Origin of the sequence: Paraburkholderia humisilvae, from assembly GCF_902859855.1 — a bacterium.
In the GTDB taxonomy this organism is placed as follows: domain Bacteria; phylum Pseudomonadota; class Gammaproteobacteria; order Burkholderiales; family Burkholderiaceae; genus Paraburkholderia; species Paraburkholderia humisilvae.
In genome coordinates this window covers 56998-114668 of the sequence record NZ_CADIKH010000007.1, presented here as the reverse complement: position 1 = coordinate 114668, position 57671 = coordinate 56998, and the positions used below count along the sequence as shown (strand labels likewise).

General features: G+C 61.5%; 44 protein-coding genes (2 of these 44 only partly in view). 15 read left to right on the top strand and 29 right to left on the bottom strand.

The window, feature by feature from the left end; genetic code table 11:
- From HV796_RS08995 to HV796_RS08940, 12 genes are all read right to left on the bottom strand, one after another.
- A protein-coding gene (locus HV796_RS08995; RefSeq protein WP_175226128.1) for an aldo/keto reductase crosses the window boundary here: on the bottom strand, nt 1-742 show its 5' portion. 269 nt of this gene lie to the left of the window's left edge; the window shows 742 of its 1011 coding nt (coding positions 1-742); it begins with the start codon at nt 740-742; its stop codon lies off the left edge, out of view.
- Between the two features lie 131 nt (nt 743-873).
- Complete coding sequence (locus tag HV796_RS08990) at nt 874-1617, bottom strand: SDR family oxidoreductase (RefSeq protein WP_175226127.1); 744 nt, start codon at nt 1615-1617, stop codon at nt 874-876.
- A 260-nt stretch (nt 1618-1877) separates the two neighbouring features.
- Nucleotides 1878-2840, bottom strand: coding sequence for an EF-hand domain-containing protein (locus HV796_RS08985; RefSeq protein WP_175226126.1), 963 nt, complete (start codon nt 2838-2840; stop codon nt 1878-1880).
- A gap of 329 nt (nt 2841-3169) precedes the next feature.
- Nucleotides 3170-4000, bottom strand: a complete 831-nt coding sequence (locus tag HV796_RS08980) for an anti-sigma factor family protein (protein ID WP_175226125.1) — start codon at nt 3998-4000, stop codon at nt 3170-3172.
- Entirely contained in the window at nt 3997-4515 is a 519-nt protein-coding gene (locus tag HV796_RS08975; protein WP_175226124.1) for an RNA polymerase sigma factor, read from the bottom strand. Before HV796_RS08975 ends, HV796_RS08980 begins: the two co-directional genes overlap by 4 nt.
- A 155-nt stretch (nt 4516-4670) precedes the next feature.
- Nucleotides 4671-5417: an anti-sigma factor family protein gene (locus HV796_RS08970; protein WP_175226123.1), complete on the bottom strand. Its 747-nt coding sequence runs from the start codon at nt 5415-5417 to the stop codon at nt 4671-4673.
- A 167-nt stretch (nt 5418-5584) separates the two neighbouring features.
- Nucleotides 5585-6385, bottom strand: a complete 801-nt coding sequence (locus tag HV796_RS08965) for an ABC transporter substrate-binding protein (RefSeq protein WP_175226122.1) — start codon at nt 6383-6385, stop codon at nt 5585-5587.
- A 126-nt stretch (nt 6386-6511) separates the two neighbouring features.
- Nucleotides 6512-7366, bottom strand: a complete 855-nt coding sequence (locus HV796_RS08960) for a carbon-nitrogen hydrolase family protein (RefSeq protein WP_175226121.1) — start codon at nt 7364-7366, stop codon at nt 6512-6514.
- A 15-nt stretch (nt 7367-7381) separates the two neighbouring features.
- Nucleotides 7382-8536 (bottom strand): pyridoxal phosphate-dependent aminotransferase, encoded by a 1155-nt coding sequence (locus HV796_RS08955; RefSeq protein WP_175226120.1) that lies wholly within the window; start codon nt 8534-8536, stop codon nt 7382-7384.
- A 210-nt stretch (nt 8537-8746) separates the two neighbouring features.
- On the bottom strand, nt 8747-10144 hold the full coding sequence (gene dbpA / locus HV796_RS08950; RefSeq protein WP_175226247.1) for an ATP-dependent RNA helicase DbpA: 1398 nt from the start codon (nt 10142-10144) through the stop codon (nt 8747-8749).
- Nucleotides 10145-10164: 20 nt separating this feature from the next.
- Nucleotides 10165-10353: a hypothetical protein gene (locus HV796_RS08945; RefSeq protein WP_175226119.1), complete on the bottom strand. Its 189-nt coding sequence runs from the start codon at nt 10351-10353 to the stop codon at nt 10165-10167.
- 127 nt (nt 10354-10480) lie between these two features.
- The gene (locus HV796_RS08940; RefSeq protein WP_175226118.1) at nt 10481-11515 is read right to left on the bottom strand and encodes a helix-turn-helix domain-containing protein; all 1035 of its coding nucleotides are present in this window, start codon (nt 11513-11515) and stop codon (nt 10481-10483) included.
- Nucleotides 11516-11833: 318 nt separating this feature from the next.
- On the opposite strand from HV796_RS08940, the gene adh reads away from it, so the two are divergent.
- Both adh and HV796_RS08930 read left to right on the top strand, forming a co-directional pair.
- Nucleotides 11834-13354, top strand: coding sequence for an aldehyde dehydrogenase (adh, locus tag HV796_RS08935; protein ID WP_175226117.1), 1521 nt, complete (start codon nt 11834-11836; stop codon nt 13352-13354).
- Nucleotides 13355-13418: 64 nt separating this feature from the next.
- Nucleotides 13419-13802, top strand: coding sequence for a DUF779 domain-containing protein (locus HV796_RS08930; protein WP_175226116.1), 384 nt, complete (start codon nt 13419-13421; stop codon nt 13800-13802).
- A 5-nt stretch (nt 13803-13807) separates the two neighbouring features.
- Here the strand turns inward: HV796_RS08930 and eutC are convergent, their stop codons facing one another.
- Both eutC and HV796_RS08920 read right to left on the bottom strand, forming a co-directional pair.
- Nucleotides 13808-14611 (bottom strand): ethanolamine ammonia-lyase subunit EutC, encoded by an 804-nt coding sequence (eutC, locus tag HV796_RS08925; protein ID WP_175226115.1) that lies wholly within the window; start codon nt 14609-14611, stop codon nt 13808-13810.
- The gene (locus HV796_RS08920; protein WP_175226114.1) at nt 14608-16008 is read right to left on the bottom strand and encodes an ethanolamine ammonia-lyase subunit EutB; all 1401 of its coding nucleotides are present in this window, start codon (nt 16006-16008) and stop codon (nt 14608-14610) included. Before HV796_RS08920 ends, eutC begins: the two co-directional genes overlap by 4 nt.
- Before the next feature lie 420 nt (nt 16009-16428).
- On the opposite strand from HV796_RS08920, the gene HV796_RS08915 reads away from it, so the two are divergent.
- Nucleotides 16429-17451 carry a fatty acid desaturase gene (locus HV796_RS08915; RefSeq protein ID WP_175226113.1) on the top strand — a complete coding sequence of 341 codons (1023 nt, stop codon included), beginning with the start codon at nt 16429-16431 and terminating at the stop codon, nt 17449-17451.
- Here HV796_RS08915 and eat read toward each other — a convergent pair.
- From eat to HV796_RS08885, 6 genes are all read right to left on the bottom strand, one after another.
- Nucleotides 17409-18821 (bottom strand): ethanolamine permease, encoded by a 1413-nt coding sequence (gene eat, locus HV796_RS08910; RefSeq protein WP_175226246.1) that lies wholly within the window; start codon nt 18819-18821, stop codon nt 17409-17411. The two genes, HV796_RS08915 and eat, sit on opposite strands and share 43 nt — an antisense overlap.
- A gap of 152 nt (nt 18822-18973) precedes the next feature.
- A complete protein-coding gene (locus HV796_RS08905; protein WP_175226112.1) occupies nt 18974-19705 on the bottom strand; it encodes an ABC transporter substrate-binding protein in 732 nt (243 codons plus the stop codon).
- 1172 nt (nt 19706-20877) lie between these two features.
- A complete protein-coding gene (locus HV796_RS08900; RefSeq protein ID WP_175226111.1) occupies nt 20878-21378 on the bottom strand; it encodes a lysozyme inhibitor LprI family protein in 501 nt (166 codons plus the stop codon).
- Complete coding sequence (locus HV796_RS08895) at nt 21362-21922, bottom strand: lysozyme (RefSeq protein ID WP_175226110.1); 561 nt, start codon at nt 21920-21922, stop codon at nt 21362-21364. The genes HV796_RS08900 and HV796_RS08895 overlap by 17 nt, the downstream gene beginning before the upstream one ends.
- A gap of 31 nt (nt 21923-21953) precedes the next feature.
- On the bottom strand, nt 21954-22448 hold the full coding sequence (locus tag HV796_RS44085; RefSeq protein ID WP_246355775.1) for a PAAR domain-containing protein: 495 nt from the start codon (nt 22446-22448) through the stop codon (nt 21954-21956).
- A gap of 81 nt (nt 22449-22529) precedes the next feature.
- The gene (locus tag HV796_RS08885; protein ID WP_175226109.1) at nt 22530-22730 is read right to left on the bottom strand and encodes a hypothetical protein; all 201 of its coding nucleotides are present in this window, start codon (nt 22728-22730) and stop codon (nt 22530-22532) included.
- A gap of 590 nt (nt 22731-23320) precedes the next feature.
- On the opposite strand from HV796_RS08885, the gene HV796_RS08880 reads away from it, so the two are divergent.
- A complete protein-coding gene (locus tag HV796_RS08880) occupies nt 23321-24175 on the top strand; it encodes an AraC family transcriptional regulator (protein ID WP_175226108.1) in 855 nt (284 codons plus the stop codon).
- Nucleotides 24176-24180: 5 nt separating this feature from the next.
- On the opposite strand, the gene HV796_RS08875 is transcribed toward HV796_RS08880, so the two are convergent.
- Both HV796_RS08875 and HV796_RS08870 read right to left on the bottom strand, forming a co-directional pair.
- Nucleotides 24181-24522 (bottom strand): DUF1634 domain-containing protein, encoded by a 342-nt coding sequence (locus HV796_RS08875; RefSeq protein WP_175226107.1) that lies wholly within the window; start codon nt 24520-24522, stop codon nt 24181-24183.
- Nucleotides 24519-25385: a sulfite exporter TauE/SafE family protein gene (locus tag HV796_RS08870; protein WP_175226106.1), complete on the bottom strand. Its 867-nt coding sequence runs from the start codon at nt 25383-25385 to the stop codon at nt 24519-24521. Before HV796_RS08870 ends, HV796_RS08875 begins: the two co-directional genes overlap by 4 nt.
- A 237-nt stretch (nt 25386-25622) precedes the next feature.
- On the opposite strand from HV796_RS08870, the gene HV796_RS08865 reads away from it, so the two are divergent.
- Nucleotides 25623-26342 (top strand): GntR family transcriptional regulator, encoded by a 720-nt coding sequence (locus HV796_RS08865; RefSeq protein WP_217477867.1) that lies wholly within the window; start codon nt 25623-25625, stop codon nt 26340-26342.
- Nucleotides 26343-26367: 25 nt separating this feature from the next.
- Here the strand turns inward: HV796_RS08865 and HV796_RS08860 are convergent, their stop codons facing one another.
- Nucleotides 26368-27717 (bottom strand): MFS transporter, encoded by a 1350-nt coding sequence (locus tag HV796_RS08860; RefSeq protein ID WP_175226104.1) that lies wholly within the window; start codon nt 27715-27717, stop codon nt 26368-26370.
- 195 nt (nt 27718-27912) lie between these two features.
- Nucleotides 27913-29340, bottom strand: a complete 1428-nt coding sequence (locus HV796_RS08855; protein WP_175226103.1) for an SLC13 family permease — start codon at nt 29338-29340, stop codon at nt 27913-27915.
- An 89-nt stretch (nt 29341-29429) separates the two neighbouring features.
- On the opposite strand from HV796_RS08855, the gene HV796_RS08850 reads away from it, so the two are divergent.
- Nucleotides 29430-30236: an AraC family transcriptional regulator gene (locus tag HV796_RS08850; protein WP_175226102.1), complete on the top strand. Its 807-nt coding sequence runs from the start codon at nt 29430-29432 to the stop codon at nt 30234-30236.
- A 39-nt stretch (nt 30237-30275) separates the two neighbouring features.
- Here the strand turns inward: HV796_RS08850 and HV796_RS08845 are convergent, their stop codons facing one another.
- On the bottom strand, nt 30276-31325 hold the full coding sequence (locus tag HV796_RS08845; protein WP_175226101.1) for an alpha/beta fold hydrolase: 1050 nt from the start codon (nt 31323-31325) through the stop codon (nt 30276-30278).
- Nucleotides 31326-31454: 129 nt separating this feature from the next.
- Nucleotides 31455-32963: a M81 family metallopeptidase gene (locus HV796_RS08840; RefSeq protein ID WP_175226100.1), complete on the bottom strand. Its 1509-nt coding sequence runs from the start codon at nt 32961-32963 to the stop codon at nt 31455-31457.
- A gap of 129 nt (nt 32964-33092) precedes the next feature.
- Between HV796_RS08840 and HV796_RS08835 the strand changes: the two genes are divergently transcribed.
- Complete coding sequence (locus HV796_RS08835; protein WP_175226099.1) at nt 33093-34082, top strand: LysR family transcriptional regulator; 990 nt, start codon at nt 33093-33095, stop codon at nt 34080-34082.
- 67 nt (nt 34083-34149) lie between these two features.
- On the opposite strand, the gene HV796_RS08830 is transcribed toward HV796_RS08835, so the two are convergent.
- Nucleotides 34150-36327: a M1 family metallopeptidase gene (locus HV796_RS08830; RefSeq protein WP_175226098.1), complete on the bottom strand. Its 2178-nt coding sequence runs from the start codon at nt 36325-36327 to the stop codon at nt 34150-34152.
- A 545-nt stretch (nt 36328-36872) separates the two neighbouring features.
- Nucleotides 36873-42023 carry a trifunctional serine/threonine-protein kinase/ATP-binding protein/sensor histidine kinase gene (locus HV796_RS08825; RefSeq protein ID WP_175226097.1) on the bottom strand — a complete coding sequence of 1717 codons (5151 nt, stop codon included), beginning with the start codon at nt 42021-42023 and terminating at the stop codon, nt 36873-36875.
- 245 nt (nt 42024-42268) lie between these two features.
- Here HV796_RS08825 and HV796_RS08820 point away from each other — a divergent pair, with 245 nt between their 5' ends.
- Nucleotides 42269-43111, top strand: coding sequence for a helix-turn-helix transcriptional regulator (locus HV796_RS08820; RefSeq protein ID WP_175226096.1), 843 nt, complete (start codon nt 42269-42271; stop codon nt 43109-43111).
- Here HV796_RS08820 and HV796_RS08815 read toward each other — a convergent pair.
- The gene (locus HV796_RS08815) at nt 43089-43736 is read right to left on the bottom strand and encodes a LysE family translocator (protein ID WP_175226095.1); all 648 of its coding nucleotides are present in this window, start codon (nt 43734-43736) and stop codon (nt 43089-43091) included. The two genes, HV796_RS08820 and HV796_RS08815, sit on opposite strands and share 23 nt — an antisense overlap.
- A 215-nt stretch (nt 43737-43951) precedes the next feature.
- Between HV796_RS08815 and recC the strand changes: the two genes are divergently transcribed.
- From recC to HV796_RS08780, 7 genes are all read left to right on the top strand, one after another.
- A complete protein-coding gene (recC, locus tag HV796_RS08810) occupies nt 43952-47530 on the top strand; it encodes an exodeoxyribonuclease V subunit gamma (RefSeq protein ID WP_246355774.1) in 3579 nt (1192 codons plus the stop codon).
- Complete coding sequence (gene recB, locus HV796_RS08805; RefSeq protein ID WP_175226093.1) at nt 47527-51399, top strand: exodeoxyribonuclease V subunit beta; 3873 nt, start codon at nt 47527-47529, stop codon at nt 51397-51399. Before recC ends, recB begins: the two co-directional genes overlap by 4 nt.
- On the top strand, nt 51396-53606 hold the full coding sequence (gene recD, locus HV796_RS08800; RefSeq protein ID WP_175226092.1) for an exodeoxyribonuclease V subunit alpha: 2211 nt from the start codon (nt 51396-51398) through the stop codon (nt 53604-53606). Before recB ends, recD begins: the two co-directional genes overlap by 4 nt.
- A 371-nt stretch (nt 53607-53977) precedes the next feature.
- On the top strand, nt 53978-55219 hold the full coding sequence (locus tag HV796_RS08795) for a benzoate/H(+) symporter BenE family transporter (RefSeq protein ID WP_175226091.1): 1242 nt from the start codon (nt 53978-53980) through the stop codon (nt 55217-55219).
- 44 nt (nt 55220-55263) lie between these two features.
- On the top strand, nt 55264-56226 hold the full coding sequence (locus tag HV796_RS08790; protein ID WP_175226090.1) for an aspartyl/asparaginyl beta-hydroxylase domain-containing protein: 963 nt from the start codon (nt 55264-55266) through the stop codon (nt 56224-56226).
- Between the two features lie 611 nt (nt 56227-56837).
- Entirely contained in the window at nt 56838-57281 is a 444-nt protein-coding gene (locus HV796_RS08785; protein ID WP_175226089.1) for a hypothetical protein, read from the top strand.
- A 169-nt stretch (nt 57282-57450) separates the two neighbouring features.
- Nucleotides 57451-57671, top strand: the beginning of a protein-coding gene (locus HV796_RS08780; RefSeq protein ID WP_175226088.1) for a recombinase family protein. Its footprint extends 1345 nt past the window's final position; only the first 221 of its 1566 coding nucleotides appear in the window; it begins with the start codon at nt 57451-57453; its stop codon lies off the right edge, out of view.

The window sequence follows — 57671 nt, the reverse complement described above, 5'->3', positions numbered from 1 at the left end:
AGTGCGCGCCGCCCGCGAGAATGCCGGAGCTATACGGACCGCCAACCACGATTTCCACATTGCGCGCCGCCGATGCCGGAATCAGACGCTGCAACGCGCGCTCGTGATCAAGCAGCGTGTAGCGCCCCGCAAGCAGGAAGCCATCGGGGTCGCTCAGATCGAGCGCAAGCTCGCAAGCCTCGACGCGGTTCACACCGATGCCCCACGCCTTGATCACGCCTTCCTCGCGCAACCGCATCAGCGCACGAAACGCGCCTTTACGCGCGGTTTCGAATACCGACAGCCATTCTTCGCCGTAGAAATCCTGCGCGATGTCGTGCACCCAGAGGATTTCGATGTGATCGGTCTTCAACCGCTTGAGGCTGTCTTCGATCGAACGCATCGTGCCGTCGGCCGAGTAGTCGTTGATGATCTTGTTCGGCCGTCCGTGCGCGAACACGCCGCCTTTCTCGCCGAGATCCCGCGCGCTAACGTCTTCGACTTCGTCGAGAATCACGCGGCCGACCTTCGAACTCAGCACATACTCGCTGCGCTTGTGCGTCGCGAGGGTATCGCCGAGGCGAATCTCCGCGAGGCCCGCTCCATAAAACGGCGCGGTGTCGAAATAGCGGATGCCGTGCTGCCACGCCGCTTCGACCGTCGCGGCCGCTTCGGCCTCGGGAATCGCACGGAACATGTTGCCGAGCGGCGCGGTCCCGAAGCCGAGCTTCGTGCCGGCCGGCAGTTTGTCCTTGATACTCATGGCTTGCTCCAATCAGTGTTGTCGGTGACTCGCAGTGTAGGGCGATGAGTTCAGCCCGTCCAAGACTGACTCCGAAAAGGATCAGCCGCTGAAGGTCTGCCGCGGGACGTTCGCCACTCGGCTCTCGTGGGCTACACCAGCATATGACCGCCATCCACGACGATCACCTGCCCCGTGCTATACCCCTGCTGCATCAAGTACAGATACGCGTTCGCAACCTCGCTCGCTTCACCGACCCGCTGTACCGGCAGCTTGTTCCCGACCGCTTCATAGAGGCCGTTGCGATCCTCTTCGCTCATATTGCTCCACAGGTTCGTGCGCAACACGCCCGGCTTGACCGCGTTGACGCGCAGCGGCGCGAGTTCGACAGCAAGCGCGCGCGTGAGCGACTCCATCGCGCCAAGGATGCTCGACGGAATCGCCCATGTGGGCAACGGCCGCGACGACGCGACACCGCTCGTCAGCGTAATCGACCCGCCCGAGCGCAGGTACGGCGCCGCGTGCTTGACCGCGGTCACCGCGCCCCAGTAGCGCACGTCGAATGCGTTGCGCGCTTCAGCGATGCTGAGCTCGGCCAGCGTCTGCAGAAACAGCGACTCGCCCGCGGTATAGACCAAATGATCGAACGCGCCGACCCGCTCGAAGAACGTGCTGACACGGGCCTCGTCGGTGAAGTCGACCGCTTCGCCGCGGGTGCCCTTCGGCAAATGCTCGAGCGCTTCCTGCACGCGCCGCAGGCTGCTCGACGCAATGGTCACTGCGGCGCCGGCGCGCGCCGCGGCCTGCGCAACCGCAAAGCCGATGCCCGACGTGCCGCCCGCGATGACGATGCGGCTATTTTGCAGAGAGATATCAGTGGACTGAGTGGTTTCCATGGGCGATCCGTAAGCCTTTTTGGGGGAGTGTGGTGAATCAAATAAAGCGGAGGGCGAGCGAGTGTACCGTGAGAATATTTTCTTTTTCTTGCAATAATATTTTCTCGATTCGGGAATCGCCGCATTATTTTATTTCCCCGACAATCGTTTTTTAAACGCCATTCAGCGGCGCACCGCGCCGGCCGCATCGTCAGACGAAAAAGGCCGGCGCCAGCTGAACGCCGGCACCGGCCTTACCTGTCTTCGCAGCACATTGACGCTCAGGTCGGTGCCTTTTCGCTGCCTTGAAGCGCTCTCTGGAAGTTGAAGAACTCGTCGCCGCTCACGTTGCCGTTATGGTCCGTGTCCATCAGCGCCATCACCATTTGAGACACGGCGCTCGTGCTGTCGGTCGATAGACGGCCTAGCTCATTCACCACTTCGAGATTGGAGAGCGAGCCGTTCTGATCCGTGTCCATCGCGGCGAAGAGCTGTTTCGCCTCGTCGGCGCTGCCGCCGAATTGCTCGACAAGCCTCGTGAAATCTTGTGCGGACACGGTGCCGCCCACGACCGGCCCATCACCCGAACCGGACTGCGACGGCGCGCCCGCCGTCGAACTTGCACGCGGCGCCGCGGCGTCCGCGCCAGGAGCCGACACCGGGCTATTGGCGGGTGGCGTTCCAAAAGGATTAGTCGGAGTCTCGTACTGCCAGTTCGGCACGAGATTCGTGATCCTGTTCAACAGCGCCGTCATTTTGTCCGGTGACTGTTTGGCCTCCTCGATCGAGTCGGTTGTCAGACCCAGGAATTGGGCCGCGAATGCCAGTCCGCCCATTGTTCCCTTGCCGCCGTTGGCGTTGAAGTCGGCGAGGTTCTGCACCCCCACTTCGAGCTTGTTCATCAACGCGAGCAGTCCCTGCTTCGATTGCTCCGCATTGTTGACGTCGCTGGGTGTCAGGCCGAAGCCTAAGAGCGAGAACCTCGCTATAGTCAGGCCTTCCGAAGCCCACTGAGACAGCATCTGTGCGGCCGGACTGAATGTCTCGATCGACGACGGCGAGTTCGTGCCCGATGTGTTCGCGGTGGTTTGCGAGCCATTCGGCAAGCCGGCTTGCGCACCCGCCGCGCCGGAAGCAACGGCCGCGTCGGAGGAGCCGTTTGTATCGGCAGTATTCGCGGCATTGCGGTCGCGAGATTGATGAAGCAAATCGGTGACCGTGCTATTGATTAGTGAAACCGACATGACAAACCTCCCTTTGGCTCCGGTTATTCAGAAACCCGGATTCAGATCTGTGGAATGGCGGGAACCGCATCGGTTTTGAACCACCGGGCATTACGCCTGTTATCAGATATGTCGAGACTAATATCGGTCACAGCGGCGCGAATCTTGAATATGGCAAACAGAAAAAACAGAAAAGGCCGGTCGTCATCCGTCGACCGGCCTTTGTTTCCGCGGGAAAGCGAATGCTTTATCAAGAAAGCCCGAACCCCGAATAATCCACTGTCGGGTAAACAAAAAATGGCCGAATTCCATAAAACTTCATAATTCGGCCATTTCCTGATGAAGCCAGTTCAACCCGCAGTCGACCCCGTCAATTGCGCATACACATCATGCGCGAGCTGCAGCATCACATTGCGATCCATCCCGCCCGACACTGCGTAACCATAATTGCCGTCGACCCAGTAAAACACATTGACCGGCCCATCCTGATACAGCCGGAACGCGGTCGTGTTCGAACTCTGGTTCCGATGCGAGATCACGAGCGTGAGCCGCTCGCCCTCCGCGTTGCGGTACATGAACTGCGCCATCGGGCCATCCTTGCCGGGCAGCATCCGGCCGCCATCAAGCATGAAGCCGCTTTTTGTCAGCATCGGCGGATGCACGTCGGTGCCGAGTTTGTTTGCCAGAAGCTGAACGAACTCTTCTTCGTGACCTTTGCCCATGTCCGACGGACGCGTCACCGCGGGCATGTACACGACATGCGCGAATGCCGCCTTGCGCGCGAACATTTCCGTGCTGTCCGCACTGACCGGCCGCGTATCCGAAGACGACGCGCCGATCCAGCTGCCGCCGGATACGCTCTTGCCCATGTCCGTGCCGACGCCGATGCCAATGCCAAGCACCAGCGCCGCAGCCATGCCCGCGAATTGCGGCCAGTTCATCGCTTCGCGCCAATTGCGCGTCTTGCGCGGACGCAAACGCGCCGGCACCGGCTCACTGAGCACGCGATCATAGCGATCGTGGAACATGCTGTTGAGCGAGAAGTAGTCACTCACCTTCGACGCGAGCGCCGGATTCTGTTCGAGCGCGCGCTCCACCTGCTCGCGACGCTCTTCGGAAAGCGCGCCGTCGACATAAGCGTGGAGATCTTCTTCGCTGATTGGAGTTTGTTGTTCGCTCATCGCACCACCTGTAATTTCGCGCCGGGCTGCGCACCCGCCATCAATGCCCTGAGCCGCTCGCGGCCGCGCGACAAACGCGACATCACGGTGCCGACCGGAATGTCCAGCGCGAGCGCGACCTCCGTATAACTCATCTCCTCCAGACCGACCAGCAGCACAACCTCACGCTGGTCCGTCGGCAACCTTTGCAGCGCATAGTCGAGGTCACGCACCTCGAGCGATTGCGTCGGATTCGCCGACACCGCGAACTCGCTTTCGAACACGCTTTCGTCATCGACCGACACATGCACCGCCCGCGTCGACGCCTTGCGGACCTGATTGATAAACACGTTGTGCATGATCGTGAAGAGCCATGCGCGCAAGTCGCTGCCCTCCTTGAACTTCTCGGTACGCGACAGCGCCCGTTCGAGCGTGTCCTGCACGAGGTCGTCCGATAAGTCCCGATTATTGACCAGCGCGCGTGCGTAGCGACGCAATCGCGGTACGTGTTCCATCAGTTCATCACGGATGTCCATTTTTGTACCCGTCAGGTATTGCGGGGCCGCGCACCAGCCGGCGCACGACGGTATCTAACACTGCGAACAATAATTACGTGATTTTATTCCGCGATGATCCAACTTTCGCAAAGGCCGCCGGCGGCCGCCACGCCGCAGCCGCGATGATACGCAGCTCAATGAAAGGTCGCCGCGTCGGCCGCTTTCATCAGACCATGCGCGTCGGCACGGCCGGCCAGCACGTAGCGCGTGCCGTTTTCAGACCACGTGAGGAGCCTCAGTTCGCCGACGCGGTGGCCCATCCAGCGCGGCCGTTCGATCACGAACGGCGCACCCGTCGTCAGCAGCACGACCGGCTGACCGTCCGCATTCCGGTAGTCGAACTCCTGCGCCGCCTCGATCAGGCCCATCCGCAGGGTTTTCACCGACACCAGCTTCCAGCCCAACTGCGCGAACTCGGTCGAGAACGGATCGCGGCTCGCCGGGACCGGCGTGGCGGCCGTTTGCTCGGGCACAGCGGCCCACTGCGCATAGCTCATCACGGCTGCGGCATTCAACTGATGATCGGAAACAAACGCGGTGGCCGCCCAGCCGATTAGCGCGAGCACCAGCAGCAGGATGCGCTGCGCAACGGACCCGAACAGCGCGCGCCGCGCACGGTGCAGATGCGCCTGCCAGCCTCGTCGTGCGCCGCTCCGGATAAACCTCGAATTGTCGACGGCGGGGGCCGTATGCGGCACGAACGAGCGCCGCATCTGCCCGTTCAGCCGGCGATAGAACGCGATCCGACTCGCCTCTCCCGGCATCGCGCCGAGGTAGCGCTGCACACGGGCCGCGCGCTCAGGCGACAGCGACCCATCGGCGAAGGCCTGGATGTCCGCTTCGGTGAGCGGCGGGTCGATGGTGGAATCACTGTGCGCCATGTTGTCTGCAAGGGAAAAGTGCCTCTTCCCGTCGCAAACAGCGTCGCGCCCCGCTTTATTCCCGATCCTGACGGTCGGCGCACGCCGTTTGCTATCTGTGACAGACGGCGCGCGCGACGTCCGCCGGGCAGTGCGGCGAACCTGTCCGGTTTGCGCCTCGGTGCAGCTTACTTCGCGGAAACGTCGATATTGCCGAAGTACTTCTGCGCAAGCGTCTTGACCGTGCCGTCCGCCTGCACTTTCGCGATCGCGGTGTTCAACTGGTCGCGCAGCGCGGTGTCGCCTTTACGGATGCCGAACGCAATACCGCTGCCGAGAATCTTGTCGTCGCGAACCGGCTGACCGACGAACGCGAAATCCTTGCCTTCAGGTCGCGACAGGAAGCCGGTCTGCCCGGCCGGCGCGAGGACCAGTGTCGCATCGAGGCGCCCCGAACCGAGGTCCGCGTAGACCTGGTTCTGATCCTGATACGGCACGATCGTGACGCCGGCGTTCTCCCAATGCGCTTTCGCGAAGGTCTCCTGGATCGACGCCTGCAGCACGCCGACCCGCTTGCCCTTCAGCGATTCGGGCGTCGGCAGCAAGCCGCTGTCCTTGCGCGCGATCAGCTGAGTCGGCACGCGATAAATCACATGGGTGAAGTCGATCGCCTCGCGGCGCTTGTCGGTCGCGTTCATCGCCGAATTGATCGCATCGAACTTGCGGCCCTGCAACGCCGGAATCAGCCCGTCGAACGACGTCTCGACCCAGCTGCATTTGAGATTCGCGGTCTTGCAGATCGCATTGCCGATGTCGATATCGAAGCCCTGCAGGTCGCCGCTCGGGCCCTTCGATTCGAACGGCGGATATTGTGCTTCAAGGCCGTAGCGCAGCGTGGTCGCGTCGGCGGCATGTGCCGGAAGCGGCGCGAGCACCGCCAGCGATGCCCATGCGCACGCAAGCATCAATCCATTCCTGAGCAGCTGCATGTCGATCTCCTTCCCTATTGGTATGACCTGGTCTAAACGGGTACCTGTGGTCCCGCGATTTATTCGGTGAGCCTGTGCTTGCTCCTGCGCGGCCAACGGTCACGGCGGCCCCGTCGGCCGCATGGGTCACAGCGGCGTCACCGTCGACGGCGTCGCGATGCGCCGGTGCTCGAGCACTGGCAAGCGTCCGCGCGCTTCGTCGAGCCGCGCCGGGTCGAGCGTCGCGAGCGCGATGCCCGGACCGTCGTCATGACGCGCGAGCACGTCACCCCAAGGCCCGACGATCATACTGTGGCCAAAAGTCCGCCAACCATTCGAATGCATACCGCACTGTCCGGCCGCGAGCACGAATGCCTGGTTTTCGACCGCGCGGGCACGCAGCAGCAGTTCCCAATGCGCGAGACCGGTGGTGTGCGTAAACGCGGCCGGCACGGCAAGCACATCGGCCGCGGGGCCGGCGCGATAGAGTTCGGGAAAGCGCAGGTCGTAGCAGACTGACAGACGCAGCGTGCCGAACGGGCCATGCGCCGTCCCGACGCTATCGCCGCCGACCATCGTGTCGCCTTCCGCGTGTTGTTCGGCTCCCTGATTGAAGCTGAACAGATGAATCTTGTCGTAGCGCGCGGTGCATTGACCGCTCGGGTCGAACAGCAGCGCCGTGTTGTACGCATGCGTGCCGGACTGCGGCCCTTGTGACGGCTTGATCGGCACCGTGCCACCGATCAGCCATGCGCCGGTGTCGCGCGCAAGCGCGGCCAACGCGTGCTGGATCGGGCCATCGCCGAACGGCTCCGCGAGCGCGACCCGCTCCTTTTCGTCATCGCCGATCCAGCAGAAGTATTCGGGCAGGCTGATCAGCGTCGCGCCCGCACGGGCCGCTTCATGAACCCAGCGGCGCGCTTCGCCGAGATTCTGCGCGACGTCCGGTGTGCTGCTCATCTGCACGGCCGCGGCCATCAACGGTTGCTGCATCGGGCTCATTGCGTCTTCCTCTTGTCAGATCGAGCACAACCGACGCGCGCCTTCGAGCAACGTCGCGTCGTCCTTCGAGAAGCTCAGGCGGATCAGGCCTGAATCGGTGCCGTCCGTGTAGAACGCGGACAACGGAATCGTCGCGACCTGCGCATCGCGAATCAGGCGCAGCACGAAATCGCTGTCGCTTTCGTCGGAAAAGCCGCGAAAGCGCGCGAGCATAAAGAAACTGCCTTCGCTCGGCAGCAGTTCGAAACGCGATTCGCGCAGCGCGTGCGCGAACAGGTCGCGCTTTTTCTGGTAGAACGCGGACAGGCCAAGATAACTGGCGGGCTGTGCGAGCGCGGTCGCAAACGCCACTTGCATCGGCGTATCGGCGGAAAACACCATGAACTGGTGCACCTTGCGGATTTCGTCCATCAGCGCGGCGGGCGCGAGGCAATAGCCGACGCGCCAGCCGGTCACGTGATACGACTTGCCGAATGACGACACGACCACGCTGCGTTCCGCCAGTTCCTGATGGCACGCCATGCTGTGATGCTTCGCACCGTCGAACACGACGTGCTCATACACCTCGTCCGACAGGATCAGGATATTCGTATTGCGGGTGACGGCCTTGAGCCGTTCGATGTCGTGTTCGCTAAAGACGGTCGCAGTCGGATTGTGCGGCGTGTTGACGATGATCATGCGCGTCTTCGGCGTGATCGCCGCGGACACCTCGTCCCAGTTCACGCGAAAGTCGGGCAGCGACAGCTTGATCGGAACCGGCTGCGCGCCTTGCAGGCGGACAATCGGCGCGTAGCTATCGAACGACGGTTCGAAGTAGATCACTTCATCGCCGGGATGCACGAGTGCGCTGATCGTCGAGTAAAGGCCTTCGCTTGCGCTTGCCATCACGGTGACTTCCGACGCTGCGTCATACCGCGCGCCGTAGAGTGTCTCGACTTTGTGCGCGAGCGCTTCGCGCAATGCGCCGATGCCGGCCATCGGCGCGTACTGATTGTGGCCGTCGCGCATCGCCTGCGCGACGTCTTCGACCAGCGCGGCGTCCGGCATAAAGTTCGGCGCGCCCTGCGACAGGTTCAGTGCATTGTGTTGGGCGGCCAGCTGGCCGATCACGGTAAAAATGGTCGTGCCGACATCGGGCAGCTTCGAGCGGGTTTGCATCGCGCTCTGCATGGGGGTCCTCCGGTTCGCGGCGGGCGGTCGGCGTTGGCCGCGATCAGCACACGGTCCCGCCCGGGTTTAGCGATTAGGCATCAAGCCGCATGCGGCGACAATCGAAAGTTTGTCATGCGACGCATGCGTTTTTATCATGGGGCGCCGGTGTCCCGCCGGATCGTCGCGCTTATTCGCCCCGCCTGTTCGTCCCGCCTGTTCGTGTCCCGCCTATTCGTCCATCAACCGGACCTTGACCTTCTTGCCCTTCACCTTGCCCGCATTCAGTCTGCGCAATGCTTCCCGTGCGACGCCACGCTCGACTGCGACATACGTCGAAAACTCGGTCACATTGATTTTGCCGATCTGCGCGCCGTCGAAGCCCGCGTCGCCGGTCAATGCGCCGAGCACGTCGCCGGGGCGGATCTTCTCCTTGCGGCCGCCGAGAATCTGCAATGTTTCCATGGGCGGCAACAGGTGGGCGCCGCCGGTCGGCGTGAGCTCCGCCAGGGGCCGCCATTCGACTTCGCGCCCCTGCGCCTGTTCGATGCTGCCGACCCGGCCCATTTCGTCCATGCTCGCGAGGCTCAGCGCCCAGCCATCCTGGTCCGCACGGCCCGTGCGGCCGATCCGGTGCACGTGCACTTCCGGGTCGGGCGTCACATCGACGTTGATCACCGCCTCGAGTTGCGCGATATCGAGCCCGCGCGCGGCGACATCGGTGGCGACGAGCACCGAGCAGCTGCGATTCGCAAACTGGATCAGCACCTGATCGCGTTCACGCTGATCGAGCTCGCCGTGCAACGCGAGCGCATGAAACCCCTGCGCGCGCAGCACATCGAGCAGATCGCGGCACTGCTGCTTCGTATTGCAGAACGCGAGCGTACTGACCGGCCGGTAATGATCGAGCAGCAAGCCGACGGCGTGCAGCCGCTCGTCTTCGGCGACTTCGTAGAAACGCTGGCGGATCTTGCTGTCGTCGTGACGCTCGTCGAGCGTCACCTGCTTCGGGTTACGCAGAAACTGCTGGCTCAGCTTCGCGATGCCATCGGGGAAGGTCGCCGAAAACAACAGCGTTTGACGTTCCTTCGGGCATTGGCGCGCGACGGTCGCGATATCGTCGAAGAAGCCCATGTCGAGCATGCGGTCCGCTTCGTCGAGCACGAGTGTATTGAGCGCCTGCAATTGCAGGCTGCCGCGCTCGAGGTGGTCCATGATGCGCCCCGGCGTGCCGACGACGATATGCGCGCCATGCTCGAGGCTCGCGGTTTGCGGCCGCATCGGCGTGCCGCCGCACAGCGTCAGCACCTTGATGTTTTCTTCGGCGCGCGCAAGGCGCCGGATTTCCTGCGTGACCTGATCGGCCAGTTCGCGCGTCGGGCACAGCACCATCGCCTGCACGTCGAATTTGCGCGCGTCGAGTCTGGCGAGCAGCGGCAGTGAAAACGCCGCCGTTTTGCCGCTGCCGGTCTTCGCCTGCGCGATCAGATCATGGCCGGCGAGCGTGAGCGGTAAGCTCGCCGCCTGAATCGGCGTCATGTCGACGTAACCGAGTTGCGTGAGGTTCGCGAGGGCGGCGGGCGAGAGCGGCAGCGTGCTGAATGACTTGGCCGGTGTCGGGCTATTCATGTCGGTCGGGAGAGGGCGGTTCACAGGAACGGACGCCCATCGAGCTGTTCGTAGACGACCGTACCGTCGTCCGACTCGAAGCGCTCGACATAGTTGCGCGCGCCGCACATCGGACAGCGGAACAGCAGCCCTTGTCCTTCGTTCTTGATGACGACGTCGGATAGCTCCCACTGTGCGCCGCAGGACTGGTTTCGGCAGGTGAACGACATGGATTCTCTTGGTGGGGTCAGGTGAGGGTCGCGACGCGGTCGCAACATCCCGCCATTTTAGCTGATGCGGCCTCGCGCAATGATTGTGACCGCAGGCGACCCTTGCAGCCACATCGGTCCTCATCAATCAGGAAAACCTCGACCGCACCGCTCTCAGGGTGTCCGACGGGCGCATGCCAAACAACTTCCGATAGTCGGTCGCAAACTGGCTCAGATGCCAGAATCCCCAGGCGGCCGCCACCTCCTGCACCGAACGCGCCACACCACTGCGCGACGCATCGCACAGCTCGCGGCGCGCGCCGTTCAGGCGGATCACGCGCAAATAGCGGGTGGGCGCCATGCCGAGTACATCTTCAAAGCAATACTGTAACGTGCGTCGGCTCACGTGCAGGTGCTCGCAAAGTTCGGGCACGCTCACCGGGCGATCGCGGTTCGCAAGCACGTAGTCGTGTGCCTCGCTGACAATCCAGCGCCGGCGCGGCCGCTTTAATATCGCTGTGCGCTCACTCCGCGCGCAACTGTCACCGCACGCATCGAGCAGCAAATCGAGCACCGACGCATGGAGCTGACGCCGCGCGCGCCTGTCGAGCGCCGCGCCGCGTTCGCCAAGAATCTGCATCAGACGGGAACAAAGCTGTGCCCTGCTTGCAGGATCGATCGGCATGACGCCCGTTGGCGGCGCGTGATCGTTCAACGCACCGCCGTGGCCGGCCAATGCCGCATGCTGCCGCAACACATCGCCGCTCACGACCACGCCGAAGATTTCGTATGCCGCGGGCGTGATCAGTTCAAACTCAACGCCACCCGGTTTCAGTGCAAAAGCGTCGGCGTGAATCATGTTTCCGTCGATATGTCCCGCCACGCCGCCTCGTACCGGTATCCCAAACCAGTACGCATCCGATTGCACCTCGCAGGTTTGCCGTAACGTCTGACTCGTCGATTCGCGGAACACGTGCATGTCGTCGACATGCAGCCCGGTCAGTTCGCCGATAAAGCAGCCGGACGTGAGCTGATCGTAGGTCTGCCGCCAGCCGTGCAGATTGCGCGCCTGTTCGTCTGCATCGTGCGCGATGCAGGTCTGCACGCGATAGGGCTCGTGCAGTTGCGAGCGCGTCAGCACGGTGCTGTCGGCGGCGTCAGGAGAGTCGCAGTCGGTCATCATGAAAAGGTCGCCCGAAACAGAATGTGGCGCGTGAATGTGTCCAACACTTTAGCGATTCAAAAAGCCGCTGTGGCCGCGCAGTTTGCACGTGCACAGCACTGTTCAATTGATGAACACTCCCGCTGACACACTGTTCAGTATCGATGCGCTTGCGATGCGCAGTTCAGGTATGCGAAGCGCTTATGCATCGCGATAGTGCCCGGTGCACCGACATCAAGCACCGTTCGTGCTGATTGGCATGGTTCTGGCGTAACGGACGCGCGGCTAACGTAGTACTGCGCCGACCTAAACGAACCGAACCCTGTGAGGAGCAATCAGATGAATCACGCGGAGATGCAGTTCCTGAGCACGGAATACCCGTACAAGAAACAGTATGCGAACTTCATTGGCGGCGAATGGGTGAAGCCGGCCGGCGGCGAGTACTTCGACAACATCTCGCCGATCACCGGCGAGGCGTTCACTTCTATTCCGCGTTCGCGGGAAGCCGATATCGAACTGGCGCTGGACGCCGCGCATCGCGCGAAGACAGCTTGGGGAAAGACTTCCGCGGCAGACCGCGCGAACATCCTCAGCAAGATCGCCGACCGGATGGAAGCGAACCTGACGCGCCTCGCGGTCGCGGAGACTATCGACAATGGCAAGCCGCTACGCGAATCGACCGCGGCCGATATTCCATTGGCAATCGATCACTTCCGCTATTTCGCAAGCTGTATTCGCGCACAGGAAGGCTCGATCTCGCAGATCGACGAAGACACCGTCGCGTATCACTTCCACGAGCCGCTCGGCGTGGTCGGGCAGATCATCCCATGGAATTTCCCGATTCTGATGGCGGTATGGAAGCTCGCGCCCGCGCTCGCGGCCGGCAATTGCGTGGTGCTGAAGCCCGCCGAGCAAACGCCGGCCTCCGTGCTGGTACTGATGGAACTGATTCGGGACTTGCTGCCGCCCGGCGTGGTGAATGTGGTGAACGGCTTCGGCCTCGAAGCGGGCAAGCCGCTTGCGTCGAACAAACGCATCGCGAAGATCGCGTTCACCGGCGAGACGACGACGGGCCGCCTGATCATGCAGTACGCGAGCCAGAACATCATTCCGGTCACGCTCGAACTCGGTGGCAAGAGCCCGAATATCTTCTTCGCCGATGTGATGGATCACGACGACAGCTACTTCGATAAAGCGCTCGAAGGCTTCGCGATGTTCGCGCTCAACCAGGGCGAGGTCTGCACGTGCCCGTCGCGCGTACTGATCGACGAGAAAATCTACGACAAGTTTATCGAGCGCGCGCTCAAGCGCGTCGCGGCGATTTCGCAAGGGCACCCGCTCGATACGAAGACGATGATCGGTGCACAGGCGTCGCAGGAGCAGCTCGAGAAGATTTTGTCGTATATCGACCTCGGCAAGCAGGAAGGCGCGCAATGCCTGATCGGTGGCGAGCGCAATGCGCTCGACGGCGAATTGAAGAGGGGCTACTACGTGAAGCCGACGGTATTTCGCGGCAACAACCGGATGCGCATCTTCCAGGAAGAGATTTTCGGGCCGGTTGTATCCGTCACGACATTCAGGAACGAAGATGAAGCGCTGGACATTGCGAACGACACCCTGTACGGCCTCGGTGCCGGCGTGTGGACGCGCGACGGCACACGCGCCTATCGCTTCGGCCGGCAAATTCAGGCGGGCCGCGTATGGACCAATTGCTATCACGCGTATCCGGCGCATGCGGCGTTTGGCGGCTACAAGCAATCGGGCATCGGCCGCGAGACGCACAAGATGATGCTTGATCACTATCAGCAGACCAAGAATCTGCTGGTCAGCTATAGCGAAAAGCCGCTCGGCTTCTTCTAGGCGCAGGGCCTCCAGTTGGGCGGGCCGCCGCTGCGGTCCGCCCTTTTTTGCAGAGGAGAAACGCATGGCCGTTGAACGCGTAGTCGCGACGGATGCCGCCGTTTCGCTCATTCAGCAACTTGCTGCCGAGCATGGCTCGATTCTGTTTCATCAATCGGGGGGATGCTGCGATGGCAGTGCGCCGATGTGTTTTCCGTCTGGCGAGTTTATGGTCGGCGCGTCGGATGTCAAACTCGGCATGATTGCCGGTGTGCCGTTCTATATGAGCGAATCGCAATTCGAATATTGGCAGCACACGCAGTTGATCATCGATGTCGTGCGCGGTAATGGCGGGATGTTTTCTCTCGAGCGGCCCACGGGCCTGCGTTTTTTGACCCGTTCGCGGCTTTTCGACGATGCGGAAAATGAATGGCTTGCCGCGCATCCGGTCGAGCGCGCGGACGCCTGATTCGCTTATCGCGTGTCGGGTGTGCTGGCGGTGAGTGTTGAAGGGGCCGCCGATGGCGCGGCTTCCAGCAGCGCGTCGCTTTCGTCTTTGAGGCCGACGCCGGTCAACCCCAGGCGGCGTGCATGGGTCAACAGATAGTGCAGTTTGTGCGCGGCCGCTGCGAAGCTCAAGCCTTCGGGTCGCACGTTGGAGATGCAATTGCGTTGGGCATCGCTGCAACCGACCTTTGGCGCGTACGTCAGATAGATGCCGAGACTATCCGGCGAACTGAGTCCGGGCCGCTCGCCGATCAGCATCACGACCATCCGCGCGCGCAGGATTTCGCCGATCTCGTCGCCCAGCGCCACTCTGGACTGCCGCGCGACGACGATCGGACCGATCTGCCAGTCGTGCAGATTCGCGTGAATCGCTTGCAGCATCGGGATCGATTGCCGTGAGGCGGCGAACGCGGACAAGCCGTCGGCAATCGCGAATACGACATCCGGTTCACCGCGCGCCGCGTTCGACAACAGGCTGCGACTCGCGTCCGATAACCTGCGCCCGAGATCGGGCCTACGCAAATAGTGCTCGCGGTCCGGCGCCGCGCTATGGACATCGAGCGTCGTTGCGAATCCATGGACATGCAATTGCTCGTGCAGCGCATCGGCATCCAGCGGATGATGCACCGCGTCGCGAGCCTGCGCGTGCGACAGGTTGAACGCAAGCAATGGCGCGGTCGGCAAACTGTTGCCGGCACGGCCGAGTGCGATGCGTGCATTCGTGAATGCACGCAATCCGTCCCACGGATTTTTCTCGACGGATTCGCTCACGATGCCGCTCCTACCCATTCGCGCGCGCTTTCGAGCAGCGGCTGCCGTGCGGCTGCGCTGTTCAGCAATATCCCGCGTACGTCGGTAATGTGCATCGACTCCAGCCACTCTTCAAACTCGGGCGCGCGCCGCAAGCCGAGCACCTCGCGCAAATAGAGCGAATCGTGAAACGATGTGCTCTGGTAGTTCAGCATCACATCGTCCGCACCGGGAATGCCCATGACGAAGTTAATGCCTGCGGCGCCAAGCAGCGTCAGCAGGTTGTCCATGTCATCCTGATCCGCTTCCGCGTGGTTCGTATAACAGATGTCGCAGCCCATCGGCACGCCGAGCAGCTTGCCGCAGAAGTGATCTTCGAGGCCCGCGCGCGTGATCTGTTTGCCGTCGTACAGATACTCCGGTCCGATAAAGCCGACCACGGTGTTCGTCAACAGCGGGTTGTAATGGCGTGCGACCGCATACGCTCGCACCTCGCAGGTCTGCTGATCGATGCCATGATGCGCATTGGCCGATAGCGCACTGCCCTGCCCGGTTTCGAAATACATCACGTTGTCGCCGACCGTGCCGCGCTTGAGCGATAGCGCCGCTTCGTGCGCTTCCCGCAGCAGCGCCAGCGAGATGCCAAAACTCGCATTGGCTTTTTCCGTGCCCGCAATCGATTGGAAAACAAGGTCGACCGGCGCGCCCTTTTCAATTGCGGCGATGGTGTTCGTCACATGCGTCAGCACGCACGATTGCGTCGGCACCTGGTAGCGCCGGCGGAAGTCGTCGATCATCTGCAGCAGTTTCGTGATCGCCGCGAGGCTGTCCGATGCCGGATTGATGCCGATTACCGCATCGCCGCAGCCGTACATCAGGCCGTCGAGCATCGAAGCGGCGATGCCCTTGACGTCGTCGGTCGGATGGTTCGGCTGCAGGCGCACCGACATATGGCCCGGCAAGCCGATCGTGTTGCGAAAGCGCGTGACAACCGGCCGTTTGCGCGCGGCGACGATCAGATCCTGATTGCGCATCAGCTTCGACACGGCAGCGACCATTTCCGGCGTCAGGCCTGCGGTCACGCGCTCGAGCGCGGCCGTATCGGTGCTCGTCGCGAGCAGCCAGTTCCGGAAATCGCCGACGGTCAGATGCGAGATCTCGGCAAACGCGTCCGGCGAATGGGTATCGACGACCAGGCGGGTGACTTCGTCGTCTTCGTACGGAACCAGCGCTTCATTCAGGAACGTGCGCAGCGGCACGTCGGCCAGCGCCATTTTCGCGGCAACGCGCTCTTCTTCGCTAGCAGCGGCCACGCCGGCCAGCTGGTCGCCGGAACGCAACGGGCTGGCTTTCGCCAGCAGCGACTTCAGGTCCGCGAATCGGTAGGTGCGGGGGCCGATCGTCTCCGTGTAGCTCATGGCTGGACTCCCTTTCTGGCCTCGGCCGGCGTTGTGCGGCCTATGTGGCCCATGCGCTCCATGCATGCCGGCTATGCGGTCACGATAGCGCCAAATGCCCGGATCGTCACGCGGCGGCGTGCCAGTAGCCGGTGCCGCACCGCCTTCGGCGCGCCATTGCGCGCGCCCGGCCGATGAAAGGGATACTACGGGCGCTGAAATATCGGCGTTATCGAAAATCGGCAAATCTTCGGGTGAGCGTTTCCAGGACCGAACCGGGCTCCGTGGCGCGCTGACCTGGATTATTCATTTTCTTGCCCTTGAAATGTGCCAGGGTACGGGAGCTTCAGGTTCGACGGCCTAACCGGTTGATGGACGAGCGCGTCCATAGGCCAACTATTTGACCTCGACGTAACGCACGATTTACAAGGAACGCGGGATATGAATCGAGCCAATCCAGTATCCGGACGCGCACCGGACCGGTTGCAGGGCGACGCACGAGCGGGGATCGACATCGGCGTGCCGGTGAACGTCGCGCTGATCGCGCTCGTGGTGCTGGTGGCGGCGATTGAACTCGTCGGCATCGCGTTGCTGCTTCGGCATACGTGCACCGCGGCGCTCGCGCTGATCGTGCCGATCGTGCTGCTAACGCCGACGCACTGGGGCCTGATTCACGAGGCGATTCATGGCCAGTTGCTGCCGGCGCGCGCGGCCAACGAGAACACTGGACGGGCGCTCTCCATTTTGCTTGCACTGCCTTTCGATGCGGTACGGTTCGGACATCTGATGCATCACCGGTTCACGCGCGAACCGTATGATCAGCCGGACGTTCATCAACCCGGCAAACGGCGTTGGCTGATGCGGCTGCGGTACTTCGTCATGCTGTGCGGCGGGTTTTATCTAACAGAGGTGCTCACGCATTGCGCCGCGTTCTTGCCGGTCAGGCTGACGCAGCGCCTGTTAGGCGACAGTTTCAATGCGGGCGGTGAGTACAGCGACGAGATTCACCGGCGCTTTATCGATTTCGCCGCGTCCGAGCGGCGGCGCAAGCAGATACGGCGGGATTTCGCCGCGACTGTCGTGATCTATGGCGCGGCGTTCGCGCTGTATGGCCGCTGGTGGCCTGTGCTGCTGCTGACCTGTTATTTGCGCGGCGTGTGGATCTCGCTTGCCGACAATATGCCGCACTACGGCGTCGAGCTCGATCAGCCGGGCCGCGCGCGCAATTTCACGCTCGCGCCCGCGTGGCGGACGGTGGTGATGAACCATCATCTGCACTGCCTGCATCATCTGCATCCGACGCTGCCGTGGTCCGCGTTGCCACGGCTCGCGGCGAATGCTCAGGATGCGGACGATGCAAGCACGATGATTGACGGTGGTGGGTACTTTAGCGGGTTGCTGCGGCAGTTTCGTGGGCTCAATCACTCCTCCAGCAACGCATCCACCGGCGCGGCCTCGCGCTGATCCCGAGTCACGAGGAAGTACCCGTAGCCAATCAGAAGAAAACCCGCGAACACCGCCGCGACGAGACCATTGAAGTACACCATCGTCGCCAGTGAAATAACCGCGGCGATAAGCGCGAACGCGGGGAAATACGGAAACAGCGGCGCGCGGAACGGCCGCTCGAGATGCGGATCGGAGCGACGCAGCTTGAACAGTGCCAGCATGCTGATGATGTACATCACAATCGCACCGAACACCGACATCGTCACGATGTTCGCCGTCAGTGTCTGGCCGCCGAACTGGATCAGCTCATCGCTATAGATCGCCGCGATGCCGACCACACCGCCCGCGAGAATCGCGCGATGCGGCGTTCTGAAACGCGGGTGCACTTTCGCCAGCCATTCCGGCAAATAGCCGGCGCGCGCCAGCGCGAAGATCTGCCGCGAATAGCCGATGATGATTCCGTGAAACGACGCGACCAGCCCGAACAGTCCGAGCCACACGAGCATATGCAGCCATCCGCTATGCTCGCCGACGATGTATTTCATCGCTTGCGGCAGCGGGTCGTTGATGTTGGCGAGCTTGCTCCAGTCGCCGGCCGCGCCTGCGAAAACCATCACGCCGACCGCTAACGCGACCAGCGTCAGAATGCCGGTCACATACGCAATCGGAATCGACCGTTTCGGGTTTTTCGCTTCTTCCGCGGCCATCGCAACGCCTTCGATCGCGAGGAAAAACCAGATCGCAAACGGAATCGCCGCGAACATGCCGTGGAAAGCGCCCAGCGAAAAGTGGTCGGCGCCCGCCCAGCCACCCTTCGCGAAGTTCGACCACTGGAAGCCCGGCGACACGACGCCCATAAACACCAGCAGCTCGAAGATCGCGAGCAGCGTCACGCATAGTTCAAACATCGCCGCGACCTGCACACCGACGATGTTCAGCGCCATAAACACCAGATACGCGCCCATCGCCGCATGCTTCGGCTCGAGGCCAGGAAACTGCACATGCAGATAGGCGCCGATGGCGAGCGCGATGGCCGGCGGCGCAAAGACGAATTCGACGAGCGTCGCCGCGCCCGCGAGATAGCCGCCGGTCGGGCCGAATGCATGACGCGCATACGCAAAAGGACCGCCGGCATGCGGAATGGATGTGGTCAGTTCGGTAAAGCTGAAGATGAACGTCGTGTACATCGCCGCGATAAAGATCGCGGTAATCACAAAGCCCAGCGTACCGGCGCTTGCCCAGCCGTAGCTCCAGCCGAAGTATTCACCGGAGATCACGAGGCCGACCGCGATGCCCCATAACTGCCATGTGCCTAAGGTCTGCTTCAGCTCGTGGTGCGTGTGATGCTTGACGGTGCCGACAGGCTGCGCCTTCGATTCGGAATTCATCATGGGCTCCCTGGAATAGGCGCCCGTCGCGGTTCGATCGGCGAACCGCTAACGGACACGTATCAGCGGATGCTAGGCAGCCACAAATCCGGGTGTTATCGAAAATCGGCAATTCTGCAGTTCTGCGTTGTCGTTCGGCGCGCAGTTCACCTCTATGCCGCAGGCGCCACCGATGCGCCGTTAATGCCATGACGCGAGAGCGCCGCCGCGACGAATCCGGTGCGCTTCTGGTCTTCGACAAACGCGCGCAGAAAATCGGCAGCGGCGTCGCCGCGACTCTTTGGCACGCCCATCGCCTGCTGGATCACCATAAAACGTTCGTTGAGCAAACGGAGTCCTCGCGTGCGTGCGGCATCCGCCTCGAGTTGCTGCTTGACGCCGGCCGCCACTTCGAGCCCTTGATCGAGGAAAGTCTGCACAACGGCCGGCGAGCTCGGCGCGCGCACGATCGTCGCGTGGCGTAGCTCGCGCGTAAGGAACAGGTCGTACGCGCTGCCGAGACCGACTGCGACGCGATGGGTCGACACATCGACGTCCTCGTTGCGGCGAACCGGCGAATCGTCGCGTACGAGGTAGAAGCCTTCGATCAGCACATACGGCGCGGTGAATGCGATGCTCGCGCCGCGCAGCGGGTCGATCGCGAAAAAGCCGACGTCGGCGCGCTCGTCGGACACCGCTTCGACTGACTTGCCGGCCGTGTCGAAGACGACAAGTTCGAGTTCGACACCAAGCCGCTGCGCGAGCGCGTGAGCGAGGTCGACGGAGACTCCGCCGGGCGCGCCCGTTTGCGGGTTGCGATTGGCGAGGATCGGATTGCCGAGGTTGATCGACGCGCGCAATTTTCCTTGCGGCGCGAAAGTTGAACGGACGGTATCTGGGCTCATGGGTCGAATGCGGTTCGTAAGGGAAGAAGGGCGCATGACGTGCAATAGCAACGACTTCGATGATGCACGCTCGATGTTACGTCACGCGCCGCGGTCCTATCGGTTCTTTCCAGCAAAAAACTGCGCGGAAGCGGGGCCGCTGAAGCACCAAAAGTCAGATAAGCACGTCCGAAATATAGAGCGCTATCACTAACAGAGTGAGTCCAGCGGCACGGCAAAGCCAACGTCTTAGGCTCCATCTACGCCACGCGCAAGCATTCATAGTCATGAACAAGGCAGCTGGACCCAACAAGTATCCGCTCAGAAAGAGAACGACCCACCAAGGGGTCGCGCATTTTCCGAGTTCATGGCATCCCGTGGTGACTTCATGTGGATTGTGGAACCAGTCGAAGTGGCTTAGCACGATCATGCAAGACCATGTTAGTGCGATCCCATAGACGAACCCGGCAAGACCGGCCGCGATTCGACTCACTTGTCTATCGCCACAGGTTTTGATCGCTCTGTAATCCAAAGGATAGAACCGGTTACTTTCGCGGGTAGACAATAATTGGATGGAACACGCAAATCGAGAGGCTCTCGTTGTCGTCGTTCGTGCTCCAGAAAGAGCCCCGCCGAGCGCGGGGAGGCCATAAGCTGCGGCGAGTTCCTCATTGAGGCCTGAACAGAGCCGCCGCGAGACTGGTTTTCTTCGCCGGCATAGATGCGCCTTGGAGAGCTTCCGTTTTCGCTAAGGTAGTAAATTGCCGTCGCATCTATGGGCTGATCGCGCCATAGCTGAACCTTGCGAGTTCCGCCTTTTCCAAGCCGACATTCAGCTACGGCTTCCATGCTCAACACCGCTTGGTGAAATAAGACAAACGCAAGCGGAAGGAACATGATTCTGACCCGTCGCTTCATTCGACCCTATCCCTGAGAATCTGCATGCTTTCAGGATCACCTTCCAGTCTGTCGGCACATGCTTTGATCTTTCTGTAGTAAATCCCGTTTATAACATCTCGATATTTGATGCAGGCCTTCGCCACCGCGGCGGCCTCTCCGTGTCTCTGTGCGCTCGCTAGTAGCAGGCCGAGATACTTCGTGCTGAAAACGACATCTGACTGACATCCCGGATCGAATGGAACACACATGTTTGACGCGAGCGTAAAAAACCCCGCCTTAGCGGGGCCGTTGGGTCACGATCCGCCCCAGTCTTTTATATATTGCTTGATCTCGTTGATGCGGTTATTCGTCATTGTCGCCATGCAATTCCAGAACCTGATATATCGCTCGACGGCTTGTCCCATCATATACGTCTCTGTGTAGCACTCGTTGTTTCGGTACTCGATCCATGACCTCTGGGCCTTCAAGAAATACGGAGCAGAGAGAGGCTTTTCACCATATTCCTTGACGAATTTATCACTATTATCAACTAGCGATTTCATCGCCCTGAGTTGAGTATTCAGCTTTAAGTCTGCGCGCTCAAATTTCCGGTGTTCGCATTGCTCCAGGTCCTCATTGGAAGCGTGCTCTCCAGTCATGCATAGGTGTTCGACCTGTGCAGCGGTAAAGTTTGAAAAATACATTTTCGAAGACTGAAAATCCTGAAAGTCGAAGTCACCAGAGTACCTGCTTTGCGCCACCGCGAGCACAGGTACAAGTAATAGGGGTAGAAGAATGTTAGTGTGACGAATCATAGACCCCCGCCTCGAACATTTCGGCTTCACGATGGCGTCGTCGCTTTAGTCCCATAACAAGCTGCTTGCCGCTGTGACTATACTCACGCATCCTATCACCGACTTTGCTGTAGTCGCCTTTGTTTACAAAATCCAGGAGTGATACCGCGTGTCTCTGAAGATTGTAAGTAAAACATACGAGAGCATCGTATTCAAATTGATAAAGTGGAATCTTTATTTTGTCGTTGACAATGCGCTCCGGTATTTCTACGTCATGCCGAAGAAGCTTCTCCGCTTCAGCTTGGGAGATACCTTTTTCGAAAGATTTCTCAAAAGTCGTCCCTGTTATCTTTCCTGAGTGAACGAGATGCCCATAGCCGATGGTAGCGTTACCGCTCTTGCTTCCATCATTGTCATACATTTTTTCTGCGTATTGCTCCCATCCTTTTAGAAACTTGACGGCGTCGTCAGATATTTTCCAAGGCTTGCACAGCCGCGATGTATAAACGTTGACGTTTGAGCCAGGCGTTGTGTTTGTTGTTGCACTACAGATAGCGTCAGTCATTGGTATCTCTGTAATATGTTATCGCGCGGTATTACGCTACTTCGCGGTGCCCCAGATAGAGGCGGATATTCTGCGCGTTGCTCGTTGCGTGGCGCTCTGTGCGACCCGATGAATCGGTTACGCCGTGGGCCAGTTCACCCGAAGAGAGGCGAACCGTGTAGAAAGTTTCGGGCATCGGTTTGCCGGTAGCGTCGTATAAGGTGAACTGTTCGTCGTGTTTCACTTCGGATTGCGTGCGAACGTCGCGTGCGCTGCTCGTGCTCGCACTCGTTGCGTTGGCCATCGCCGAATACTTTTCCGCTTCATCATCGACAGTCGAATCGCCCGCATGGATAGCGATGATCTGCGGATGCTGTTGGCACTTGCAAAGCACAATATCGCGATCGAGCGCCACCTCACGTGCGTTCATGTAGTTGAGGCGGGCAGGGCCACCCGCCTTGATGATAATCCCGGTACTTTTGCACGTTCCGCAGTACGCCTCGCCACCAATCAGCGCGACCTGGTGGCCGTGAAACATGAAGTCCATCTGGTTTCCATATGGCAGGATGACCCCGCCACTCGTCAGCGTGTCGCCAACGACCGCAATACGACGTAGCATGATGTCCCCTTACTGGCGTGTGAGAGCGACGCCGTGTTCATCGACGGGAACGAAGATTGTTGACGTGCGTGGCTCACGATGCGGGCCATCTGTAATCACGTCGCCGTTGTCGAGCACGCTGCCACTTGTGACCCGGCCGCCGCGCTCGGTACGCGCGCCGATCGTTGCGAAGGGATAAAACCTGCCTTTGCGTTGCTGCTGCTCCGACATTTCCAGTTCTCCAGTGAGTAGTTGGAAACCGCCGGCCAGCGATGCGACCGGCTATGCGACGGCGGCTTGAGCCGCGCGAATCGCAATCCTCGATGGAGTATGGAAAGGCGCGCAATCAGTAAACTCTGAAAATTTTTCGAATAAATCCAACGCGCATAGCGCGTGCGTCCTGTCTTGGCATCCGACAATTGCTGTCCAATGCCGCAAGTTATTCTGATGGTCAAATCTCGCCGCCAATATCCACAAGTCAGCGCACCGCGGGCTTTGTCGTTTCTTGTCCCCTTCAAATTGCAGGGAGCTCACCATGTGCGACCGATACGCCAGTAAGTCTTCGTTTCCAATTCGCCCGCGCGGAAAGCATGATCGCTGTTCGACATCCGCGTGACCGTCGAACACGATATGCGTGCGTTACGCCCGAGTCGATCGGTTAGAGACCAAGCGGTCTCCAACCCTCAACATCTTGGGTAACCGGTTATTCCGGAGATGAATTGCGCAATACGACATTGCCATGCGCAGCAAAGTCCGCAGGATTTGTTAAATCCAGACGTGCTACCTTGCGTTCAACCTGATTACCGCTCACGGACGCTCCCATGAACGACCCGAGCCATCGGTCCCGCTACCTCGCGCGGCTGCAACGCGTGCTGGACTACATCTACGACCATCTCGACGAGCCGCTCGATATCGACCGGCTTGCGGAGATCGCCTGCATGTCGTCGTACCACTGGCACCGTATCTATCAGGGCCTGTACGGCGAAACGATCGCGACGACGGTGCGGCGTCTGCGGCTTCATCGGGCCGCGGGCTTGCTGGCGAACGGCACGCAACCGATCGCCGAAATCGCGACGCTGTCCGGCTACAGCAGCTTGCAGTCATTCACGCGGACGTTTCGCGCGGTGTATGGGATGCCGCCTGCGCGGTATCGGAAGGAAGGGAGTCATCGCCGGTTCCGGCCGGTCATTTCAGGAGGCGCAGAAATGGAACACCGAGAGGTGGAGATACGTCACGTGCCCGCGATGGAAGTCGTGTCGGTTGAGCACGTCGGCGACTATATGCAGATTGGCAAGGCGTTCGATACGCTGATGGGCTGGCTCGCCGCGCGCAATCTGTTGAGCGACGAGCTGCGGATGATCGGGATTTACTATGACGACCCAGGCGTTGTCGCGAAGGAGCAGTTGCGCGCGAAGGCGGGTGTGTTGCTGCCACAGCAGGTCGACGTTTCCGCGCCATTCGCTATCACGCCGGTACGCGGCGGCCGATATGCGGTGTTGCGGCATAAAGGCCCGTATAGTGACATGCATGCGGCCTACGAATGGCTATTCGGCGAATGGCTCGTCAAGTCGGGGCACGAAGCGGCGGATGCGCCAGTGTTCGAGGAATATCTGAACGATCCGAAGCATACGGCGCCGGCCGAATGGCTGACCGAGATTTGTGTGCCGCTGCGCTGAAGCGATCATCCGCCGACTGGCCCAAGGCGAATGCCCAGCACGCACCCAACCGCGATAATCGCCAGGACTGTCGCCGCAATCATCACATACCGACGGTTGCGCTGCTGAGCGAAGATCGCGAGCATCAACGTGACGCGCAGGATCGGCAGTAGAACGAACAGCCCGACGCCTGCCGTCACCACATATGCCGACCATCGCGCGTGTATCGCGTCCAGCATGCCGGTGCGCGCCGCCGCGTCAAGCATGAGGCCGGCGGCGATGACCGTACACGCGACCCACGTACCGTACTGAAGCAACACAGCCAACCGGCGGTCGAGCAGCGGCGGAGTGTATTTCTGCGGATTCATCGATGAATCAGAGCCGTGAGGTCGATACCGAATCCTTGCAGCAGCATCGCGCACGCGACAAGTACAAGGGCGCTCAGAAACAGCAGTCGAAGGCTTTCGTTCGAGACTTTCATCAGCACGCGCGCACCGACCACCGCGCCGATCACCGATCCGAGCGCAACCGGCGCCGCAACCGCACTGACAATTTCGCCACGCAAAAAGTACGCGCCGGCACTCGCGGCGGCAGTGACGCCGATCATAAAGTTCGACGTCGCGGTGGACACCTTGATCGGTAGCCGCAATGCATGATCCATCGCAGGAATCTTGAGGATGCCGCTGCCGATGCCCAGCAACGCGGACACGAGGCCTGCGACATACATCAACGAAAGACCGGCTGGCACGCGCCGCACTTCGTAGGCCACGTCGCGGCTCAAACGCGGGTCGCGGTAACTCGAATGGAGATCCAGCGCGGTAGCCAGCCCGCCGCGCGTTGCGGGCGCCGCGCTGCTCACCGGATCGACGCGGCGCAGGTACATCTGCCACGCCGATATCAGCAAAACAGCAGCGAACAGAAAATCGAGCGCGGCAACCGGAATCAGCCCCGCGACCAGCACGCCGGTCAACGCACCGAGCGTCGTACCTGTTTCAAGCACCAGCGCGAGCCGCGCGTTGGTTAAACCGTGCCGCAAAAAATCGGCGGCGCCGCCGCAGGAGCAGGCGATGACCGACACGATGCTCGCGCCGATTGCGACATGCAGGTCCAGGTGAAACAACACGACGAGCATCGGTACGATGAATAGGCCGCTTGCCATACCAAGCATACCGCCCAGCGCGCTGGACCCAAGACCCGCGAAAAATAGCCAGATGGTGAAGGTAAGACTCATCGTGTGCCACGGTTGGTTGACGGGAACGCACGCGCAACGCAGTGCGGTCCATTGCGCGACTGGCAAGTTAGTATAACATGTTATATCAACACAGGACAGGCTACTGGACAAGTGCGAAGGCAACGAAGCCAGGTTGCTATATCATGCGTTAGCGACAACCCCTGCCCAACTTCCGCCTTGCGACAAACCCGACCCACGAAAGTCAAGCAACGACCCGCACTCCAACCGGACGGCCCGGTGCCGCTTTATTCGCAAATCCGCGAGACGCTGCGCGCTGAGATCGAGCGGCAAACGCTGAAGCCCGGCGCGCAGTTGCCGCCGGAAAGCGCGTTGATGCAGCAGTTCCGCGTGAGCCGCATTACCGTGCGGCAGGCACTCGCGCATTTGCAGTCGGATGGTCTCGTGTTCAAGGTGCCCGGCAAAGGGACTTTCGTCAGCCATCCGAAGGCGACGCAGGAAATCAACCACCTGGAAGGGTTCGCCGAGGCGATGGGGCGGCAAGGACGCGGCACCACCAACCGCGTACTGTCGCACACGGTGATCCGCTGCAACGACGTGGTCGCCGCGAAGCTTGGCATCGAACCGGGTAGCTATGTGAGTGAAATCCGGCGCGTCCGCTATCTGGACAGCCGTCCGGTGTCGCTGGACGTGACCTATCTGTCAGTCGAAATCGGAGAAGCGCTGCGGGGTTCCGAAGCGCTCGTGAAACGCGACCTGTTTTCGATCCTCGAAGAGGACATGAAAATCCGTCTGCGCTTTGCGGACCTCGACATCGCCGCGATTTCCCCGGACGCGGCAATGCGCGAGATCCTCCAGATGCCTGACGACAGCCCCCTGCTAAAAATCGAGCGGCTGACGCATAACGCGCAGAACGAGCCGGTCGACTTCGAGTACCTGTTCGTGCGCACCGACTATCTGCATTACACGCTGCGGCTCGAACGCAAGCGCAACAGCTGACCCCGAGCCGCCATCCGTCAGGAAGTCAGGAACGCACGACGCTGCCTTCCCCGTTCGTCGGCAGATCGCGGTTCGATGCGATCTCCAGCGCGCGATCGTGATGCAGCAGCAACGCCGCCGCCATACCGATCAGCCCCGCGCCTGCGAGACACAGCAGGCCCGCACCGAATCCGCCGGTGCTGTCCTTGATCCAGCCCATGGCATACGGCCCGAAGAACCCGGCCAGATTGCCCAATGAATTGATCGCGGCAATGCCTCCCGCCGCAGCCGCGCCGGACAGAAATGCCGCAGGCAAAGTCCAGATGACCGGCAGACAGCCGAAGATGCCGAAACCGGCAATCGACAGCGCGACCATCTTGAGCACCGGATTGTCGAGCCCTGCGGACGCCGCGATGCCGGCCGATGCGACCAGCAGCGCAAAGCCCACATGACGCTTGCGCTCGAGCTTACGGTCCGAATGGCGCCCCCACACGATCATGCTGATGACGCCGACGATATACGGCAGCGAGGTCACAAAGCCGGTCTGCAGATTACTCAGACCGAACGACTTGACGATCTGCGGCAGGAAGAAGCTCAAGCCGTAGTTGGTTGCATTGGCACCGAAATAGATCAGCGCGATCGCCAGCACGCGTGGGTTGAAGAGCGCTTCCTTTACGCTGAACGCGCGCACCGCTTCGCGATGCCTGCGTTCGTCGGCCTGGCGCGCGACCAGCCATTCCCGTTCCTCTGCCGCGAGCCAGTGCGCGTCGGCAGGCTTGTCGGTCAGATAGAAGTAGACGACAAAGGCGAGCACCAGCGCGGGCAGCGCTTCAAGCAGATACAACCATTGCCAGCCGGCGAGACCGGCGCGTCCGTCCAGCGACAGCAACGCACCGGAGATCGGCGCGCCGATCACCGTCGAAAGCGGAATGGCCGCCATAAAGTAGCCGACTACGCGACCACGATAGACAGCAGGAAACCACAGCGTCAGCAGGAAAATGATGCCGGGAAAGAAGCCCGCTTCAGCGATGCCCAGTAAAACGCGCAGCCCATAAAAGACGCCGGTATGTGAAATGCCTGTGTATTGGGAGATGTTCGGAATAAAGGCCATCGCAGCCGCGACGATGCCCCACGTGAACATGATCCGCGCAATCCACCGCCGCGCGCCGAAACGCTCGAGCAGCAGATTCGATGGGACTTCGAAGAAAAAGTAAGCGATGAAAAAAATGCCTGCGCCAAAGCCGAACTGCGACGCGGTAAAACCCAGCTCCTGATTCATCTGCAATGCGGCAAACCCGACATTGACCCGGTCCAGATACGCAACGAAATAACACACGATCAGAAACGGCACGAGCCGGGACATCACGCGCTTCATGGTGCGAGCTTCAAGATCCATCGGTGTCTCCTCCGAATTGGGATCGAGTGGGGATGCGAGTGCGGTGTATTAAGCAGGAGACTACACTCGAATGCTTACGTTAGAAGTGCGAGTGAGGACTTCATACGGGAAAACGTGAGCGCAATCCGTGCAGCATAAATCGTGCATGCACCTGGCGCACACGCACTTTCAATCTGAAAGGGACCCCGTTGCGCGTTACGGGAGCGCGCCGAGCACGCGCCACCACAGAAGATCGAGCGGAAGAACCGCGACGATCGTGATCGCGGCAAGTGTCAGACAGAGGCGGGTGCCATCCTTCATCGATACGCCGCCCATATGCATCGCGATCATCATCGGCGGCGACTGGTACGGCAGGATCACGGTCGAGAATGCGGGCACTTGCAGCATCAGCACGGTGTACAGCGACAGGCCGCTCGCATGGGCCAATTGACCGGCTAGCGGTGTAAGCACCGCGGGCAGGGCCGGCAAGGTGGTGAGCATCGAGATCGCGATGCCGATCGCGACGATCAGCGCGACGTTGGTCATCGGACGCCCGGGTTGCATATGGGTCGCGTCGAGCAGCCAATGCGCGGCCCACTGCCCTAACCCGCTTTGCGTGATCAACGCGCCCAGGCCCAGAAAACCGGCGACGTAGATCAGCGGCGCAATGTGCAGCCGTTCATTGAAGTCCTGGATCGACATGATCCGGGCTTGCGGCAGCAGACACACGACACCCGCCGCTAAACTGACCCATGCAGGCGACACGCCGTGCCAGAAGTCGGTTGCATAGAACAGCAATGACAGCGCGAGCACCGCGGCCAGCATTTTCTCTGAAGACGACAGCGGCTTCGCCGATCGTTCCGCGAGTGTCGTCTTGTCGATCTTGTCCGGATAAAGCCAGCAGATCAGCACAATGATCAACACGGTTTTGACCGCACCGAGCAGCGGAAAATGGAGCAGCAAATACGGCGCATAGTGAAGCTTGACGCCATAGAGTTGCTCCGCCGCGCCAAGCAAGACCGAGTTCGGCACATTAGCGGGAAGAACGGACGTCGAGGGCATGTAGCTTCCCGCGGCCACGGCCATCACGATGCCCGTGCGGCCGCGACGTCCAGCGCTCAATCCGAGGCGGTCAGCCAATACCAGCACGATCGGCGTCAGGATCAGGATGCGCCCGGTCGTGGACGGCATCACGAACGCGAGGCCCACCGAAGCGATCACGACCATCGCGACGTAGTGCCGGTACGTATCGGCGCGCATCGATAACAGCTTGTCGCTTAAGCGTTGCGCGAGTCCCGTCGTGCGCACGGCGACACCGGTGATGCTGCCGCCAAACACGAGCCACCACGCGGGCGACGTAAAGCCGCTGAATAGCGTGTCGGGCGGAGCGACCGTGAATAGCACGCCGAACAGAAAGAACAGCAGTGTCGTGACCGGTTCCTTGAACAGGCCAAGCGCCCAACTGACCACGGTGAAGACCACCAGCAGCGCGGCGCGAAAAGTAGCGGGCGTAAAGCCATGCACCGGAGACACGTGCCGCGACGCCGCCAGCGCGGCGATCAGCAAGAGCAGCAGCGCGCCTGTACCGACCTGCTCGGCGCTCCAGCGCGGGGTCTCGATGACAGCCTTCGGCGTGTCGCTCATGGAGGTCTCCGTTTTGATGTGTGTTCTGCGAATCGTAGACCGATTTACAATGGCATCAAATCGTTTAAGGGTCAAAAACTTACGTTTTTATGCCACGCCAGCGAACTGCCTACGATCCGTATCCGAAGTACACGCCGACGCCCGTCGAACCGGTGATGGTGCATCTGCGCGTTCCTCCGGCGGACGGCGTGATCCGCTGGCATACGCACGCGTGGGGACAACTGGCGTGTCCGCGCAAAGGCAGCATCCGCGTCAGCGTGCCGGGCATGATGTGGATCGTGCCACGCTACCGCGCCGTCTGGATTCCACCTGGCATCGAACATGAAGTGGCAATGCTCGGCGAAGTGGAGTTTCACGTGATGTATGTGGAACCCCGTGCGCTATCGTTGCCGCTCGATGCTTGCACGGTGATCGAAGTCAGCCCGCTGATGCGCGAGCTCGTCAATACGCTCGCGGACGACTCGGTCCATCAGGAAAAAAGAAGGCATGCCGCGATGACGTTGCTCGTCGAAGAGATCCGCGCGGCGCCTTCATTGCCGCTTGGTTTGCCTCTGCCCACCGAGCGGCGGCTCAGAGGCCTGTGCGTCGCGATGATGGAGGACCCAGGTTCGGAGAAAACGCTCGTCGAATGGGCGCCGCTCGTCGGCGCAAGCGCGCGTACGCTTGCCCGGCTTTTTCAAACCGAACTGCAGACCAGCTTCGGCACATGGCGCAGGCAATTGCGGCTCGCCCGCGCAATCGATCTGATTGGGCGAGGCGTGCCGCTAACCGATGTGGCAACACAGGTTGGCTATGCGAATCCGTCCGCATTTACGACGATGTTCAGGAATGCGTTGGGATTTCCGCCGTCGTATCTGGTCAGCGGTGCGGGAAACGCAGTGGCGGATGATGCGTGACATCGCGCGTCGCCCGCCGCTACCTTCACCCTCCCCGCGTCACAGCTGCTGAACCTGCAAGATCGCTTCGGCAAACGCCTTCGGTGCCTCTTGCGGCAGGTTGTGCCCGATCCCACCGGTGACCGTGCGATGCTGATACTTCCCGGTGAATTTCTTCGCGTACGCAGCCGGTTCCGGATGCGGTGCGCCGTTCGCGTCGCCTTCCATCGTGATGGTCGGCACGGATATAGTCGGGAAGGTCGCGAGGCGCTTTTCAATATCGTCGTATTTCGACTCGCCCTGCGCCAGCCCCAAACGCCAGCGGTAGTTGTGAATCACGACCGCCACGTGGTCCGGATTGTCGAACGCCTTCGCCGTTCGGTCATAGGTGGCGTCGCTGAATTGCCATTTCGGTGACGCGAGTTGCCAGATCAGCTTGTTGAAGTCCTTCGTGTTCGCCGTATAGCCCGCGACACCACGTTCAGTCGTGAAGTAGAACTGATACCACCACTGCAGTTCGGCCTTCGGCGGAAGCGGCTTATGGTTCGCTTCCTGGCTGCCGATCAGATAACCGCTTACCGACACGAGCGCCTTGCAGCGTTCCGGCCATAGCGCCGCGATGATGTTCGCGGTGCGTCCACCCCAGTCGTAACCACCGAACACCGCCTGATCGATCTTCAACGCATCCATCAGCGCGATGATGTCGACCGCGACGACCGCCTGCTGACCGTTGCGCAGCGTATCCGCCGACAGGAAGCGCGTCGTGCCATAGCCGCGCAGATACGGAATGATCACGCGATAGCCTTTGGACGCGAGGATCGGCGCGACATCGACGTAGCTGTAAATGTCGTAAGGCCAGCCGTGCAGAAGAATAACGACCGGCCCCTGCTTCGGACCCGCTTCCGCATAGCCGATGTTGAGCGTACCGGCGTCGATCTGCTGGATCGTATCGAACGACGCATGGCTCGCGACCACGTGCTTCGATTTCGCGGCGCCCTCTGCAGGCTGTGCGGCCTGAGCCAGATCGCTCAGACTCAGGTCCAGCAGGCTGAGCCCTGCCAGCGTCGTGCCAAGCAGCCGACGGCGGCGCACATTCACGGTATCCGACATAACCATTCCTTTGTTAAGTTGTTAGAGAAGCGCCGCGATCGGCGCGTCCGGAGATGTTGTCGTTATAGCTTAGGGAATCGCTCGGCTTATGTCGCACTGTATCTACACAACACGCCGACACACAGCGTATTAAAGCGTCGTCTCGCGCAGCGACCCGAACGCCGGACCGGTCGGCCGCACGCGCAGGTCCGGATCGAGGCGCGTCCATGGGAGGTCCGCCGGGTCGGCGGCCATCGGTCCGGGCGATTTGGCCACCAGGATTGCGTGCGCAATCGGTTCGAAGTCCGCGCGAAAGTGCACCGAACTCTTGTTGACGAGAATCTTCATCCGTTCGGGCTCAATGCCCGCGACGCGGAACAGGTTGCGGTCGAATACCTGCATCTTGATCGTACTGACCGCGATCCTCACGCCCTCGATCCGCAAACACGCGACCGGCCCGAGTTCGCCTCGCATCCCGTTGAGCATCGGACCATCGAAGCGGAACTGCCCGTCCGACAGATGCTCGACTTCGAATTCGCCTTCGAGCGGCGCGTCGCCGGGCACGCTGGGGCTGCCGCCGACGCGCAACCGTATGCGTGCGCCCACGCCCGCGCGATGGGCCGCCACGGCGGCCTCGGGGTCCCAGATCACCCCGACTGCCGCCTGTTGAGCACCCTGGCGCAGCAAGGCCCGCACCATGCCCATCGTGTTCGCATCGCCGCCCGCGCCCGGGTTGTCCTGTGTGTCGGCGATGATCACGGGCTTCGTCGCGGCACGGCTCAACCGGATCGCTTCGGCTGCCGCGTCGTCAGGCGTCAGGAACGCCACATCCCAACGTGATTCCTCGTCGACGAGTTTCGCCAGCAGCGTGTCCGCGGCGTGCTCAGCGGCTTCTTTGTCGAACGCGTGCGCCCAGACCGTCGGGCCGCACTCCGGAAAGTCGGACGCCGGAAAGCCAGGCGCGAACGACATCGACACGACATCGCCGGTTTCAAGTTGTTCGAGCAATCGATACGTGTCGCGGGCCGGGTCAACCAGCGTACACATGCTGTTCACCGGCAGCAGGAACGGCACACGGCGCAGCGCGCAGTGCAACGGCCGCCCCTCGGCAACGAGGCGCTCGAGAATCTGCGCGGCGCGCGTGCCGGTTGCCGCCATATCGACGTGCGGATACGTGCGGTACGCGACCAGTGCGCTGGCGTGCCGCGCCATTCGCGCGGTGACGTTCGCGTGCAGATCGAGCGACACCACCACCGGCATCGTGTCGCCGACAATCTTTCGCACGCGCTCGAGGAGTTCGCCTTCGCCATCGTCGATCCGCTCGGTGACCATTGCGCCGTGCAGATCGAGATAAATCGCGTCGAAGCCGCCGGCCTTCACCGCGTCGATGATCTCGCCGCCGATCCGTTCGAACGCATCGGTCGTCACATGCGCCGACGCACTGGCGCCGGCCCAGATCACCGGCAGCAATTGATGACCGCGTGCTTGCGCAACCTGAATAAAGCCGCCGATCGGCACGTTGACGTCGCGCAGCTTCATCACCTCGGCGCCGCGCGCCATCGGCGGGTAGCCTTCGCCCTGGATAAAGCTCTGGTAGGACGCACGGGTCGGCGCGAACGTATTGGTTTCGTGCTGGAAGCCGGCAATCAGGATGTTCATTTCAGGTGCCTGTCGTTGAGGTGATTTCATATTGGCAGGCGCAGATCGCACTAGCAAGAGCAACAAAGTTCACATATTGTTGTGTTTTGAGCAACGCGGCGCAACACAATACCGTTACGGAGACATTCGATGCGTGAGATCAACCAGCAGCGGCTGCGCTATTTCCACGAGGTGCTGACAGCCGGCACGATTCGCGGCGCCGCGGATCATCTGAACACGTCGCCATCGGTCATCACACGGCAAATCAGGCTGCTTGAGGAGGAACTCGGTACGCTGCTGTTCGAACGGCAAGCGAGAGGCGTGCGGCCGACCGAAGCCGCCGCTCATCTGCTCGAGTTCTGGCATGGATACCGGGCTCAACAGGAGAAGCTCGAAGACCAGCTGCACGCGTTAAAGGGGTTACAGACCGGGCATATCGAAATCGTCGTTAGCGAAGGGTTCGTCGATACGCTGGTGGACGAAGTGCTGGGACCGTTTTGCGCGCGTTATCCGAAGCTCGATATCGGCATGAACATGCTCGCGGTCGACGCGATTCTGGAAGAAGTCGCGGCGAGCCGCGCGCATATCGGGCTTGCGTTTAACCCGCCGCCCCATCCGCAGATCGCGTATCGAGCCAGTTCGGCACAGCCGGTGGTGTTGCTGTTACGCAGCGATCATCCGCTTGCGTTGCAAAAGCGCGCGGCCACCATCGACGATTTGTGCGCATGGCCGCTTGCGGCGATGCCGTCCACGTTCGGGATCGGACACCTCGTGAGGATGCTCGAATTGGCCGAGAACATCGAGTTCCGGCCGACGTTGGCGACGAATTCACTAACCGCGCTAAAGCGTATGGTGATGAGCGGCGACTTCGTCACGCTGATCGGCCAATTCGGTGCGTATCGGGAGATACTGAGTAGTAAGCTGACCACCTTGCCGATCAAACATCCGTTGTTTGAAGGGACGCACGCAAGGCTGATCGTGAAGGAAGGGCGACCGCTTGCGGCAGGGCCTTTGGAGTTGATCAGGTGGATCGAGGAGAGGTTGCCGGTGTTTGCGCAAGCGAAGACACAGGCTCAGGGCCGTGCGCAGAAACGAGGTCGGCGCGGCCAGGCCGCGGCGCGCCGACGCAACGACGGTTGACGATATGCAATGACCGTCGTCCCGATCGGCAAGTCCATGCGCGATCGGGACGGCGCCCCCACCCCACTTACTCCGTCTGGCTACGCGGCTTCAGCTTGCCCTGGAAGCGCAGCACCGGATGAACCGTCTGCGCTTGCGGCGTCACCGTCATCAACTGACGCGCGGTGACGGTCGGCGGCATGATCGAGCCGATCGTCGTTGCGCGCGATGGATTGGCGAGGCCCGAGTTCACGAGCATCTTCGCTTCCATCTGCAGGTTGGTCAGCAGTACCGGGTCGGTGAACGAGCGGCTTTGCGCAAGCAGCTGGCTCCACGCGTTGTCGCCATAGTTGACCACGTAGTAGTCGAGCCCGCTCGGATCCGCTACCACGCCCGTGCAGCCATTCAACCGCACCTGCATTTGCGTGTCCTTCAGCGCCACCGTCTTGCGCCGGGTCAGGCCGTCGCCATACGCGAGCGTCAGCGGCACCGTCCACTGAATACCCGGGTACGTGTTCTGGCTCGGATACGGCTGTTGCTTAAGCGTGACGATCGTCTGGTTGGACGTCAGGTCGCATTGCGTGTCGAGCGAAATGAGCGGTACACCGGTTTGACGCACATAACTGTCGCCGATTGCCTCCATCGGTTCGCCGCTCGCCTTCGACAGTTCTTTCCACAGGCGCTTAGGCGTCACGTTGCCGAACGAGTAGTCGGTCAGATACGACCGCAGGCCCTTGCGCATCACGTCTTCGCCGAGATAATTCTCGATCATCTTCAGCACGATGCCGCCCTTGTCGTACGTGAACGCACTGGCGCTCAGCACGAAGTCGTTCGATGCCCAGTCGTTGAAGTTCGGCTGCACCGGGAACGACGTGCTGCGCAAATCACGCGTCATCACCGAGTACTTGGTCTTCACTTCGTCGACCCAGTTGAAGCGGTCCGGGAAGAACAGAATCTTCGTCTTGTTCTCGAAGAACGTCGCGAACGATTCGTTCATCCACACGTCGTCCCACCAGTCGAGCGTCACGAGATCGCCGAACCACTGGTGCGCGGCTTCGTGCGTGAGCACGGTCACGCCGTAGTCGGACATCGTCGTGCCGGGAGGCGGAAGAATATCGTCGGCGAATTCGAGAATGGCGCCCCAGTTCTCCATGCCGCCGAAGTTCAGGTCCTTCTGCGCCTTGAACGCATCGTTCGCGGCGATGGTATCGAACTTGGTCAACGGCAGTGCGATGCCAGTGTAGCGATAGTAGTAGTCGAGCGCCTGCTTGGTCTGCTGCATCGCGGGCACGGCCCAGTCGCGCATGCCAGGCGGCGCGAAAATGCGCAGATGCAGGTTCTTGCTGTCCTTCAGCGGGCTGACGAAGTCGTCTTCGAGCACATCGAACTGGCCGCCGCCGAAGAACAGCAGATACGACGGCATCGGCGGCGTCTTTTCGAACGACACGCGCTTATAGCCGCTATCGACGGTGACAGGCGGCAGTTCGGCCGCATTCGACACGACGCGCCAGTTCTGCGGCACTTCCGCCGTCACTTCGTACGTCGGCCGGAAGGCGGGTTCGTCCCAGCCCGGGAACCATTGCCGCGCAAGATTGCTCTCGCCTTGCGTGAGGATCGCGCCGCTCGTCGCGCCGTCGGTCGCTTTCAGGTCGACGCGGAACACGCCTTCCGCCGCGGAGCAGCCCGGATACGGGTCGTCGCCGCAGCTGCCGCCGGTTTGGGTCGCGGGGTCGTCGTAGGTCTTGAAGTTGATGATGCCGGTCCACTCCATATGCAGCGAGTAGTTGCCAGCCGGAATCTGGCCGCTCGACGGACGCAGCTGATAAAAGTCGCCGTCGTCCTGCGGCGTCGCGATCAGTTGAATGTTGCCGGGCTGCAGCACGGTCTTGCCGCTCAGGAACTGGATCCGATGCCCGGCGATTTCGATATGGTTGACGCTCTTCTTGACCTGGATCTCGACGTCCGCGCGGCCATCGAAGGCGGACAGTTCGGGATTCGGGCGGAACCATAACCGGTAATTGATCGGCTGCACGGTGTCGGGCAGCTCGACGGGCTTCACGGTTTTGTTGATCGATTTGTCCGCGACCAGCGGCGCTGCCGGCGCCGGCAGCGCCGGTTGCGACGCGCCCGCCGCAGGCGCCGCAGCGCCTACCTGTGATGACTTGTTCGAAGCGATGCCCGCGTCGTCACCTCCGCCACATGCGCTCAATGCCAGCGCGCCGGCTAATAACAGGCACTGCATCTTTAACCGGGAATATCTACTCATTGTTCGTCCTTGTCGGATAAGGCAGCCTTGAAAAATGTGCAGTTATGGTTCTCTCGTTGTTTTTGAATAAAAAATCTTCCCCATGCGCCAGAAGGCGAATTAAAAATATCAATTAAAAGACGAGCTCAGACCTCAGCCAGAATTGCCGATACTGAGGCCTTAAATGCGTGAATCAAAGAATTGCAACGGCGTGACAACGCAGCGCGCAGCAGGCGCTGCGCGCGAACAGACTCGCAGGCTGGCTAAGGGCGCCGGGGGGTACAAACACCCTTTCTTCTGATAACTGTCAGCTTACGATGGCGCTAGATTAGTTGGGCAAACGTTAGCATGTCAATCTACGGTTACAAATATTTCACGCGTTTCTTTTAAATATGCCGATTAAATTTATCCAATCCGGAATGGCTTTATTTAAATTGCATTAAAATATATTGATAAAATTGATTGACCATTCGCTTCGGGTGGCGTGACCGCTTTTAGTGCAGGCGTATTCATCTTTGTGCTCGCGCAGCATACGTGGCTGCGCATGCACCGCTGGCGAGCGCCAATCAGTCCGCGGCTGCGACGGTGAACTCGAAGCAGGCGCCATACGGCACATTCGCCGAAACGGTGAGCTCGCCACCGTGCGCCTCGATGATCGACCGGCAGATCGATAGCCCCATCCCCATGCCGGTATTTTTGGTGGTCACAAACGGCTCGAACACTTTTTCCTGCACGGTGGGATCGACGCCCGGCCCGGTGTCGACAACGCAAACGCGTATTCGCCCATTGCGGGCCGGTTGCGCCGATAGCCGCAGGGTGCGCGACTCCGGCGGCGAGTGGGTCATCGCCTCCATCGCATTGACCACGAGATTGAGCACCACCTGCTGCAACTGGACGCGATCGCCAAGGACAGCGAGTTCACCCGCGATAGCGCGAGCGTCAATCTCGACGTCGTGATGCGCGATCTCGCGATGCAGAAGCTGTAGCACTTCGCGCATCGATTCGTTCAGGTCGAACCGTTTCATTTCAGGCGGAGACTTCTTCGCAAGCGACAGCAGCCCGCGCACGATCATCGCCGCCCGCGTCGTGTCGGCCGCGACGCGATCGAGCGTGCAGCGGGCCTCGCCCACCTCCGGCTCGGCGCGGTTCAACCAGCGAAGCGCGGCCTCGGCCCCGGTCTTCGCGGCACTGAGCGGCTGGTTGACCTCGTGCACGATCGACGCGACGAGTTCACCCATCGTCGTGAGCCGAATGGTGCGCGCGAGTTCGGCCTGCGTGGTCCGCAATCGCTCGGCAACCTGCTCGCGCTGCGCGCTTTCTTCGATCAACTGCGCATACAGCCGCGCGTTCTCGAGCGAAATGGCCGCATGCGTGGAAAGCACGGCCAGCACCGACGTGCGCTCCTGGGTGAACGCGCCTGGCGCGAGGTTGTTCTCGATGTATAGAAGGCCGACCATGCGCGACTGGTTCAGCAGCGGCAAACACAGCACGGAGCGCGGCCGGATCGCACGCACGTATGCGTCGCCCGACCATTCGCGGGCCGCTCGCGCGTCGTCGAGCACCCGCATTTCGCCCGTGCGGATCACGGTGCGTGCGAGCGACAGCGGCAAATCCATCGGACCCGCCGCGCCGGAGCGCAGGTCGACGTCGACGGTTGCGCCGCTGACCTTCGCCTCAGCCTCGATTTCCATTGCATCGCCATGCATCATCACCAGCACGCAGCGCTGGCCTCCCGCGTGTTCGAGCGTGCAGCGCATCAGCGTTTTGACCAGCCGTGTCAGCACGATTTCACGCGACAGCGCATGGGTCGCCATGATGACCGCGCGCACGTCGAGCTGGCTTTCCAGCCCCACGGGCGCGTCGCGCTGCCGTGGTGTCGCGAGCTCGGGATACGCCGCGTCGAGTTGTGCGACTTTCGCATCGGCGCCCCACGCGACGTAGGCCTGTCGCGCGTGACGCAGGTACGATCGCGAAGCCGTTTTCGCGCCGAGCGCGGCATGGAACTGCGCCGCCAGTTCGTTCGCGAGCGCCTCGTTGTGCAGGAAGCGCTGCTCGCGGGCACAGTCGATTGCGTCTTCATAGAGGCGCATCGCGTCGGGCACACGATGTTCGATGCGGGCGATTTCGGCGGCCACGAGTGTTGCGCCGTCGCGATAGTTGCTCGGTGCGTTGCGCGCCCAGATGTCCAGTTGTTGCTGGTGCAACTTAAGCGTGCCGAGATGCCGCTCGCGGTCGTCGCCGTGCTGCGTCCGGCCGGCCGCGGCATGCACGAGCGCGCTGAACAGCACGAAAAGGGCTGCCTCGAAATGGGCGCCCGACGACCAGAGCAGCGCAGACGCGCGCGCTTCCGCGTCCAGCGCCGCGGCGAGGTCGCCGAACAGGAAGTGGCACTGCATCCGGTGTGTCCAGTGGGCAAATGCGGACTTGGGCCGGTTCGTGTACCGGCTCGCCTCGTCGTCGGTGCTCCACGCGTCATTCGGCGGCGCGCCGCGCAGGGTGTCGATATAGGTGATCTGCGCGCGAATCGCGTCGATCATAAGATCGATTTTCGTGCCGCGCGCATAGGCGAGCGATTCGTAGGCCAGCTGCTGCATTTCCGCGAGCGGCGCGCCATAGACCAGCATTGGCGAAATCAGATGGCGGCGGCAATAGGCGGCAAACGTCAGATCGCCGGCTTGCGTCGCTTCTTCGAACGCACCGCGAATGTGCGGCAGCGCGTCCCGCACCGGACGCGTCCACGACTGCATCACGCCGAAGGTCAGATGCACACGCGCCTTGTAGCGCTCGAAGCCGCGCGCGTCGACGAGATGCATCGCCAGTTCGCCGAGTGCATGGCAGGCCTGGTAGTCGTTAAAGCGCCGGAAAACCTCGCTCACGCAAACGTAGCCGTAGCACGATGCGTCGGTCACACCATGCTCGAAGCTGATGCGAGCCATGTGCAACGCAATCAGTGCGGACAGGTTAACCGTCGTGAACGCTGCCGGCGGGATCAGATCGGCGAGTACTTGTAACACGCCGCGCCACACCGGGTCGCTCATCGTCGGCTGAACCTTGAACTCGTCGAACGTGCGACCGCGCAAGCGTTCGGTCAGACGTTGATATTCGACTTCGATTTCGGCTTCGCTCGGGCATGCAGGCAAGTCGACGCCCGCCGTATGCAGATACTGCAGCCCGACTTGAACCGCGAGATCCGGCCGATCACGTACGACGTAAAGCGCTGCGCGCAGCGCTGTGATTTCGGCGGCAAAGGGCAAGTCCACCGGCTGCTGGGCGAGCGCGCAGAGGCGCGTCTCGGCTTCGTCCAGATGGCCGGTGATGAATTCACACTCGGCGAGGTGAAACGCGGCCGTTTGCAACATCGGATGGTCCGGGTCGTGCGACCGGATTTTGGCCACGTGACGCAGATACGCGAGCGCATCGGCATAGGCCATCGCGCTTTTCGCCTGCAGGCCCGCTTGCAGATTCAGTGCCGCGAGATCGTCGCGCTCCTCGGCACGATCGATCAAATCCACGCCGCGATTCAGGTGATTCACCACTTCGAATACGGAATGGCTGTGGGGGTCCGCCGCGATACGACTGCGCAATCGACGGCCGATCCGCAGGTGCATCGCGGTGCGCCGGAGGGGGTCGGAGAGCGTCAGGTAGGTCGTCTCGAGGATGCGGTCGTGGGTGAAGGCGTACGCATCATCGGTGCACTGGATCAGCTTGGCGTCACGGGCAGCGCTCAGCGTGTCGTGGACAGTTTGAACCGATACGTCTGCCGCGACGGCGATCGTGTTGGCGGGTGCGCTTCCGCCCAGACACGAGAAGATCACCATCAGATCGCGGGTCGGCGCCGGGAGCAGGTCGATCTGCCGCAGCAGCAGGTCGACCACATTGTTGGTATAGCCCTTTGCCTCGATACGCGTCGGGTCCCACGTGCACCGCCCGTCGAGCTGAAAGGTGATGAGCCCCTCCTGCGCGAGCGTACTGATGAACTGGATCGTGAAGAACGGGTTGCCGTATGTCCTGTCGACGATCAGCCGCGCAAGCACGAGCACACGGTCCTGCCTGTCATTCAGCAAATCGGCCAGCAGCGCGGCGACAGCATCGACGGTGAGCGGCTGTAGCGCAATGAGCTCCGCTTTTTCGTCGTGAGCGAGTGCGTGCAGCGGATGCGATGGGGCGATTTCGTCGTCGCGGAAACTGCCGATGACGAGCAGATAAGGCAGCGGCGCGCGCAATGCCAGGTATTCGAGCACGGAGAGCGTGCCGTCGTCGCTCCATTGAAGATCGTCGATAAACAGCACGACCGGACGTTCCGCAGACGCGAACGCGCGAAGCAGATCGCCGACTACACGCAGGAAGCGGTCTTTTTCCGCCTGCGGCGGTAGTGGGGGCAACGCAGGCTGCGGACCGACGATGCGCTCGAGGTCCGGCATCAGCGGCAGCAATGCACGGCCCTGGTCGCGCAATGCGGATTGCAGGCGCGCCCGCCATCGATCGAATTCGGCGTCGGTGGCGCCCAGCAACGGACGCACGAGATTGTCCAGCGCTTGCGTGAGGCTTGCATACGGCACGCCTTGGGTCGCCGGCTCGCATTTGGATGCCGCCGACCAGCACATGTCCGCACTCAGCCCAGAAAGATGTTCGTGCACGAGCGCGGACTTTCCGGAGCCGGCGGTGCCGCATACGAACACGCATCGCGCTGCGCCCTGCCTCGACTGCCCGAACGCGGAGTCGAGGTGCTTGAGGTCGCACTGGCGCGCATACAGTTTGGTGGAGCGGGCGAGACGGTCCGCGATGTCGTGCAGATTGAGCGGAAACGCTTCGAGCGTGCCATGCTGCCGCCACATGTTCAGGGAACGTTCGAGGTCGGCGCGCAGGCTGGCGGCGGATTGATATCGCTCGCTGGGCGCCTTCTCCAGCAACTTCATCACGATCGCGCAGATGGGCTCCGGAAGCGAGGGTCGATGGGTTCTGACATGGGGCGGCTGACGCGCGGTGTGCGCGTGCGCCCATTCCAATGGGTCTGTCGCTGTGATGGGCGGTGCACCTGTCAGCAGCTCGTAGAACGTGCAGCCCAATGCGTAGAGATCGGTACGAGCGTCGGCAGGCTGATGCGGCATGCCGATTTGCTCCGGAGACAGGTACGCGAAAGACTCCGCTTCCGGTGTAATGGATCCGCACGGGGATGGCGTGCCGCCGCGCGTGCGCTGCGCGAAGCCAAAACCGGTTAGCCACGCGTGGCAACGGCCGGATGATTCAGCGGCTGCGGATCGGGAGGCGGATTCGGATTCGGATTCGGATTCGGATTCGGATGCGGATTCGGTCCCGGTTTCGACGAGCAGATTGTCCGGACCAATTCTCAGATGAATCAGTCCGCCCATATGCATGTGTTCAACCGCTGCCGCTACGGCGGCCGCGAGCGGCAGGAACAGGTCAAGCGGTAGAGGCTTGCCACACAGGTCTCTCAGCAGTTGGCCGCCGGGGTCCTTCAGCAGCAAAGACGGCTGGTCGTCGTAACGCGCTGACGCGACCGGCACCGCGGCCCACTCGTTATCCAGATCGGCGCGCAGCGCGTACTCATGTCTAAGGGCTTCGAGCTGCATCGTCGGATACGCGCCCGCGCCGCCCACTGCGATCAGCATCCCTTCGCTTTCGCCGACCTTTCCCCGATAGAGTGCGGCGCCGCCACGGCGCCTCAGTCGCTCGTCAATCTCATAGTGGATGGCCATCAGTGACACCTCGCGGACGCGAACTGATCTTTGCAGGACATGTGTCGTCTAGCGGATTGGCTGCGATAGCCACTGCGCGATAAGGATCGGTCTGATTACGCGATCACTTCAGAGGGCTAATGATCGTGGCCGGTCGCGTGAGATGATTTTAACCGGGATGAATGAGAATTATGCGGATTGGGAGGCTATTAGGGTCTACTTTCCGCTGCCGCCCCCTTAACGTTCAAACGGATTGGAGTGACCGCATGACGCCTGAAGTCAATGAGTTCTATCGCTTTGACGGTATCGAACTCGCACGAATTCGTGCCAGCCGCCACGCTTCCTTTCCGCTGCACACTCACGCCGAGTACGTTGTCAGTGCGAATCTGGCGGGCTGCGAGCATGTCTGCGTCGACGGGAAGAAACTCCGTGTAACTGAGCGTAGGGTGACGGTCTACAACCCCGAAGCGATGCAGTCCTCGACTTTCGATGCCAGCGCGGGCGATTCGGAATTCATTTCCCTTTACATCGACCCCGATAAGCTCGTCAGAATCGGACGCTCCAACGGGTGGTTGTCCCACTCACTACCGCCGGCGCTAGACCAGGGCGTGTTTTCGAGTCCGAATCTGTATCAAGGCGTTTTGACCGCTTATCGCGCGGCAGCAGATGACAGCCGCGACGCAGACTTTGAAACCGCGATCATCGAACTGACGGCAACCCTGCTGACGCATCGTGATCGCGCCATCGACACCATTCGCCCTGCGCTGTCGCGTCACGAGCTCGGCCCGGTGCTTGAGTCCATGCGCACGCAACTTTCCGCGCCGATTACGCTGGACGTTCTGTCCGCAGTAGCGAACGTGAACAAATACCAACTGATCCGCAGTTTCAAGGCCGTGGTGGGGATGACGCCGGCCAGGTATCACATGCAGCTTCGTTTGATCGAAGCGCGTAGCCGGCTGCGTCGCGGGTTCACCGTACAGGACGTCGCGTTCGACCTGGGCTTTTACGATCAGAGCCACCTTATCAACGCGTTCAGGAAGGTGCTCGGCGTGAGCCCATTGCGGTTTGCGGAGCCGCAGCGGTTCATCAGGCCGGGAGTCCGAGAATAAGACTTCGATAGCCGGACCAGACGACTTGCCACGCGAAAAATGCGAAGAGCGTGGCGGACGCGAAATAGCAGAATGACAACGCTCTCGTGCCGAATACTTTGCCGCCGAGCCTGGCAGCCAGGCACACCGCGCACGTCCACGCGACGCCTGCGATAAAGAAACCGGCGAGGAAGCGGCCTGTCGCTTCCCATCCTTTCACGCCCGACTGTGCAATCAACGCACCGCCGACTGCAGCGAACCAGACGATCGCCGACGGTGACGATAGCGCGAGCAACGCGCCCTTGAGCAGTTGTTGAACATGCGTGCCGCCGATATCCGTGTGGCCGCGCTCCGTCGAGCGAATGGACCGGAACGCACTGATCGCCATTTTCGCCGCAAGCACGACCAGTACCACGGCCCCGCCGAGCCACATTCCCCATCTGACGGTGGCAAATTGCAGCAACGCGGTCATGCCCGCCAGCGCGAGGATCGCGTAGATCAGATCGCCGATGCACGAACCCATGCCGAGCCAGAAGCCCGTCCAATAACCGCGTTGCATCGCGGCGGTCATCATCGCGAGGTTGACGATGCCGATGTCCAGGCAAAGGGACAGCGAGAGAAGGAAACCGTTTGTTGTAGGGTTCATGCTGCGAGACGAATGTTGGGTATCGATACGGGACACGATGATCCCGCGCAACCGAGCCGAAGGATTGGAAAAAATTGAGGAGCGGCTTGTATCATTGACAACATGCAATCGGACGCGCTTGATGCCCGCTTTTTCCCAGTGCTGCGAGCGTTCCGAACCCTTTCACCGAACCGATTCGCAATGCCCCAATTTCTGCGTCCTCGATGGAGCTTCGCTTGACGACACAACCGCTTCCCGCCGGGCTGATGCTGGTGCACGGCAACCAGCCCGAGCGCCTGCGCGACCTGATGATCCAATGGATCAAGCAGTACCCGCTGGCGCCGTTGGAAAACGAAGTGATCCTCGTGCAGAGCAATGGCATCGCGCAGTGGCTGAAGCTCGCGTTCGCGGCGGACCCGGTCGATGGCGGTTGTGGCATTTCCGCGGCGCTCGATCTGTCGTTGCCTGCGCGTTTTCTGTGGCAGGTTTATCGCGCGGTGCTCGGTAACGATGCGGTGCCGGCCGTCTCACCGTTCGACAAGTCGCGCCTCGTCTGGCGGCTCACGCGTCTGCTGCCGGAACTTCTCGATCAGCCGGATTACGCGCCGCTCAAGCGCTTCATGGCGCACGACGACGATCAGCGCAAGCGATTCCAGCTCGCGCAGCGCGTCGCGGATCTGTTCGACCAGTATCAGGTCTATCGCGCGGACTGGCTCGCGAAATGGGCCGCAGGCGACGACGTGCTGATCGATGCGCGCGACGGCCGCACTGCGCTGCCCGATGAGCATCGCTGGCAGGCCGCGTTGTGGCGCGCGCTGCTCGACGATGTCGCGACACACGGTCGCGCCGGCGTCGACGCAGCAACGGCCGGCCGCGCCGCAGTGCATGAAGCATTCCTGCAGCGCGCCGCCACGCTACTCGACGGCAAGCGGCCGAAAAATCTGCCGCATCGGGTCATCGTGTTCGGCATTTCGAGTCTGCCGCGGCAATCGCTGGAAGTGCTGGCCGCGCTCGCCCGCTTCACGCAGGTGCTGATGTGCGTGCACAACCCTTGCGCGCACTATTGGGCGGACATCGTCGCCGATCAGGATCTGCTGCGTGCTGAGCGCACGCGCCAGCGCCGCCGCGCCGGCGCGCCGGCGATCGTGAACGAGGCGGAGTTGCATCTGTACGCGCACCCGCTGCTCGCCGCATGGGGCAAGCAGGGCCGTGACTTTATCGGCCTGCTCGACGAATTCGACAGCGACTCCGCGCGCGACACCTATGCGTCGCGTTTCGCGAATATCGGCCAGCGCATCGATCTGTTCGAAGCTGAGGACACGTCGACAATGCTGCAGCAGTTGCAGGACGATATCCGCGACCTGCGGCCGCGCAAAGAGACACGCGAATTGTGGCCCGACGTGGATCCGCACGCGGACCACTCGATCCGCTTTCACATCGCGCACAGCGCGCAGCGTGAAGTCGAGATACTGCACGATCAGTTGCTCGCGGCCTTTGCGGATGATCCGACACTGCGCCCGCGCGATGTGATCGTGATGGTGCCGGACATCGAAGCGTACGCGCCGCATATTCAAGCGGTGTTCGGTCTGCTCGACGCCAACGATCCGCGTTACATCCCGTTTAGCGTCGCGGACCGTGGGCAGCGCGACTTCGACCCGTTGCTCGGCGCGGTCGAGACGCTGCTCGCACTGCCGCAATCGCGCGTGACCGTCAGCGATGTGCTCGATCTGCTCGAAGTGCCGGCCTTGCGCGCGCGCTTCGAGATCGCCGAAGACGATTTGCCTAAGCTGCATAACTGGATCGGCGGCGCGAATATCCGCTGGGGGCTGCACGGCGAGCAGCGCGCAAGCCTCGACTTGCCGAAAGCCGGCAATGACGATGCCCCGAATACCTGGGCGTTCGGCTTGCGCCGGATGATGCTCGGCTACGCCGTCGGCGACAAATCGGAGGCCTGGTGCGAAATCGAGCCATACGCCGAAATCGGCGGGCTCGACGCGGCGCTGCTCGGTCCGTTGACGCGCCTGATCGATGCACTCGACGACACGTGGAAAACGCTGCGCACGCCGGCGACTGTCGACGAATGGTGCAGGCGTTTGCGCGAGCTCAAGAATACGTTCTTCGCCCCCGTCGACAGCGACGATGCGTACACGCTCGGCCGTCTCGACAGCGCCCTCGAAGCGTGGCGCGATGCCTGTGACGACGCGGCGTTGACCGGTGAACTGCCGCTGTCGATCGTCGCCGATTACTGGCTGTCGCAACTTGAAGAAGGCAGCCTGTCGCAGCGTTTTTTCGCAGGCGCGGTCACGTTCGCGACACTGATGCCGATGCGCGCCATCCCGTTTCGCTGCGTCTGTCTGCTCGGTATGAACGACGGCGACTATCCGCGCACGCGCACACCGCTCGACTTCGATCTGATGCGGCAAAACTACCGGCCCGGCGACCGGTCGCGCCGCGAGGACGATCGTTACCTGTTCCTCGAAGCGCTGCTGTCGGCGCGCGAGCATCTGCATGTGTCGTGGGTTGGGCGCAGCGTCACGGATAACACGCCTCGACCTCCGTCGGTGCTGGTCGGGCAGTTGCGCGAGCACCTGTCAGGCGGTTGGCGTCTTGCCGGTGACGACAGTGTGAAACCGCATGCGCTGATTGATGAACTGACGGTCGTGCACCGGTTGCAGCCGTTCAGTGCCGATTACTTCCCTGCTGATCCGGATGCGTCGAGGCTGTTCACGTTCGCGGACGAATGGCGAGCCACAACCGTTGCGGGTACAACAAAGCGTGGCGCTGAAGGCATCGTGTTGCCGCCGCTTGAGCGCGAAGAGCCGCTAACGATACGCGAACTCGCTGACTTTTTGAGGGACCCGGTCAAGAGCTTCTTTCGCCAGCGTCTGCGTGTCGCGTTCGAAACCGATGTGATGGCAAGCGAAAACGATGAACCGTTCGACCTCGATGGCCTCAAGTCCTGGCAGTTGCAGAGCGAGCTGATTCGCGCGCAAATTGCGGCGCTCGAGCGCGGCGACGAAGATCTGTCCGCGGCGGCGCAAGCCAGGCTCACACGCATGCACCGCAGCGGCGATCTCGCGACCGGCGGCTTCGGCGAGTTGCTCGGCAACGAACTGATGGAGCCGATGCCGGACCTGTTCGAGCGTTACCGGGCGGCGCTCGCGCGTTGGCCGAAAGCGCTCGACGACCAGCCGCACGAGTTGCGTATCGAAGCCACGATAGACGGACGCATGCGCTCGATCGATGACTGGATCGGCGATGTGCGTACGGATGCGGACGGCGCGTCAGGCCGCGTGATTCTCGAAGCCAGCGCGCTGATCAAGGACAACAAGTATCGACGTGACAAGGTGATTGCGCACTGGGTCACGCATCTGGCCGCGCAACTCGCGGTGGGTCCTTTGACGACGTTCGTCGTCAGCAAGATCGGCAGCGTCGAACTGGCGCCGCTGGCGGAGGAAGACGCGCGCACGCATCTGCTTGCGCTGCTACGTGCGTGGGACGACGGTATGCGGCGGCCGTTGCCGCTCGCGGTCAATACTGCGTTCGCATGGCTTGGAAAGCGGTCGCCCGACGCTACCGCCGATCAACCGGAGGCACGTGACGCCGCGCGCGCAGCCTACGACGGCACATCGTGGCAGCCCGGCGAGCGCGATATGAATGCATATTTGCGTCGTGTGTACCCGGACTTCGATGCGCTTGTCGCAAGCGGCGCATTCGAGCGGTTCGCAGTCGAACTGCTGCTGCCGCTGCACCTTGCGATTCCTGCCACGACGCGGCAGAAAAGCAGCGCGAACGACAACGGAGACGCTCAATGACCGCGGACCTGACGAAATCGGCCGCGACCGCCGCCGCACCACTTGATCCGCTACGCTTTCCGCTGCGCGGCAGCAGCCTCATCGAGGCAAGCGCGGGCACCGGCAAGACCTTCACTATCGCGATGCTGTACGTGCGCCTTGTGCTCGGGCACGGCGGCGATGTCGACCATGCAGTGCGCGCGTTGACGCCGCCGGAAATCCTCGTCGTCACGTTCACCGATGCGGCGACGAAGGAATTGCGCGAACGGATACGCGCGCGTCTCGTCGAAGCCGCCGAGTATTTCCGCGCGGAAGAGGACGATGTCGTTGCTGAGCGCCCCGCTGGCGAAGATCTGCTGCACGACCTGCGCGCCGAATATGCGCCCGCAGACTGGCCCGGATGCGCACGCCGGCTGCAACTCGCGGCCGAGTGGATGGACGAAGCCGCCGTGTCGACGATTCACGGCTGGTGCAACCGGATGCTCAGCGAGCATGCTTTCGATAGCGACAGTCTGTTTTCGCAAACGCTCGAAACGGACCAAAGCGCGCTGCATGCGGAAGTCGTGCGCGATTACTGGCGAACGTTTCTGACACCGCTCGATGCACAGTCGGCTCGCGACGTGCGTCAGTGGTTTGCGGGCCCGCATGAGTTGCAGTCGAAGGTCGCTCGGCTGATTGTCCACGCGGACCTGTTGCCGCAATCGTTGGCGCCTGAGTTCGCGTTGAAGGAAACGCGCGACAAACAACGCACACACCTTGCCGCGCTGAAGGAAAACTGGCCGTCATGGTGCGATGAGCTTCAAACGATCCTTGATGAAGCGCGCGAGAAAAAGCAGTTCAACGCGCAGCGGCTGAATCGGGCGAACTGCCAGGCGTGGCTCGATAAGCTGCGCGCGTGGGCCGACGATCCGCTGATGGTCCGCCCCGCGTTCGAAGACAAAGCAGCGGTGTGGACCCGTCTGACCCACGCCGGGCTCGCGGAAATCTGGAAGGTCGGCAATCCACCGACACACCCCGCATTGACGGCGATGGAAGCCCTGCCTGCGGCACTCGCGGCGCAGCCCACCGCTTACTACGATCTGCTGTGCCACGCGGCGCACTGGGTCGCGCAGCGCTTCTCCACCGAGGAGAAAAAGCGCTCGCAAATGGGCTTCGACGATTTGCTGACGCGTCTTCGCGACGCGCTGCGTTCGCCAAACGGCGAGCGCCTCGCCGACATCATCCGCAAGCAGTACCCGGTTGCGTTGATCGACGAGTTCCAGGACACGGACCCGGTGCAGTATGAAATCTTCGACGCCGTCTATCGAATCGAAGAGAACAACGCCGACACCGCGATCATCCTGATCGGCGACCCGAAGCAGGCAATTTACGCGTTTCGCGGCGCGGACATCTACACGTACCTCGCGGCGCGTCGTGCATGTACGGGCCGGCTATTTACGCTGAAGAAGAACTTCCGCTCGACGGTTGCGATGGTCGGCGCGGTCAATCGTTGTTTTGAAGCGGCCGAGGCGCGACCGGATGCGCCGGGCGCGTTCCTGTTCCGCAATCCCGCTGATGGAGAGAATCCGCTGCCGTTCGTCGCGGCCGACGCGCAAGGCCGCGATGACGCGCTTCAAGTGGCAGGCCGCGCATTGCCCGCGCTGACCGCCTGGTGGATGCCGCCGGTTCAAAGCGGCGTCTCGTTGAGCAAGGACGCGTATATGCGCGGCATGGCCGCGAGTTGTGCAACGGAGATGGTGCGTCTGTTGAGCGCGGGCCAGGCCGGCGACGCTGGCTTTGCCGGCGCGCGCGGCTTCACGCCGCTTCAACCGGCGCACATGGCGGTGCTCGTCAACAACGGCGAAGAGGCACGCGCGATTCGCACGGCGCTCGCCGAGCGAGGCGTGCGCAGCGTCTATCTGTCGGACCGCGATTCGGTGTTCCAGACCGACCAGGCAGTCGAATTGCGTCACTGGCTCGCCGCATGCGCGGAACCCGATGACGGCCGCCTCGTGCGCGCCGCGCTCGCGACCGTGACGCTCGGGCTCGACTGGGAGGACCTCGACGCATTGACGCACGATGAAATCGCATGGGAAACGCGTGTGCTGCAATTCCGTGGCTATCGCGATAGTTGGCGCAATAAGGGTGTGCTGCCGATGCTGCGGCAGTTGCTGCACGATTTTCAGGTGCCGCAGCGGCTGATCGGACGCACGGCGGGCGCACCGGTGAACGGCGAGCGCGTACTGACGAATCTGCTTCATCTGGCGGAGCTATTGCAGCAGGCCAGCGCGCAACTCGACGGCGAGCATGCGCTGATTCGCCACATCGATGAGGAACTCGCGGATCAAGCCGGCGGCGCAGGCGGTGACGCGCGGCAAATCAGGCTTGAAAGCGATGCAGGCCTCGTGCAGGTGGTGACGATTCACAAATCGAAAGGACTCGAGTACCCGCTCGTGTTCCTGCCGTTCGCCGGGAATTACCGGCCGGCGAACGCTAAAGATATGCCGCTCAAATGGCACGACGACGCGGGTCAACTGCATGTGACGCTTGATGACCTGAACGTGTTGCCGCAGGTCGATCGCGAGCGGCTCGGTGAGGATTTGCGCAAGCTTTATGTCGCGCTCACGCGTGCGCGATACGTGACATGGGTGGGCATTGCGCCGATCGCGGGTATTGAGCTGGGCGCGCTTGGGTATCTGCTGTCCGGCGGCAAAGCGATCGTACCGGACACACTGGGCATGTTGCTCGAACAATTGCGCGAAGGCCATGCGGATATCAGCGTGGCTGAGCCACCGCCTCCGAACAGCGAAACGTTCGTGTCGCGCGACGCGCGCGCGGCACGCGGCGCGGCACGGACGTTGTCGCGCGTCGTGCGCGAACATTGGTGGATTGCCAGCTATTCGAGCTTGCGCAAGGTCGATGGTGTGATCGGTGGTGTGTCCGCTGCGGAGTCTGTCGCGAGCCCGCTCGCCGCAGTCGGCACGGGTGAGCCGTACCCGGCGCCCGATACGCGTGGTCAGGATGTGTATCAGGAACTTGCGGACACTGAAACGCCAGACGACTCCCCTGAAGCTGCGTGGCCGCGTGTGCAGGCGTCGAGCGGAGACGCGAGCGCACACGTCGATCAGACAACGCTGCACGGACTTCCTCGCGGCGCGGATGCCGGCACCTTTATCCATGAGTTGATGGAGTGGGCCGCGACTGAAGGCTTTGCGGAAATCGTCCGTGACGAGAAGAAAGCGCGCGACACGATCGCGCGTCGCTGCAGCGTGCGGGGCTGGGAACGATGGATCGAGCCGTTGACCGCATGGCTGCTGCGGCTACTGAAAGAACCGCTGCGGATGGCTTCGCCTTCGATCGCCGGTGGCAAGCCGGTCGCGCCCGTCACGCTGCGCGCATTGACGACGTACGTGCCTGAAATGGAATTCTGGGTCGCCACGCATGACGTCGATGCGCAGGCGCTCGATCGCGTGGTCTGCGAGATGACGCTCGACGGTGCGGCACGTCCTGCCTTGGAGCCCGCGCAGTTGAACGGCATGCTTAAAGGCTTCATCGATCTCGTATTCGAGCACGACGGCCGCTTCTATGTCGCGGATTACAAATCGAACTGGCTCGGCCCCGATAACGCCGCCTACACACCGTCGAGGATGCGCGCGCAGATCCTGCATTCGCGGTACGAATTGCAGTACGTGCTGTATCTGTTCGCGCTGCATCGGCTGTTGAAAGCGCGTCTGCCGGATTACGACTACGACCGGCATATCGGCGGCGCGGTATATCTGTTTCTGCGTGGCAGTCATGCGGAAAGCCAGGGGCTGCATATCGACCGGCCGCCGCGCGCGTTGATCGAACAACTGGATACGCTCTTTGCGAAACGTGTGGATGGGAATGAATTGGCGGGAGAGATCGCATGACGAGGACACGTGTCACGTCGTCCCGAAGAAACCGTGACGATGCCACCGGCGACCTGTTTGCCGCACTTGATGACACGCCAACGCGCCGCACGCACGTGGCGGTTGATGCGCCAGCCATGCTCGGCGTGCTCGACGAATGGGTGGAGCGCGGTTGGCTGCGGCCGCTCGACGCGGCATTTGCGCGGTTTCTTTCGCGGGAAACATCGAACGTCGCGCCGTTGCTGATTCTCGCCGCGGCGCTGGCGAGCCATCAGCTTGGGCGCGGACATGCGTGTCTCGATCTGCAAGCGGCGCTCGACGATCCTGCGTTTGTGCTGTCGCTGCCGCCCGATGATGTGATCGAGCGGATCACCGATGCGCCGACGCGTTCGCCCGCCGACCTGCTGGCCGGCGTGACGCTCAAAGCATGGCTGGTAGCGCTTGATCATGCGGCGCTCGTCGGGCCGGGCGCGGGCAACACGCCGCTCGTGCTCGTCGGGACACGTCTGTACCTGCGACGATATTGGCAATACGAGCAGGATGTATGCGCCGGGATCGAACGACGATTGCGTGCGTCGCGCGAACAGGCTGCGTCGCTGGATACCGATGTGGTGAAGGCTACGCTCGATGTGCTGTTTCCCTCGCAACAGGGCACGGAAAGCAAAGGTGCGAACTGGCAGAAGCTCGCGTGCGCGCTCGCTGCGCGCAGCGCGTTCAGCATCGTTACCGGCGGGCCGGGGACGGGGAAGACGACCACCGTCGTGCGATTGCTTGCGCTGTTGCAGGCGATTGCGCTCGGTGACACTGATGGCGTACGCGCGGGCTCGGGCTCCGGTGTCAATGCCGCCGCACGCCGCGCGCGGCCGTTGCGGATCAAGCTTGCTGCGCCGACCGGGAAAGCCGCTGCGCGCCTGAATGAATCGATCGCGGGCGCCGTTGCGAGCTTGCCGGTCGATCGCCTGGCTCACGGCGCGGACGTGCGCGCCGCGATTCCAACCGTCGTGATGACACTGCATCGCGTGTTGGGGACGCGCCCGGATAGCCGGCGCTTTCGCCATGACGCGAGCAATCCGCTGCCGGTCGACGTGCTGGTGATCGACGAAGCATCGATGGTCGATCTCGAGATGATGGCCGCAGTGCTCGACGCGTTGCCGTCACAGGCGCGATTGGTGCTGCTTGGAGATAAGGATCAGTTGGCGTCCGTTGAAGCGGGCGCCGTGCTGGGCGAGTTGTGCGAACGTGCGGCGCGCGGCCACTACTCGCCACAGACGCGCGACTGGTTACAGACGGCAACCGGCGAGCGCATCGATGACGCGATGATCGACGAGCACGGGACCGCGCTGGACCAGGCGATTGCAATGCTGCGGCAAAGCCATCGGTTTTCCGCGGCGAGCGGGATTGGCGAGTTGGCGCAGCGCGTGAACGAAGGGGACGCGGCGGGCGTCGAGCGAGTGTTGAGTGACGCGCGTGCGGATCTTGGCTTGCTGTCCTGCTCGGCGGGTAACGATGCGGCGTTTAAGGCGCTGGTTATCGATGGACAGGTGGGTGAAGGTGAAGGCGCGCAGCGGCATGGCTATCGGCACTACCTCGAGACGATGCGCACAGGTGAACCTGCTCGCGATGCTGATCCTGCTGTGTTCATTAAATGGGCGGGCGAAGTGCTCGAGGCTCACGACGCGTTCCAGATGCTGTGTGCGGTGCGCCGTGGCCCGTGGGGCGTCGACGGGCTCAATAAGCGGATCGCGCGTCTTCTGCATGAAGAAGGCTTGATCGACGCACGCGGCGAATGGTATCCGGGCCGGCCGGTGCTGGTTACGCGGAACGACTACGAACTCGGGCTGATGAACGGTGACATCGGAATCACCCTCGCGGTGCCGGGTGGGATCGATGGGCGTGGCGCGTTGCGTGTTGCGTTTCCTTCGAGCGACGGGTCGGGTGAAATCAAGTGGGTGTTGCCGAGCCGACTCCAGGCCGTGGAGACGGTGTTTGCACTCACGGTGCACAAGTCGCAAGGGTCGGAGTTTGTGCATGCGGCGCTCGTGTTGCCGGACTCGTTTAGTCCGATTCTCACGCGTGAGCTTGTGTACACCGGGGTGACGCGGGCAAGGGCGTTTTTGACGCTTGCCGTGCCTGAAGGCAAGCCTGTGCTGGAGGAAGCCGTGACCGCGAAGGTGCAGCGGGCGAGTGGGCTGCTCGCGGCATTCGGGGCGGGTGATGAGGGGGCTTAGTTCCTCGCCGCGGTAACTTTAATTGTTCTTGCACAATGCATCGGGTGGCTTCGCTATCACAGCGATATCTCTTTACAAGCTACCCGATTGCCCCATGTATCTCGAATTACATCTCAGGTTTAATCCCTCGCAGCCTCAACATCGGCATGCAACTTTGTCACGATTGACGAAGGTTGAATAGGAATTCCTATCTCAAACAATACGGAATCCTATAAGAATTCCATGTTGTGTTGAGGATGTCGGCGCCAGATCGGGAACCTGCCAAACCCATCGTCCTGGCGTCGAATCGTTTGCTTCCACACCAATAAGCAGGGCTTCGATCGGCCGGGTGCTGACGGCTCGGCCACTTCGCCCTGTCGGAGAGAAATACGATGTTCGCCAGGATACGCGCAGACTTTTCCATGTCCGCCGCCATCGCGGGACTGATCGCCCTTGTCGCAACGTATAGCGGTCCGGTACTCATCGTCGTGCAGGCCGCGCAGGCCGGGCATCTGTCGCACGACCTGCTGTCTACCTGGATCTGGGCGGTCTCCATCGGCGCCGGCGCCCTCGGTCTTTGGCTTAGCCTGCGGCACAGAATGCCGGTGATCGGGGCCTGGTCTACACCCGGCGTCGCGCTGTTGATTACCGGGCTTGCTCACTATCCGTTCAGCGAGGTGATCGGTTGCTATCTCGCTGTGTCGATTATCGTTGCGGTGTTGGGTCTGTCGGGTCTGTTTACGCGGCTGATCCAGCATCTGCCGGCCCATTTGCTCTCCGCGATGATCGCCGGTGTGCTTTTCGAATTCTGCGCGGGCATATTTCGGTCGCTCGAAGCGACGCCCTTCGTTGTCTTGCCTGTCGTCGTTGTGTACGTCGTCTGTCGGCGCGTCATTCCGCGTTATGCGGTTGCGCTGGCGTTGCTGGCTGGAATTGTGGTCGCGCTTCCGGACGCGGATCTCAGTGGGCATGGGCTGGATCTCAGTATCGTGAGGCCTGAGCTCACGATTCCTGGCTTTTCCGCGGAGTCGCTGATTGGCTTGGGCTTGCCTTTGCTACTGCTCGCGCTCACCCAATATGCGACGTCGATCCATGTTCTGCGTAGCGCGGGATTCGCGATCTCGCCGCGATCGGTGGTCGGTGCGAGTGGGCTGATGTCGGTTCCACTGTCGCTGTTCGGTAACTCCGGAATCAACCCGGCGGCCATTGTCGGTGCGATGTGCGCAAGCCCCGAATGTCATGAGGACCCGCAACGCCGATATATCTCGGGCGTCGTCTGCGGTATTGGCTACCTCTGCATCGGTGCGTTTGGTGCATCGATTGTCGCGCTCTTTGCGCGTTTGCCTGGCGGGCTCACCAGCACGCTCGCAGGTCTGGCGCTGCTCGGTACGCTCGTATCCAGCCTCGCCTCTGCGCTCGCGAATGAAACGCATCGGGAATCGTCGGTCATCACTTTTGTGGTCACGGTGTCCGGGATGTCGTTCTTCGGTTTGGGGTCCGCGCTGTGGGGACTCGTTGCGGGTGTCGTCTTCTCGGTTGTGCTTTCGAGGAAGCGGGTTGCGGCTACTGCGAAGCAATCGAGTGCGGACGCTGCGGCAGCGGCTACCGCGACAGTTGAAAAAGAGCGCACGTGATCGATTCGCGTCGTAAAACACATTGACAACGGGAGAACATAACCATGGTGACGGCGACTCGCCTCATAGGACGCATCAAATTCGATGACGCGCTGCTAAGCAACGACCTGGAGGTGCTATCCAAACTGCCGCGTCTGAGGGAACAGTACGACGAGTTTGGCTCAGGAACGTGGATCAATCATTCGCTGTGGAACAGAAGCGGTGAATGGACCGATACGCAGTATTTCGACTATGACTATCCGGCCATCCGCACGCAGGTCGGGGCCGCGACGCCGTACCTCAGCAAGATCATCGAGGACTGTTTTGATGTCGAGCATCTGCGCATGGCGCGCGTGCGCAATCTCGTCAACGGGCTGGTCATTCCACATACCGACTTCCTCGAACTGTCCGAAGAGAAGGATCGGTATGTTCGCATTCTGATTCCGCTTGAAACCTGTATCGACTCGTATCACACGGAGGAACATTTTGGCGTCTTCCGGATGCGGAAGGGGGACGTCTGGATTCTGGAGTCCACGCTGCCGCATGGGGCGCTTAACCTCACTTCCGATAACCGGCGGATTTTGAGTCTGGATTTTCAGTATGCTGATGTAGCGAATCCGCATTATTCGATGATCTTCAAGGACCATTCGATTCGCGATGAAGCGATTGAACCTGCGCTGGTTGCGCGGACGAGGCTCGAGCCGGAGGATTTGCAGGATTACCTGGCGCTGCTGTCGACGTCTTTTAATGACAAGGATGATGCGGAGCATATTCTTGTGAAGCTGTCGAAAGTGCATTTGCGGTTTGAATCGCCGGTTAGCGATATCTATAAGAATCTGACGACGGTCGCCAGGATGACCCGGCGGCAAGAGCTCGTCGAGCATTGCGAGAGGATGCAGAGGTTTTATATCGGGTCACCTCAGGGATTTCGGGACACTGCCGCCAGCAGGACAATGAGGGCATGCGGCGCACGTACGTGGATGAGCCATGCGCCATGTGAAACGCATGCGTACACTTCACGCTTTTGAACGAGATCTTCCCTCTGCTAGCCGCTATCGTTGAACCGCCATGCCATTACGGCTTCAGAAGAAAAGCGCCCAATCACGCAGGGCGCCTTTTCAAGCTCGGCCGGACCTATTCACTAACTCCGGTTGCACTTTTTAGTTTCTGTGGAACCCAACCACGGGCCTGTAGAAGGATGCAAAACCCGAGAAAGTCGCCCTTGCCGGGCAAGGACCTCCGGTCAATGCAAGCACATAATGCGAGAAAATCGGACGCATAAGCTGAGAAAATCCATCCCCGGTCATTTCAACCCGTGTATGAAGCACGCGATATAAATCACCCTATCCCATCAGCAGCTGTCACTCAGGTTTGTACTTCGAGTCGCAAAAAACTGCGCGTCATATAAGCTAATTTTAGCAATTCGCGCTCTTGAGCGAACCATCTCGATGCACGCCGGCGGTCAAGAAGTGTCCAGGTTTCTGAGACCGACCTACTACCGCATCAAGCAAACTCAGATGGCTGCTTAACGCGGCGGTCGCCGGGACAAGCCGTTCTCCATTCCGTCTCAGACCAGTGATTTCGAGGGCTGGTCGAGCCCTCCGCACCCGCCCGTCGCAACCCGACCTGGAGGGGACCCATGAAATCGACCCGCCTTTGTCTCGCCTGCGGCAACGCGTTCGTGCCGCTGCTGCACGTTCCGCGTCAGCGTTACTGCTCGACCAAAGCGTGCCAGCGCGCGCGTCGGCGTGACTGGCAGAACCGACGGCTTCGTGTCGACGACGACTATCGCGACAACCAGGCTCGGGCGCAGGCGAAATGGCGCGCGGGCCACTCGAGCTACTGGCGCGAATATCGAGCAGCGCATCCGGCGTATCGAGAGCGCAACCGCGGCATGCAGCGCGTACGCAACGCACGGCGGAATTTTGAGGCGATTGCAAAGATGGACGTCATCCGGTCCCGTCAACCGCTGGGGTCTGGCTTCTACATGCTGTGTGATGCGGATGCGGCCGGCGTTGCAAAGATGGATGCGTGGACCGTCCACATCGCCGTACTGTCTGCGCCGGCGGCGCCACCCATATGATTGCAAAGAGATGACGTGATGCGCATTGGCGTCTGGCCTGCTACCTTTGCCTTGTCACCGTCCGCATTTGACCGCCACGACCTGATGTGAAGCCGCGGCGTTCGCATTTTGGGGCTCCCTTTGCGCTCGGTGTCTGCCGCGTGTCTATGTCTGAGTTGCGGAGCGGAAAATGTCATCCAATGGCGCGGGTGCAGCAGTCGTAGCCGGCTCCCTGGCGGGACGGGCAGCAGAGTATGTGCGGATGTCGACCGAGCATCAGCAGTATTCGACCGAGAATCAGCGCGACCGGATTCGGGACTACGCAACCCGTCGCGGATTCCAAATCGTTCGCACCTATGCCGATGAGGGTAAAAGTGGTCTTCGAATCGATGGTCGCCACGCACTTCAACG

Excerpts from the sequence above, each read along its gene's own strand:
- HV796_RS08990 (WP_175226127.1), bottom strand. The coding sequence starts at position 1,617 with ATGGAAACCACTCAGTCCACTGATATCTCTCTGCAAAATAGCCGCATC.
- HV796_RS08985 (WP_175226126.1), bottom strand. The coding sequence starts at position 2,840 with ATGTCGGTTTCACTAATCAATAGCACGGTCACCGATTTGCTTCATCAA.
- HV796_RS08980 (WP_175226125.1), bottom strand. The coding sequence starts at position 4,000 with ATGAGCGAACAACAAACTCCAATCAGCGAAGAAGATCTCCACGCTTAT.
- HV796_RS08975 (WP_175226124.1), bottom strand. The coding sequence starts at position 4,515 with ATGGACATCCGTGATGAACTGATGGAACACGTACCGCGATTGCGTCGC.
- HV796_RS08970 (WP_175226123.1), bottom strand. The coding sequence starts at position 5,417 with ATGGCGCACAGTGATTCCACCATCGACCCGCCGCTCACCGAAGCGGAC.
- HV796_RS08965 (WP_175226122.1), bottom strand. The coding sequence starts at position 6,385 with ATGCAGCTGCTCAGGAATGGATTGATGCTTGCGTGCGCATGGGCATCG.
- HV796_RS08960 (WP_175226121.1), bottom strand. The coding sequence starts at position 7,366 with ATGAGCCCGATGCAGCAACCGTTGATGGCCGCGGCCGTGCAGATGAGC.
- HV796_RS08955 (WP_175226120.1), bottom strand. The coding sequence starts at position 8,536 with ATGCAGAGCGCGATGCAAACCCGCTCGAAGCTGCCCGATGTCGGCACG.
- dbpA (WP_175226247.1), bottom strand. The coding sequence starts at position 10,144 with ATGAATAGCCCGACACCGGCCAAGTCATTCAGCACGCTGCCGCTCTCG.
- HV796_RS08945 (WP_175226119.1), bottom strand. The coding sequence starts at position 10,353 with ATGTCGTTCACCTGCCGAAACCAGTCCTGCGGCGCACAGTGGGAGCTA.
- HV796_RS08940 (WP_175226118.1), bottom strand. The coding sequence starts at position 11,515 with ATGATGACCGACTGCGACTCTCCTGACGCCGCCGACAGCACCGTGCTG.
- adh (WP_175226117.1), top strand. The coding sequence starts at position 11,834 with ATGAATCACGCGGAGATGCAGTTCCTGAGCACGGAATACCCGTACAAG.
- HV796_RS08930 (WP_175226116.1), top strand. The coding sequence starts at position 13,419 with ATGGCCGTTGAACGCGTAGTCGCGACGGATGCCGCCGTTTCGCTCATT.
- HV796_RS08920 (WP_175226114.1), bottom strand. The coding sequence starts at position 16,008 with ATGAGCTACACGGAGACGATCGGCCCCCGCACCTACCGATTCGCGGAC.
- HV796_RS08915 (WP_175226113.1), top strand. The coding sequence starts at position 16,429 with ATGAATCGAGCCAATCCAGTATCCGGACGCGCACCGGACCGGTTGCAG.
- eat (WP_175226246.1), bottom strand. The coding sequence starts at position 18,821 with ATGAATTCCGAATCGAAGGCGCAGCCTGTCGGCACCGTCAAGCATCAC.
- HV796_RS08905 (WP_175226112.1), bottom strand. The coding sequence starts at position 19,705 with ATGAGCCCAGATACCGTCCGTTCAACTTTCGCGCCGCAAGGAAAATTG.
- HV796_RS08900 (WP_175226111.1), bottom strand. The coding sequence starts at position 21,378 with ATGATTCGTCACACTAACATTCTTCTACCCCTATTACTTGTACCTGTG.
- HV796_RS08895 (WP_175226110.1), bottom strand. The coding sequence starts at position 21,922 with ATGACTGACGCTATCTGTAGTGCAACAACAAACACAACGCCTGGCTCA.
- HV796_RS44085 (WP_246355775.1), bottom strand. The coding sequence starts at position 22,448 with ATGGACTTCATGTTTCACGGCCACCAGGTCGCGCTGATTGGTGGCGAG.
- HV796_RS08885 (WP_175226109.1), bottom strand. The coding sequence starts at position 22,730 with ATGTCGGAGCAGCAGCAACGCAAAGGCAGGTTTTATCCCTTCGCAACG.
- HV796_RS08880 (WP_175226108.1), top strand. The coding sequence starts at position 23,321 with ATGAACGACCCGAGCCATCGGTCCCGCTACCTCGCGCGGCTGCAACGC.
- HV796_RS08875 (WP_175226107.1), bottom strand. The coding sequence starts at position 24,522 with ATGAATCCGCAGAAATACACTCCGCCGCTGCTCGACCGCCGGTTGGCT.
- HV796_RS08870 (WP_175226106.1), bottom strand. The coding sequence starts at position 25,385 with ATGAGTCTTACCTTCACCATCTGGCTATTTTTCGCGGGTCTTGGGTCC.
- HV796_RS08860 (WP_175226104.1), bottom strand. The coding sequence starts at position 27,717 with ATGGATCTTGAAGCTCGCACCATGAAGCGCGTGATGTCCCGGCTCGTG.
- HV796_RS08855 (WP_175226103.1), bottom strand. The coding sequence starts at position 29,340 with ATGAGCGACACGCCGAAGGCTGTCATCGAGACCCCGCGCTGGAGCGCC.
- HV796_RS08850 (WP_175226102.1), top strand. The coding sequence starts at position 29,430 with ATGCCACGCCAGCGAACTGCCTACGATCCGTATCCGAAGTACACGCCG.
- HV796_RS08845 (WP_175226101.1), bottom strand. The coding sequence starts at position 31,325 with ATGTCGGATACCGTGAATGTGCGCCGCCGTCGGCTGCTTGGCACGACG.
- HV796_RS08840 (WP_175226100.1), bottom strand. The coding sequence starts at position 32,963 with ATGAACATCCTGATTGCCGGCTTCCAGCACGAAACCAATACGTTCGCG.
- HV796_RS08835 (WP_175226099.1), top strand. The coding sequence starts at position 33,093 with ATGCGTGAGATCAACCAGCAGCGGCTGCGCTATTTCCACGAGGTGCTG.
- HV796_RS08830 (WP_175226098.1), bottom strand. The coding sequence starts at position 36,327 with ATGAGTAGATATTCCCGGTTAAAGATGCAGTGCCTGTTATTAGCCGGC.
- HV796_RS08825 (WP_175226097.1), bottom strand. The coding sequence starts at position 42,023 with ATGGCCATCCACTATGAGATTGACGAGCGACTGAGGCGCCGTGGCGGC.
- HV796_RS08820 (WP_175226096.1), top strand. The coding sequence starts at position 42,269 with ATGACGCCTGAAGTCAATGAGTTCTATCGCTTTGACGGTATCGAACTC.
- HV796_RS08815 (WP_175226095.1), bottom strand. The coding sequence starts at position 43,736 with ATGAACCCTACAACAAACGGTTTCCTTCTCTCGCTGTCCCTTTGCCTG.
- recB (WP_175226093.1), top strand. The coding sequence starts at position 47,527 with ATGACCGCGGACCTGACGAAATCGGCCGCGACCGCCGCCGCACCACTT.
- recD (WP_175226092.1), top strand. The coding sequence starts at position 51,396 with ATGACGAGGACACGTGTCACGTCGTCCCGAAGAAACCGTGACGATGCC.
- HV796_RS08795 (WP_175226091.1), top strand. The coding sequence starts at position 53,978 with ATGTTCGCCAGGATACGCGCAGACTTTTCCATGTCCGCCGCCATCGCG.
- HV796_RS08790 (WP_175226090.1), top strand. The coding sequence starts at position 55,264 with ATGGTGACGGCGACTCGCCTCATAGGACGCATCAAATTCGATGACGCG.
- HV796_RS08785 (WP_175226089.1), top strand. The coding sequence starts at position 56,838 with ATGAAATCGACCCGCCTTTGTCTCGCCTGCGGCAACGCGTTCGTGCCG.